Below are 55,285 nucleotides of genomic sequence, written 5' to 3' on the forward strand. Positions count from 1 at the left end.
TTCTCCGGCGACGGGGACGGCTTCCGCGGCTGGGCCGCCACCGTCGCCCGCCACCGCGCCCTCGACCACCTGCGCGCCCGGCGCCGCCGTCCGGTCACCGACCTGCCGTTCGAGCAGCTGGTCGAGCTGGCGGCGGGGGACGACACCGCGCGTGCGGCGCTGACCACGGTCGGCACCGCCGACGCGCTGGCCCTGATCTCCCGACTGCCGCGCGACCAGGCCGAGGCCGTGCTGCTGCGGGTGGTCATGGAGCTGGACGCGGAGAGCGCCGCCCGGGTGCTCGGCAAGCGGGCCGGCAGCGTCCGGATGGCCGCCCACCGGGGGCTGCGGCGGCTGGCCAAGCTGGTCGAGCCGCGCGCCTCCGGGATCGGCATCCCGGCGGCCCGGGCCGGCGCGGCGACGGCCGGGGCCCAGACCGGGGCCCAGACCGGGGCCCAGGCCGGACCGGGCGCCGGGGCCGCGGGGAACACCGCCGGGGCGGCGGCCGGAGTGAGCGGGGGCGAGGCCGTCGGGCGACCCGTGGGGAAACCCGCGAAAAAAAGTTCTCCGCAGGGTGTGACAGAACGCCGGGCCGCGACGCTGAAGGACATGAGATGAGCACCAACCGATCCCGTCGGATCGACCGTGATGCCGCCGAGCAGCTGCTCGGTGGTGCCGTGGGCGGCCCGTCGGCCGGGCAGGACGCCTCGCTCACCGGACCGGACGGCGGTCCCGGGCAACTCGCCCGGGTGCTCGCCGCGGCCGCCGCCCCCGCGACGGCCGGCGAACTGGCCGGGGAGGAGGCCGCCCTGGCCGCGTTCCGGAAGGCGAGTCTCACGCCCGACCCGACAGTGACCCCCGTCCGGAGACGATCGATGGCAACCGCGGTGCTGGCCAGGGCCTTCAGTACGAAGGCCACCGCCGTCGTGCTCGGCACCACCGCGCTGTGCGGTGTCGCCGTCGCCGCCGGCACCGGCAACCTGCCGCCCGCGCTGGGCGGCGGCCCGTCCGCGCCGGAGCACAGGCTCTCGGGCCGGGACGCGGTCACCGGCCCGGCGTCCGGCCCGGCGGCCGTCGGGTCGTCCGCGGGCGCGGCCCCGTTCGGTGCCGTGGCGTCCGGTTCCGCCCGTCCGTCCGGCAGCGCCTCCGCCGGACCGCAGGCGGTCGTCCCGTCCGGCCCCGCGACGCCCGGCACCTCCTCGCCCGAGGGGCGCGGTGGCCGTTCGGCCGTCCCGCCCGCACTGCTCGGCCTGTGCACCGGCTTCGCCGACCGTACGGCCAAGGGCGACCGCCCGAGCCGACTGGCCGGCGAATCGCTGTACGGCCCGCTGGTCGCGGCGGCCGGTGGCGCGGACCGCGTGACGGACTACTGCCGGGCCGCGATCGACGACGAGGACGGCGAGGACGGCGACCACCAGGGCGCCACCGGCCCGGCGCGCGACCCCGGCCGCACCGGCAGCGGCAGCGGGGCGAACGCCGGATCCGGCAAGGGGAACACCGGCGGCGGCCGGACCGACGGAAGCGGCAACAGCAGCGGAAGCGGCAGCGGAAACGGGCGCGGCAACGCCAACGCCAACGGTGGCAGCGACGGCGAGGACACCGGCGGCGCCGGTACCAGACCGGGCAAGTCCGGCGTGACCGCCCCGGCCGTCCCCAACGCGCAGGACGGCCGCCCGGACAAGCCCGACCGGACCGAGAACGAACAGTCGGCCGGGAGGTAGCCCCCAGGACTCCGGGTGAGCGGCGAGCGACTCCCCCCGGGCTCGCCGCCCACCCGGAACAGCACCACCCGCACCACCCGTAGGACCGCACCACCCGCAGGAAGCAGTACCACCCGAAGACCCCGGGTGGCCGGTCGGCTCCCCCGTGCCCACCGGCCGCCCGGCCGGCCCCGGCCGGACCGGCAGGCGCACCCCCCGGACGCGCCGCCGGCCCGGCCGGCCCGGAAACGTGCGGCCCGCCCGCCCGCAGTCAGGGCGGGCCGCACCCCCGTGCCGGCGGCCGGGGGACCGCTGCCCGGTCCCCCGACCGCCACCCTCCGCCCCTGGTCGGCGCGTTCGGCGGGGCGGCTATCGTGCACAGGTGCACGAGGCGGCCCGGGACCCCGGGCAGGGCACGTGAGGGGAGCTCCAGGTGATCGGACGGGCGCTGAACGGGCGTTACGAACTCGTCGACTTGCTCGGCGTCGGCGGGATGGCCACCGTCTGGCGCGGGACGGACCGGGTGCTGGGCCGTCAGGTGGCCGTCAAGGTCCTCAACGGCGGACTCGCCGACGACCCCCGCTTCGCCGAGCGCTTCAGCCGCGAGGCGCAGCACGCGGCCATGCTGGCGCACCCGAGGATCGTCATGGTCTTCGACTCGGGCGTGGACCAGGGCACCCCGTTCATCGTCATGGAGCTGGTCAGCGGTCGTTCGCTGGCCGCCCTGCTGGCGGAGCAGCAGGCGTTGCCGGTGGAGCGCGCCGTGGGCATCGCGGCGGCGGTCTGCGAGGCGCTGTCGGTCGCGCACGCGGCCGGGCTGGTGCACCGGGACATCAAGCCCGGGAACATCATGATCACCGATGACGGCGGGGTGAAGGTCGTCGACTTCGGCATCGCCAGGGCCGGGTCCTCCAGCAACCTGACCCAGACCGCGAGCGTGCTCGGCACGGCCGCCTACCTCTCGCCCGAACAGGCCACCGCCTCGGAACTGGACGGGCGGACGGACCTGTACGCGGTCGGCTGCGTGCTGACCGAGATGCTCACCGGCGCGACCCCGTTCACCGCCGAGACCCCGGTGGCGATCGCCTTCAAGCACGTCAGCGAGCAGCCGCTGCCGCCGTCCGTCCGCCGCCAGGGCCTGCCGCCCGCGCTGGACGCGGCGGTGCTGCGGCTGCTGGCCAAGAACCCGGCCGACCGCCCGGCCGACGCGGCCACCGCGCGGGCCGAACTCCTCGGCACCGTACCGGGGCTGATGGTCGCCGACCCGACGGCGGAGCTGCTCGCGAACGCGGGCGGGGCCGCCACCCAGCTGCTGCCGCCGGTGCCCCACTTCCCGGCGCCGAACCAGCAGCACACCACCGTGCTGCCGCCCCAGCCGCCGGCCGCCACCTCGGTGATGGCGCCGATCCCCGCCCCGGCGGCTCCCGCCTACGTCCCGGTCCCGAGGCCCGGGCCCGCGCCCGGGAACACGGCTGCCCGCAGCCGGCGGAAGCCGCTGGTGTTCGGGGCGTTGGGCGTGGTGGGCCTGGCCGGCGTCACCGCGCTCGCCCTCACCGCCTTCGACGAGCCGGCCGGCAACGCGGCCGCCGCCAAGCCCGCCGCGGCCACCGCCCCGTCCACCGCCCCGGTCGCGACGCCCACCCCGAAGGCCTCCGCGGCCTCGGCGGCGCCCACCAGCAGCTCGGCGGCGCCGTCCGCGCCCCCGGCCCCCACTCAGGCCGTCCCGCGCAACCAGCCCGCAGCGCTGCAGATCCAGGCCTTCCGCCAGGCCGTCGCCCAGGCCCAGGTCGGCAGGGAGCGGGACAAACAGACCGACCTGTTGAGGATCCTCGACACCACCGCCGCGCGCCTCAACGAGGGCAACCCGGACGACGCCGCGCAGGAGCTCAAGGACGCCCAGAAGGTGGTCAAGGACATGGGCAAGAAGCACGCCATCGACGTCCCGACGTACGCCAACTGGAACGCCCGCCTCTCGGCCCTGTTCGCCACCCTGCACACCGCCGTCGATCTCCAGGACGACTGACGGGCCCGGCCGCCTGCCACCGGCTACCGGCTCCGGCCGTCAGCTGCCGGCTTCGCGGAGGCGGACTCGTGTCCTTCGCCGCGGGTGAGGGTTCCGTCCTGAGTGCACAGCACTGTCCACAGCCTGTGGACAATGCTGTGGGCCGACCGCACCGACCGCGGTAGCCCCGGCAGCCCCGGCAGCCGAGGGGCGAGGGCACGGGAAGTCGGCCCGGCCGACCTCCCGTGCGACGGGGGCTCCGCGAACCGGCCGGCGGAAACCCCCAGGGGCGCCTACCGGGCGGCGGTGACGGGCTTGCGGGCCCGGGTCAGCAGGGAGACGCCCGGCAGGCCCTGGACGGGCAGGTAGCGCTCGGCGGCGATCACCGTGCTGAGCGCGGTGTTGATGAAGGCCGGAACGTCGTCCAGGTCGCTGCCGGTGCTCTTCTTCCGGCGCCAGGCGGCGGCCGGGCGGAGCAGGACGTTCCAGCTGTCCAGGGTCTCCATGGTGAAGCCGCTGCCGACGATCACCTCGCGCAGGGTGTCGCGGGTGTAGCGGCGGACGTGGCCGACCGCGACGTCGTGCGCCGACCAGAGCCTCATGTCGCTCGGCACCGCGATGAGTGCCACCCCGCCGGGGCGCAGCACCCGGTGGATCTCGGCCATCGCCGCGTCGTCCTCCTCGATGTGCTCCAGCACGTCGAAGGCGACCACCAGGTCGATCGCGCCGTCGGCGACCGGGAGCCTGCGGGCGTCGGCCCGCATCACGGTGAGCCCGCGGTCGCGGGCCACCTGGGCGCCCTCCTCCCCGTACTCGATCGCGATCGGCTTCCAGCCGTTCGCCCTCAGCACCCGGGTGTTGCCACCGCCCGCGGCCCCGATGTCCAGCGCGGTGCCCGCCTTGCTGAACTTGGCGAGCTCCCGGCCCAGCAGTATCCGCCGCTCCTTGTACCACCAGTGCCGGTCTTCGAGCTCGGCGAGCTTGCGTACCTCATGACCTTCCACGGACCCTCCCGGACTTCTTCGTCTCCCTGGCCGCCGCGGAACGCGTCGTCCGGCCGAGCGAAAACATGAGAATTTTGTGAGGTCACTTTACGGGTACGGCGTTCTCGCGGATCCGGGCAGCCCGGTTGGCCGGAGCGTGGTGCCGGCCGGGTGCCGGCGCTCGACCCGCTGCCCTCGGCGGGGCGGCCGGTGTGGAGCCAACTACCAAAGAACTAAAGAATTTTGACTGATTGTCGGAAAGGCCTTCCGGTGGGGTGGGCGCAGGGGTGCCGACGGGGTGGGCACAGGGGTGCCGGGCGGACGCCCGCTGCCGTCCGCGCCAGCCTCAGTCCTGGCGTCGGATCCGTCGCTCCACGTTCCCCCGGACCGCCCGGGACGCCGTTCCGGCCGCCGCCGCGAGGAACACGAAGTTGTACCCGATCTGCAGCACCACCACGAGGCGCGCCGTCTGCCCGGCCGGGGTGATGTCCCCGTACCCGACCGTCGCCATCGTCACCACGGTGAAGTACAGCGCGTCCAGCCGGGTCTCCAGCCCGGCGAACTCCGACTTGTGCGCGCCCATCACGTAGTACGTCCCCGCGAAGATGGTCAGCGCCAGGAAGATGAGGAAGGCCAGCCAGACCACCGGCCGCTTGGCCGTTCCCCGCATCACCCCGACGATCTTGGCCAGCATCAGCCAGGTCAGCCCGACCAGCGCCCCCGCGAACACCAGCCAGCTCAGCACCGGCCGGCGCTCGCCGAGCCACTCCAGGGGCAGCGTGAAGTACCCGACCATCAGCAGCGTCGACGCGATCAGCAGCCAGAGCCAGGCCCGCAGGTCGGCAGGGGGCGGAGGGTTCTCGGACATCCCGCCCAGCCTCCCCGGGCCCGGGCCCGTCCGCTCGCCCGCCTGGTCCGATCGGGCGAGCCCCCGCGCCCCGCGGGCCCCGGCAGGCCCCGCGCCCCGGGTGGCCGCCCCTCAGGCCGAGGCCCCGGCTCCTTCCCCGGGCTGCCCCGCCCGGTCCTGCCCCGGCGCGTCCAGCAGCTCCAGCACCGCCAGGACGGCGAGCAGCCCGAGCGCCAGGCAGAGCGTCACCAGCACCGTCGGGTGGCTCCACAGCACGAAGGCCAGCGCCGTGAGGGCGACCGCCAGCCAGCCCAGCGGGGCCTTCCAGCGGTGGACGAACCGGCCGACCGGCCCGAGCCGCAGTCCGGCCCGCGCGGCCACCCGCCGTACCGCGCCCAGCCCGGCGCGCCAGCCGCCCCGGACGGTGCGCGCCCACCGTCCGGGGCCGATCACCCAGGCGCCGAGGGCGACCAGCAGGCCGAGGGTGACCACCACCCGGACGGCCGAGTGCAGGTACCGCACCAGGGTGTCGTACACCGCCTGGGCGGCCGCCTGGTCGACATCGGCCGGGAGCCGGTCCAGGTAGACGGCCCGGAACGCGCTCAGCCCGATGCCCAGCAGCAGCGCCCCGCCCGCCATGCCGAGGGCCGTCGCCACCACCGCCCGGCGGCGCCGGGTCGCGAGCAGCACACCGCCGAGCGCGCAGGCCCCGGCCAGCACCGGCACCCAGAAGCCGGCCAGGGCCAGGACCTGCAGGGTGGTGCGGACCTCGGGGAGGGCGTCGGACCGCACCAGAGGGTAGGAGGTGTGGATCTCCGGGATCCGGGAGGCCAGCGGGAGCCCCTGGTCCACCAGCGCGGACTTCACCCGGGCGATCACCGGGGCGAGGTCGAGCACCACGGTGTCGTCGTGCACCTCGACGGCGCCGCCGCCCTGCCCGGTCACCATCTTCTCGACCGCGGCGTGGGCGTCCCGGTTGACGTCCGTCCAGAGGGTGACGAAGGCGTCGCTGTTCACGAGCCGTTCGACCTGGGCGTGGACGAGGCTGCCGAGCCCGTCGTCCAGGGCCTGGCCGATGCCGCCGAGCAGGGCGCCGAGCTTGGGCCGGTCGTCCGGGGCGAGGCCGTCGAGCAGCGAGTCGAGCGGGAGCTTCTTCATGATCTCGGCGGTCACCCGGTCGGTGACGGCCGCCTTGATCCTGGGGTCCTCGGCCAGCGGGGCCATCGTCGCGAGGTAGCGGTCGGTGTCGCTGATCTCGGACCGTGCCCAGAGCGCGAGGGCGCCGAGCGGGGTGAGCGCGCAGGCCAGCACGATCAGGAGGGCGGCGAGGAAGGAGCGCACCCGGTGCCGGGGCGGTGGGCGGTCCGCCGGGGGCGCGGCCGGCCCGGCGGCCAACTGTTCGGCGAGCCGTGCCTCCTGGGCCTCGACGGCGCTCAGCCGGGCCCGCAGCTCGGCCAGTTCGTCACCGGGCCCGCCCTCGGGCCCGGCGCCGGGTCGGTCGGTCGGCATGCCGGGCGCTCCGTTCCTCCGGTGGGTGCGTACCAGGAGACAACGGATCAGATCGGACGGCCAGTCGGGAAGGGCGGTGGCCGGAGCGGGCCCGGAACGGCTCGGGTCGGCCCCGGAACGGCTCAGGACGGCCCCGGAACGCGGAAAGCCCCTGGTGGTTCACCAGGGGCTTTCCGGAGGAAGGGGGCGGACTCAGGCGGTCGTCTCGGGCCGCTTGGTCTCGGTCGCCTTGGTCACGTTGGTCGGTGTGACGGCCGGGCGGTCGGCGCTCTGCTGGGGAGCGGTGGCGCCCTGCTGGGGAGCGGCGGTGCTCTGCGCGGTGCCAGCCGCGGCGTCCGCCGGGGTGTCGTCCTCGCGCATGGCCTTCGTCTCGGCCTTCAGGATGCGCATGGACTTGCCCAGGCCACGGGCCATCTCGGGCAGCTTCTTCGATCCGAACAGCAGGATTACGACCGCCAGCACCACGAGAATGTGCCAGGGCTCAAGACCGTTCCGCAGCATCCCTGGCCACCGGTCCCTTCTTGTCAGGAGTCATGGCGGGCGCTAGCGCCCGTGCTGGCCAGTATGCCTGTACCTGACGGCGAACGGATACACCAGCCGGGAAACGCTGGCCAAAAACCAGGTGCCGTTCGAGCGGATCGCGAGCGCGGCGGCACCGGCCCGGCCGGACGCGGGTGCCGAAGTTCACACCCGGCCGACCGCGTCGGGGCCTTCAGTGGACGAACGGCACCATGCGCTTCGTCACCCGGCGGTACTGCGCGTACTCGCTCCCGAAGGCGTCCAGCAGCAGCCGCTCCTCGGCGGAGATCCGCCAGCCGTACGCGGCGAGCAGCAGGGCCGCGACCACCAGGGCGGCCGCCCAGCTGCCGGTGCCGACCGCGTAGCCGACCCAGACCAGCAGGCTGCCGGCGTACCCGGGGTGCCGGATCAGCCGGTACGGGCCGGTGCGGACCAGGCACTGGGTGTCCACGGTGCGCAGGGTGCGGGTGTAGTAGCGGCCCAGGGTGCGCATGCCCCAGGCCCGCAGCGCCAGCCCGGCGACCACCAGGGCCACCCCGAACCAGGCGGCCCAGGAGGGCAGTTCGCCGATCCCGGCGCGGTCGAACAGCACCACGACCAGGACCGACAGGGCGTAGCAGCCGAGCAGCAGCCGGGTGGACCCGCGGTCGCGGCGGTCGGCGTGCCAGGTGCCGGCGGCGGTGTCCTCGCGTCGGCGCAGCAGCAGCTCGTAGGCGACCCAGCAGAGGACACCGAGGAGGGAGAGGAGGGCGGGCAGGGACATGAGGGACTCCCGGCGGTCGGATCCGAGGTGTGCTTCCACGCTCCTCCCGGCGGGCGGCCGGCACACGCACCCGGGGGTGGACCCGGCGCGGTCCACCCCCGGGTGGAGGCACGGCGCGGGGCCGCGCGGGCGCTCGGCGGGACCGCTGCGCGGAGGCGGGGGCGGCTCCCGGGACAGCGGCTCCCTGGACGGCGGAGAGCCCCCGCCCGGGATGGGCGGGGGCTCTCGATGACTCGCGTGGATCGGGCCGGACGGGTCGGACGGGTCAGGCGGCGGCGGGCTCCGGAGCGGGTTCCGGGGCGGTGGCGGGGGCGGCGGCCGGGAGGTGGCGCATCAGGCGGTAGGCCAGGACGGCGGCACCCAGGGCGAAGACCAGGCCGACCACGGCCGCGACGTGCAGGCCGTCGGTGAAGGCGGCGCGGGTGGTCTCCAGCAGGTCGGCGCCGAGCCGGCCGGGCAGGTGGGCGGCGACGGTGACCGCTCCGCCGAGGGTGTCCTGGGCGGTCCGGGCGGCCTCGCCGTCGACGCCGGCCGGGAGGGCGCCGTCCAGCCGGTGGCGGTAGACCGCGGCGCCGGCCGCGCCGAGCAGGGCGATGCCGAGCGAGCTGCCGAGCTCGACGGCGGTCTCGGAGGTGGCGGAGGCGGCGCCGGCCTGCTCGACCGGGGCGGCGGAGACGACCATCTCGGCGGTCATCGTCATGGTGCCGACCGTCCCGGCGGCCAGCACGCCGGCCGCGGTGAGGATGAGCGCCAGCGGGGAGTGCGGGCCGACCAGGGTCATCATCGCGAAGCCCGCCGAGCCGACCAGGAAGCCGCCGCCCATCAGTACCGCCGGGCGGACCTTCCCGGCCAGCGCCGAGCTGGTCCCGACCGCGGCGCCGACGCCCAGGCTCGGCACCAGCGACCAGAGCGAGGCGGTCAGCGGGCTCATGCCCTTGACCAGCTGGAGGTACTGCGAGGTGAAGAGGGAGAAGCCCATCATCGCGAACATCGCGATGCTGTTGACGCTGATCGCGCCGCTGAAGGTGCGGATCCGGAACAGGCTCAGGTCGAGCAGCGGGTTCGCGGCGGTGCGCTGGCGCCGCACGAAGGCGCCGGCCAGCAGCAGTCCGGCGGGGACGGCCAGTCCGGGCAGCAGGCTCCAGCCCTCGACGGCGATCGTCTTGACGCCGTAGACCAGCGGCAGGATCGCGGCCAGCGAGAGCACGGCGCCGAGCAGGTCGAAGCGGCCGGTGCGGCCGGTGGAGCGGTACTCGGGGAGCAGGGCGGGCGCGGCCAGCAGCACCAGGGCCATCACCGGGACGGCGAGCAGGAAGGCCGAGCCCCACCAGAAGTGCTCCAGCAGGAGCCCGCCGGCGACCGGGCCGAGGGTGGCCCCGGCGGTGAGGATGCCGCCCCAGGCGCCGAGCGCGATCTGCCGCTGCTTGGGGTCGTGGAACATGTTGCGGATCAGCGCGAGGGTCGAGGGCATCACGGTGGCCCCGGCGGCGCCGAGCAGCGCACGCGCCGCGATCAGCTGGTCGGCGTCGTGCGACCAGGCGGCCAGCAGCGAGGCGCCCACGAAGCCGGCGGCGCCGATCATCAGCAGTCGGCGGCGGCCGATCCGGTCGCCCAGCGCGCCCATCGTGATGAGCAGTCCGGCCAGCAGGAACGAGTACATGTCCATGATCCACAGCTGCTGGGTGCCGCTCGGCGCCAGCGTGGTGGAGATGTACGGGACGGCGAAGAAGAGCACGCCCATGTCCATGGTGAGGACGAGGGTCGGGAGCAGGAGGACGGCCAGGCCGATCCATTCGCGACGGCCTGCGCGGCCGGTGGTTGCGGTCATGGGGAAGACGGTACGGATGACTCAGACGCTTGTCTAGTACGTATGTGCAAGACGGACGAGCGAGTAAGACGAATGTGCGAGACATTCGTCCATGGCTTCCGTAGGATCGGGGCATGGGAAACCGCGAAGACCTGATGGGCGGCGCCAAGCGCTGCCTGTACGAGAAGGGCTACGGCCGCACCACCGCCCGCGACATCGCGACCGCCTCCGGCGTCAGCCTGGCCGCGATCGGCTATCACTTCGGCTCGAAGGACGCGCTGCTCAACGCGGCGATGATCGAGGCGATCGGGGAGATGGGGGAGGCCCTGGGCGCGGTGGTGATCGCCGCCAACCAGGTGTCGGACGACCCGGAGGTGCGCTTCGCGGCCGTCTGGGACGGCCTGCGGGACGTCTTCGTCGAGCACCGCGGGCTCTGGGCGGCCCAGTTCGAGGCGCTCGCCCAGGCGGGGCACGCCCCCGACCTGGCGGACGCCTTCGCGGCGGCGCAGAAGGAGGGCCGGCTCGGACTGGCCGCGGTGTTCCAGGGGCTGCCCGAGGTGCCGGACACCGCGGAGGAGGTCGCCCGCGGATCCTTCTACCAGACCCTGCTGGCCGGCTACTGCGCCCAGTGGCTGGCCGCGCCCGAGCTCGCGCCCGGCGGGCAGGACTTCCTGCGCGGACTGCGGCTGGTCAGCGACAGCGTGTTCGCCCCCGTGGAGCCCTCGCCCGCTACGGAGCCCTCAGTCGTTACGGAGCCCTCTCCCGCTACGCGGTGACGGCGGTCAGCAGCACCACCGAGTCGACGTGCGCCAGCAGCCCGTGCCGCTCCTGCGGGACGGGCTCCAGGTGCCCGGCCGGCAGTTCCAGCCGCCGGCCGGCGATGGTCAGTGACACCCGGCCGCGCAGCACCTGGACGCTGCCCGCGGTGGGCGGGTTGTGCTCGTCCAGCGTGGTGCCCGCGGTCAGCGCGATCACGGTCTGCCGCAGGATCCCGTCGTGCAGGACCAAGTGGGCGCTGCGCCCGTGCGGGCTCTCCGCCGCCCGGGCGGCGTGCTCCACGGCGAGCTGTTCGAGATCGGGCACCGCGCCTCCTCCTGGCTCCGGGCGCACTCCGTGAGCCCAGGGTCGCGGACGCCCGCGCGCCCCGCACCCGGAGGTAACGCGGCCGGGCGGTCCGAGGTGCAGGCTCCGCCGACTGCCCGCATCGTGGAGGCATGGCGACCAACGACAGAGTCATTTCCGGGTTCCAGGTCAACCGCCCGCTGCTGACCGGCGGCGTGGCGCTCACCGCGATCGGCACGCTGCTCAGCGCGACCGGGACAGTGGTGGTGTGCGCGGCGCTGATCGCGGCCGGCCGCAGCTGGGTGCGCGGTCTGGACACCCCGCCGACCGCCCTCGCCCAGCGGGCCCTGCGGGAGGCGAAGGTGGCGTCCAACGCGGGCTGGGAGGCCTGGCGCGCCGAGCACAGCTCACCGAACTAGCCCGCCCACCGGGCCGGCGAACAGCGGGGCGGGCCGCCGCGGAAGGGCGGCCCGCCGTGCCGTCGGACCCGAACGGCCCTACAGGCCCAGCGACTTGGCGATGATGCTGCGCATGACCTCGCTGGTGCCGCCGTAGATCCGGAACACCCGGTTGTCGGTGTAGAGCCGGGCGATCGGGTACTCCAGGATGTAGCCGTAACCGCCGTGCAACTGGAGGCACTTGTCGATCACCGTGGAGGCCGACTCGGTGCAGAACAGCTTCGCCGCGGCCGCGTCCGCGACGGTCAGCTCGCCCTGCTGGTACAGCTCCAGTGCCCGGTCCACCATCGACTGCTGCGCCACCACCTGGGACTCGCAGTCGGCCAGGGTGAACTTGGTGTTCTGGAACTCGGCCACCGCCTTGCCGAACACCTTGCGGTCCTTGACGTACTGGACCGCGAACCGCACCGCCGCCGCGGCCGCCGCGTACGCGCCGACAGCGATCGCCAGCCGCTCCTGCACCAGGTTGTGGGTCAGGTAGGAGAAGGCCCTGCCCTCCTCGCCGAGCAGGTTCTCCACCGGCACCCGGACGTCGCTGAACGCCAGCTCGGCGGTGTCCGAGGTGCGCAGGCCGATCTTCTGGAGCTTGCGGCCGACGGTGTAGCCCGCGGAGGCGGTGTCCACACAGAGGATGGACAGCCCGGCCCGGCGGTTCTCCGGGTCGTACGGGGCGGTGCGGCAGACCACCAGGACGAGATCGGCCAGCACGCCGCCGGTGATGAAGGTCTTGGCGCCGTTCAGGACGTAGTGGGTGCCGTCCTCGGAGAGCCGCGCGGTGGTGGAGATGCCCGCGAGGTCGGAGCCGGCGCCCGGCTCGGTCATCGCGATCGCGGTCATGATGTCGCCGGAGACGAAACCGGGGAGCCAGCGCCGCTTCTGCTCCTCGTTCGCGTACTCCAGCAGGTACGGCAGCACCAGGCCGGTGTGCACGCCGGAGGAGCCGAAGCTCACGCCCGCCCGGGCGGTCTCCTCGGCGATCACCGCCTGGTACTTGAAGCCGCTCTCGCCCGCGCCGCCGTACTCCTCCGGCACCTCGATGCCGTAGACGCCGAGTTCGCCGAGCTGCCGGTAGAAGTCGCGCGGCGGGTGACCGTCGGCCTCCCAGCTCTCGTAGACCGGGACGACCTCGTTGGCGATGAAGTCCCGGATGGTCTCCCGGAAGGCCTCGTGGTCCTCGTTGAACACGGTGCGGCGCACGGCGGTGCTCCCTTCGACGGCCCCGGCCGGGGCTGCCGGCCGGGGCGGAACCTGCCTGGTGGTGGCTCCACAAGTTAATCCGGGGTAGCTTCGGCTGTCCAGACTCGGCCGGGCGCGGAAAGCCGGTGGGGAGCGCGGTCGGCGAGGGTGCGAAGTGAATCCTTGCTAGCCTTCCGTCGACGCCGGTCACGGTCCCGTTCCAGAGGTCGGCGCCGTTCCGGAGGCCGGCGTGGTGCCGGGCCGGTGCGGGACCAGTGCCGGGCCGGTGCCCGGCCGAAGGGGAGGGAGGCTCGCCATGGTCGTCCGACGGCCGCCCGGGCGGCGCGCCCAGATCCTGGCCGTGGCCGCCGACCGCTTCCACCGCAGCGGCTACCACCAGGTCTCGATGACCGAGGTCGCCGCCGGCGTCGGCATCACCGCGCCCGCGCTCTACCGGCACTTCCGCGGCAAGCCCGAACTGCTGGACCGGGTCGTCCGCTTGGGCCTGGACGCACTCGCCGAAGGCCTGCGCCCGGCCCGCACCACCGCGGACCTCGGCGCCGCGCTGGCCGCCGTCGCCGTCGGCCACCGCCCGCTCGGCACCCTGGTGCAGCGCGACGCCCGGCTGCTGCCGCCGGCCCGGCGGGCGGCGCTGCGCCGTGAACTGCGCGCCGACGTCGCCCTGATGGTCGCGGTGCTGCGCGTGGAACGGCCGGAACTCGCCGCCGGGGACGCCGAGTTGCTCTGCTGGTCGGCGCTCTCGGCCTGCGCCGGGCTGTCCTACCAGTCGGCGGTGCCGCAGCCCCGACGGGCCGAGGCGCTGCTGCGCGGGATGGTCGCCGCCGTCCTGGCGGTCCCCCTGGACGGGACGGACGCGGGGCCCTGCGCCGGGCCGGTGCCGGCGGCCTCGGAGTCCGCCTCCGGGGCAGTGCCGGTGGCGCCGGGGACCGCCTCGGGGCCGGTGCCGGAGCCCAGGCCGCGGGCGCGCCGGGAGGAGCTGCTCGCGGCGGCCGTCCGGCTGTTCCACCAGCGCGGCTTCGACAACGTCAGCACCGACCAACTCGGCGCCGCCGTCGGCATATCCGGCCCCAGCGTGTACCGGCACTTCGACAGCAAGGCCGAGCTGCTCGCCGCCTCACTGGTGCGCAGCCGCGAGCGGCTCTGGCACGAGGTGGACGGCGCGATCACGGCCGCCGCCGGGCCGGGGGAGGCGCTGGAGGCCGGGCTGGGCGCGTACGTCGGCTTCGCACTGCGCAACGGGGACTACCTGGGCGCCATGCTGAGCGAGACGGAGCGGCTGGCCCCGCCGGACCGCCGGGCCGCGGTGGACTTCCGGCGGGACTTCCTGCGCACCTGGGTCGGCCTGCTGCGGCAGGTGCACCCCGGGCTCGACCCGGCGGCCGCCCGGATCCGGGTGCACGCGCTGTTCGCGCTGGTCAACGACGGGGTGCGGAACCGTCCGCACAGCACCAGGCCGGACCTCGGGGACTGCCTGCTGCGGCTCGGCCGGGCGGTGCTGGGGACGTCCGGGGGAGAGTCGCTCTAGCGGTTGCCCCCGGTGCGTCCGGTGCCGCCGGTGCCCCGGGAGTTCCCGCCGTTGCCCTGGGGCGCGCCGGTGCTCCCGCTGTTGTTCTGGGTGCCGCCGACGTTTCCGCCGTTGCCCGTCACCGCGAGGCTGTTGTTCTGGTTGCCCGCACCCGAACCGGTGGCCGTCTGCTGGGTGTTGACCACGTTTCCGTGGACGTCGCCGATGATGTTGCCGGAGCCCGCGTCGCTCACCACGCTGCCGTTGGAGTGGTCGGTCGCGCCGGCGCCGCTGTCGGCGTGCGCGGTGCCGGCGCCGACGCCGGCGAGGAGGAACGCCCCGAGGGCGGTGGCGGCGGCTGCGCGAAGACGGGACACGCTGGTCTCCCTGGCGAGAAAGTGCGGATTGTGGCGCCGTCCGGGGTGGCCGCTCCGGGGCGCCGTGGCCCGCGGCGCCGGGCGGCTCGCCGTACGTACGTCGCCGGTTCAGCATTCACCAGTGCGGTGGACGAACTCCACCGAACGGGTGGCAATTCCCCCGATGGGGGAGGATCGGTCAATTCGGAGTTGACGGTATTCCGTCATTCCGTCAGGACGGTGCCGAAGAAGAAAGAAATGGTCGCCAGATAGTCGCACTGGCACACTGGGGACCCATGTCTGATGGTGCCCCGCCCGAGCCCACCCCCGCCGAGGAGCTGCGCACGACCGAGGTCGATCTCGGCGGCCTGGTGAACGTCCTCGCCACCCACCTCTACTCCACCCCGCTGGTCGCCCTGCGCGAACTCGTCCAGAACGCGCACGACTCGCACACCCGCCGGCTCCTGGAGGACCCGGACGGCGACCACCGCCCGCTGATCCGGGTGCGCGCCGCCGCCGCCCGGCGGACCGTCGCCATCGAGGACACCGGCGCCGGCCTCACCGAACCCGAGATCCACTCCTACCTGGCCACCGTCGGCACCGGCTACACCCGGATGCTGCGCGAACTGACCGGCAACCAGGAGCTGATCGGCGCCTTCGGCCTGGGCTTCCTCTCCGCCTTCTCGGTCGCCGACGAGGTCACCGTCACCACCACCTCGCACCGCGAACCGCACCTCGGCCACCGCTACCGCAGCCGCGGCGGCGAGCAGTACCGGGTCGAGCCGGTGCCCGCCCGGCCCCGCCCGGGCACGGTGGTCGAGCTGACCCTCAAGGCCGAGCACGCCCACCTCGCCGACGAGGACGTGCTGCGCGACGTGCTCACCCGCTACTGCGTGCTGCTGCCGGTCCCGGTCCACCTCGGGGACGACGAGCAGCCGGTCAACTCCGTCGAGGTGCCCTGGCGCCACCCCTCCGACGGCGACCAGTACGCCGCCCGGATGCGCTTCGCCGCCGCCTTCGGCCGCCGCTTCGAGCCGCTCACCGCCTTCCCGGTCCACCCGGTCGAGGACGTCACCGACGCGGTGGGCCTGCTCTGGGTCCAGGACGGCGGCACCTACGGCAGCAGCGACAACCGCGACCTCGCCGTCTACCTGCGCGGCATGCTGCTCGCCGAGGACGCCCGCGACCTGCTGCCCCGCTGGGCCGGGTTCATCGGCGGCGTGGTCGAGTCCAACCGGCTCACCCCCACCGCCAGCCGCGAGGACCTCCAGCGCGACGAGCACTACCATGCGCTGCGCAAGGCCCTCGCCGACGCCATCGTGGACGGCCTCTACGAGACCGCCCGGCTGCGGCCCGCCGCGTGGCGCCGCATCCTCGCCCGGCACGGCAACGACCTGCTCGGTGCCGCGCTCTGCGACGACCGGCTGTTCACCCTGCTCGCCGACGACGTCCCGGTGCCCACCTCGCAGGGCGACCTCACGGCCGGCGCGCTGCGCGCGGCGGGAGGCGGCGCGGTGCACGTCGCGCTCGGCAGCGGCGGCGGCTTCGAGGAGATGCTGTACCGGGCGATGCGGGTGCCGATCGCCCGCGGCGACCGCTACGCCGTCCTGCCGTTCCTGCGCCGCTACGCCCAGCTGCGCGGCTGCCGGGTGGTCGAGCTGGGCAGCGAGCAGGGCGACCGCGAGCTGTTCCGCGACCCGGAGCGCCCGCTGCCGGAGCACGAGTCGGCCTGGCTGGCCGGCGCCCTCGCCGACCCGGGCGAGCAGCTCGTCCCGGCCCGCTTCGACCCGCCCGGCCTGCCGCTGGTGCTGGTGCCGGACCGCGAGGCCGAGCTGAAGGCCCGGATCGAGGACGACCGGGCGGACGCCCGGATACCCTCGGCCGCCCTGCGGCTGGCCCGCGCCTTCACCGCCCGCACCGACGGCGAGGTCCGGGCCCGGCTCTACCTCAACCTGGCCAGCCCGGCGGTCCAGGACCTGCTGGCCGCCTACCGCGGCGGGCACACCGGCAGCGCGACCGCCGCCGGGCTGCTCCGCTCGATCAAGGTGATCATGGCCGCGGCCTCGTCCGGACCGTCCGAGGGCGACCTCACCGCCGCGCTGGCCGGCATCGGCACCGCGGTCTCCGCCCTGACCGCCGCCGTCCCGGCCGGTCTGCCGGAGGTCCCGGACAGCCCCGGCGCGCTCTCGGAGGAGCGGTGACGGACGGATTGTCAGTGGGGTGCGGTAGACACCTCATCAGCACGACGCAGGGGGAGCAGGCATGACCACCGACATCTGGGCCTGGGTGCGCGACACCCACCGGCAGCTGGCCGAGGCCGGCCACCACCGGCTGGCCGACGCCATCGTCGAGCTGCCCGAGCACGCCACCGAGGGGCGAAACGAGCAGCTCGACGCGCTCTACCCGGAGGCCGTGGCCGCCGCCCGGGCGCTCGGCCTGCCCTGGGTCGAGGTCTACCTGCGGCACTGGCGGATGCAGAACCTGCTGAACAAGCGCCAGCAGGGCGAGGCGGTGCTGCCCGAGGCGGTCGACCTGCTGGACTTCGCGCACCGCGAGGAGACGGCGAACTGCCCGCAGTCCGTCTGCGTGGTGCAGGACTTCGCGATCTGCCACGCCCGGGTCGACGGACCGGGGTACGTGGCCGAGCGGCTCGCCGTGGTCGGCGAGACGCTGGACCGGATCGAGCCCGACCGGGCCTGCTACGACTGCCTGTCCCGCGAGTACTCCGACGCCCTGGAGGACGACGGCCGGGCGGCCGAGGCGCTGGACCACCTGGACTCCGCGGCCAACCGGATGCGGGCGGCCGGCCAGCCGGTCTCGCTCCGCTTCCACCAGGCCCGGGCCGGCACCCTGCACCTGCTGGGCCGGCACGAGGAGGTGCTGGAGCTGCTGGCGACCGCCGAGCGGGCCGAGCAGACGCAGGGGCGCCGGCTGGACGAGCGCGACCAGCGCTGGGGCGCCCTGCTGCGGGCCCGCGCGCTCGCCTCGCTCGGCCGCACCGAGGAGGCGCTCGCCCTGCTGCCCGAGCGGGCCGAGGCCGAACGGCACGCCGACCTGCGCACCGCCTGGACGCAGACGGTCGAGCTGCTGGTCGCGGCCGGGGCCCGGGAGAACGACGCCGAACTGGGCGCCGTCCTGGCCGGCTGGGTCGGCTACCTGGACGGCGTCGGCGCGCACCGCCCGTGCGTGGACCTGCTGCTGGCGGCGGGGCGGCTCGCGCTCGCCCGCGGTGCCCGTACGGTGGCGCTCACCCTCGCCGCGACCGGGGAGCGCAAGCTCACCCGGCTGCGGCGCACCGACGGCGTGTCGGAGCAGGTCGCGGCGCTGCGCGCGGCCGCCGAGGCACTGCCGGAGCCCGAGCTGCCCGTCCCGCCGGGCGAGCTGACGGCGCACCTGGCCGAGGTCCGGGTGCCCTACGAGACCGGCGCCGACCTGCTCTCCGTCGCCCTGGACCGGTACCGGGGTGAGCAGGCCGGCGCCACCGGACTGGCGGTGCTCCTGGCCACCGTGCTGGGCGGCCTCGGCCACGCCCGCGCCGCGGCCGACCTGCTGTGGCGGTACCTGGAGGACGACCCGGCCGACCGCGAGCTGACCGGCGCGCTCGGCGAGATGCTGATCGAGGCCCGGGACGCCGAGGGCGTCCGCCGCCTCGCCGACCGGGTGGCCGCCTCCGCCCCGGCCGACGGACACTGGATACGCGCCCGCTGGGCCGCCGCCGAGGGCCGCTGGGCCGAGGCGCTGGAGCAGTGCCGGGCGATCCTGGCGCTGGACGACGAGGTGATCAACACCCGCCGCCTCGCCGCCCACGCCGCCACCGAGCTGGGCGACCACGCCACCGCGCAGCGGATGTACCTGGAACTGCTGGAGCGCGCGGCGCCGGCCGCGGACAGCGCGAAGGACAGCGCCGAGGACAGCGCCGAGGAGGACGGCCACCGGGCGGTCCGGGAGCCGGACCTGTGGCACCTGATCACCGCGGCCACCGCCAACCGGGACTGGGCGGTGGTCCGCTCCACCGGCGCGCTGCTCGACATCGAGTTCGACGAGCCCGAGGGCCCGGTGGACGAGGAGTGGCAGCTGGTCACCATTCGGGCCACCCGCACCAACGGCGCGACGTCCGACCTGCCCGCCCTGCGGACCGGCCCGGCCACCGCCCGCATCCTGCCCGTGCTCGGGGACGACCTGACGCTCAACCACGGCGACGTGGTGGTCTTCGCCCCGGCCCTGCTGGAGCGCCCGCCGGCCGAGGACGCCCCCGAGGAGGAGCGGCAGCGCTGGCGCCCGGTGTTCGAGCTGCTCACCCTGCTCGACCCGGCCGGGTACACCACCTACTGGATCGACGGCGGCTGGCCCGGCGACGAGCCGTGGTCAGCCCTGCGGGAGGAGCTGCACGGGGCGGGGTACGCGGTCTGGGTGTACAGCGGGGAGCAGTACCGGATCACCGACCCGGCGGACGGCGGCGACACCCTGCCCGGTGTCTACGCGGCCCTCGGCGTCCCGCCGACCGCCTCGGCCGCCGAGGCCGACGCCCTGCTGCTGCGGCTGACCGAGGGCTGGGCCCACCCGCTCGCCTGGGCGGAGCTGGCCAAGGCGGCCGGCGCGGCCCCCGCCCGGCACGAGGAGATCGTCGAGCGCTACGGGCTCTGACCGTCCTCGACCGCGCGGCCCCGGCGGGCCGGCCCCTCCCGGGCCCCCGCCGGGGCCGCGCGCGTTCCCGGCCGTCCCGCGCGCTCCGCGCCCCGCCGTGTGCGGGCCGGCCCGGGAACCATTCCGCCTCCAGTCGAGTCTTTGTCAATGCTTTACTGTTTCATTGCCAAGACTCGACCTCCCGGAGTGCCCGCACCGTGACCAGCCTCGCCCTCGGCCCGTCCTGGCTCGATCCGACCACCCTGATCTCCACCTTCGGCCTGATCGGCATCCTGGCCATCGTCTTCGCCGAGTCCGGTCTGCTGATCGGCTTCTTCCTGCCGGGTGACTCGCTGCTGTTCACCACCGGCCTGCTGGTGGCCGGCGGCACCTACCTGCACCAGCCGCTCTGGCTGGTCTGCGCGCTGATCGTGGTCGCCGCGGTGGCCGGGGACCAGGTCGGCTACCTCTTCGGCCGCAAGGTCGGCCCGAGCCTCTTCCGCCGTCCCGACTCCCGGGTCTTCAAGCAGGAGAACGTCGAGAAGGCCGCCGCCTTCTTCGACCGGCACGGCCCCAAGGCGATCGTGCTGGCCCGCTTCGTGCCGATCGTGCGCACCTTCACCCCGATCGTCGCCGGGGTGAGCAGGATGAACTACCGCGGCTTCGTGGTGTTCAACCTGGTCGGTGGCGTGCTGTGGGGCGGCGGCGTCACCGTGCTCGGCTACTTCCTGGGGCAGATCCCGTTCGTCCGGGACAACATCGAGGCCATCCTGGTCGGCATCGTGCTGGTCTCGGTGATCCCGGTGGCGATCGAGCTGCTGCGGGCGCGCCGCTCCGGCGCGGCGTCCGCCACCCGCCACCGCGCCGGGTAGGCGTCCGCCGCTCCTGCCACGGGACGCCGCGTACATGTGCGTCCGGCTGTTCGATCAGGCAAGGTGTAACCCGAGATCGAGCGGTGGCCGGAGGCCGCCAGGGGTGGCAAGGAGCGGAAGTGCCTAAGCGGGGCCGACCGGGTACGGGCAAGCGGGCCAGGGGAGGCAGGGCGGTCCGGCAGGCGCGGCAGGCACCCCCGAAGCCGGTGCACCCCGCCGACGCCCCGCCCACCGAGGGCCTGCTCGGCTACCCCGCCCCGCCGGTCGAGCCCACCACCGTCGTCCCGCTCGCGCTGCCCGTTCCGGAGACCAAGGGCCTGCTGGCCCCCGAGCCCGAGCCCGAGCCGGTACCCGAGCCGGTACCCGGGCCGGCGGTCCGCGCCGCGACCGGACCGGCCGGGACCGAGCGCCCGGCCCGTCGCCGTTCGGTCGCCGAGGACACCCTCACCCCCGAGGAGTGGCGGGCGGCCGGCTACACCCCGCCCACCGGCATCCCGGTCCCGGACCTCACCGCCGGCGCCCCCGGCGAGGCGCCCTGGCCGGACCGGATGCGCACCCTGCTGCGCACCCCGATGTCCGAGCGGCCCGCCTTCGAGCGCACCGCCCGCGAAATGCACCCCTCCGCGTCCGTCACCCGCAACGTCCCGCGCATCCTCGACCTGACGCTGCGCATCGGCGAGTTGCTGCTGGCCAGCGGCGAGGCGGCCGAGGACGTCGAGGCGGCGATGCTCGGCATCGCGCACGCCTACCGGCTGGACCGCTGCGAGCCGCAGGTCACCTTCACCCTGATCGGCATCTCGTACCAGCCCTCGCTGGTCGAGCCGCCGGTCACCGCCGACCGCGTGGTGCGCCGCCGGACCTCCGACTACACCCGGCTCGACGCGGTGTACGCGCTGGTCGCGGACATCACCGCGGAGAACGTGACGGTCAACGACGCCTACCGCCGGCTCGCGCTGATCCGCCGCAACCGGCACCCGTACCCCGCCTGGTTCCTCGCCCTGACCACCGGCCTGCTGGCCGGCGCGGCGACCTTCCTGGTCGGCGGGCGGGTGGACGACAAGGCCTGGCTGGTGTTCGCGAGCGCCTTCGTCGCGGCCGTCCTCGGCGACCGGCTGGCCTCCGCGCTGGCCCGGCGCCGGCTGCCGGAGTTCTACCAGTTCGTGGCGGCCGCGATGCCGGCCGCCGCCTCCGGCATCATCCTCTCGCTCAACGACTGGGGCCTGCGCGGCTCGGTCGTGATCACCGGTGGCCTGTTCGCCCTGCTGCCCGGGCGCGCCCTGGTCGCCGCCGTGCAGGACGGCCTGACCGGCTTCTACATCACCGCCGCGGCCCGCCTGCTGGAAGTGATCTACCTGGTCGCGGGCATCGTGATCGGGGTGATGGTGATTCTCTACCTGGGCGTCGGCTTCGAGGCGAACCTGCGCCCGGACGAGAGCCTGGTGGGCGTCAACTACCCGCCGGTCCAGATGGTCGCCGCGATGCTGCTGACCCTGGCCTTCGCGACGCTGCTCCAGACCGACCGCCGCACGCTGGCCCTGGTCACCGTCAACAGCGGCATCGGCTGGGCCAGCTACGGTGCGCTGGTGTACAACGCGGGCGTCAACCCGATCGCGGCGACCGGCGTGGCGGCCGGGCTGGTCGGCCTCTTCGGCCAGCTGATGGCGCGCTACCGCAACGGGTCGGCGCTGCCGTACGTGACCGCCGCGATCGGTCCGCTGATGCCCGGTTCGGCGCTCTACCTCGGGATGCTCGCCTTCGCCCAGGGGCACTCCAGCGCCGGCCTGGTGTCGGTCTTCCGGGCGGCGGCGATCGCGATGGCGCTGGCGGTCGGGGTGAACCTGGGCGGGGAGATCGCCCGGCTGTTCCTGAAACTGCCGGTCGGCGCCGAGCGCCCGTCGCTCTACCCGGTCGTGCCGCGCCGGGCGGCCAAGCGCACTCGAGGGTTCTGACCGGACGTCGGGCCGGTGCCGGGGCGATGCGGTCCCCGGGCCCAGGCCCCGGCCCCCGGGCCACGTCACGGCAGGCAGGACGCAGGACCAGGAACGAAGGTAAGACCCATGACGACACTGCTGGACGGCTACCGCGAGCACATCGTCGCCGCGCACAAGCAACCGCTGTTCCTGCTGCTGGTCGGATTCATCACCTCTTTCGTCTTCATCCGGTTCAGCGTCCGGATGATCCGCGCCCAGGTGCGCTGGTGGCCGGGCAACGTGACCCCGGGCGGCCTGCACATCCACCACATGGTGTTCGGCCTGGGCTTCCTGCTGCTCGGCGGCATCGGGGTGTTCGCCACCTACGGCGGGCACCCGTGGATCGACGTGTTCGGCCTGGCCTTCGGCATCGGCTGCGGTCTGGTGCTGGACGAGTTCGCGCTGATCCTGCACCTGGACGACGTGTACTGGAGCGAACAGGGCCGCAAATCGGTGGACGCGGTGATCTTCGGCATCCTGTTCACCTCCCTGCTGCTGGTCGGGTACGTGCCGCTCGGCGTGGTGCCCGGCGAGGAGACCAGGTGGGGCCTGATCACGATCATCTCGGTGAACTCGCTGGCCTCGGTGATCACCCTGCTCAAGGGCAAGGTGTGGACCGGCCTGCTCGGGATCATGGTCCCCGGCCTGTCCTGGATCGGGGCGATCCGGCTGGCCCGTCCCAGCAGCCCGTGGGCCCGCTGGCGGTACGCCACGCGCCCCCGCCGCCGGGCGCGTGCGCTGCGGCGCGAGCGCCTGCTGCACCGGCGCGCGGACCGGGCCCGCACCTGGCTCTTCGACCTGATCGCCGGCGCCCCCGACAAGGTGCCCGCCAACCACCCGGCGGCGCACCGGGTGGCCGAGCGGATGGCCGCCCGGGCCAGCGCCCACCTCGACGCGCACGCCGCCCGGGCGCTGGCCCGCCGTCAGGCCCGGCTGGCCGACCGTCGTTCGGCGGCCGCCGCCGGGACGGCCCGGGGCGCGGCGGACCCGGCGCTCGGATCGGCCGAGGCCGGTCCGGACCGCTCCCGCCTGGCGCAGCAGCGCCGTCGTACGGTCCGGGCCGGGCGCAGCCGGGTCTTCGCCGTGGGGCCGACCGGGCTGGAGAGCCGGCCGGAGCGGCACCACCGGCTGCGCACCCACACCCGTCGGATCGGCCGGTAGCCCGCCTCCTGCGCGCGGGTCCCGGTCCGTGTCCCCGTGTCCCGGCTTGTGTCCCGGTCCGGGTCCCCGCCCGTGTCCCGGCTTGTGTCCCCGTCCGTTTCCCGCCCGTTTCCCGCCCGCCCCGCGGTCCGGTCGGAGCCGAGGCTTGGTCAGATCATCCGATGGTCACCCGACCGGCGGAGCACTTTCCGGGTGTGAAGGCCGCCGGAATTGAGAACATGAGCATCATGTGACCGTTCTGTCACGTGATGGGATGATTCATCGGATCCCCGCCGACCCCCGGGCCGCCGACCGCCCGTACGCCGCGCGCCGTCCGACGCCGTCCCCTCCGGACCCGTCAGAAGGGATGTCGCGTGGCGCGCAGGATCCTGCCGACCCTCCTGTTGTCCCTCACCGCCCTGCTCGGGCTGCTCCCCGCCGCCCAGGCCGCCCCGGCCGACCCCGAACCGACGGCCGGCCGGGCCGTGGGCGAGGACCCGTACCCGACCACCGAGGAGATCGACCGGGCCCGGGCCGAGGCCGAGGGCAAGGCCTCCTCGGCCGCCGCTCTGGAGACCGCGCTCACCGCCGCCCGCACCGAGCTGGACCGGGCCGGGCGCACCGCCGAACAGGCCGTCGAGGCCTACAACGGCGCCCGGCTCGCCCTCACCCGGGCCCGCGCCGAGGAGGTCGCCGCCGCGCGGCGCGCCGCCGCCGCCGAGACCGAGCGGGCCGCCGCCGCCGAGGACGCGGCCCGGCTCGCGGCCGAGACGTACCGGCAGGGCGCGGGTGCCGAACTGTCCGCCCTCAACGCCCTGCTCGGCGCCCACGGCGCGCGCGACGCGGGCGACCGCGCCGCCGCGGTCGGCCAGGTCAGCGAGCGCACCCGGCAGATCCTGGACGCCGCCACCTCCACCGCGGCCGCCGCCCGCGGTGCCTCCGCCGCCGCCCGGGCCGCCACCGAGGCCGCCGGGAAGGCCGCCGCCGAGGTCGGCGCGGCCAAGGTCGGGGCGGAGCGGCGGCTGGCCGCCCAGCAGGACGAGGTGGCCGCCGCCGGGCGGCGCCGCGAGCAACTGCTGGCCGAGCTGGCCGCCGCCCGGAACACCACCGTCGAGCTGGAGCGCCGGCGCCGCGAGGCCCTGGAGGAGATCGCCGCCCGCGAGGCCGAGGCCGCCGCCCGCGCCGCCGCCGAGCAGGCCGCGCGGGAGGCCGAGGCCGCGACGGCGGCAGCGGCCGCCGCTGCCACCAGGGCCCACGCCGCACCGCCCCTCGCCCGCCCGTGGTCCGCCGAGGGCGCGGCCGCCGCCATCGCCTTCGCCAAGTCCAAGATCGGCCTGCCGTACGTCTGGGGCGGCGAGGGCCCGGGCGGCTACGACTGCTCCGGGCTGACGATGATGGCCTGGCGCGAGGGCGGCCGGCAGCTCAACCACTTCGCCGCCGACCAGTACGCCCAGAGCACCCCGATCGGCTACCGCCAGCTGCGCCCCGGCGACCTGGTCTTCTGGACCGACACCGGGCGCGCCGCCGACATCCACCACGTCGGGCTCTACATCGGCGACGACCAGATGATCGAGGCCCCGCGGGTCGGCATGCCGGTCAAGCAGGCCAGCCTCTGGATCATGGGGACCCCGGACTTCTACGCCAGGCCCTGACGCCCGGGCCGGCGGGTGCCGGTCAGCACCTCACGGGTGCGACCGGCCCCGCCCCCTGCGCGGCGGCCGCGAGGACCGGGGCGGGCGCGACCGGGGCGTCCCGCGGGGCCGGGTCGGCGCGAGGCACTCGGCACCGAGGGCGTCCGGGAGGCCGAGCCGGCCGCCGTTCCACCCGGCTACCGGCCGGCCACGGCGGCCACCGCCCGGCGGCTGTCGCGCAGCCGCACCACTGTCCAGCCCCAGAGCGCGGCGACCGGGAGCGACACGAGGAATACGGCGAACGCGCCGCCGACCCGGCCGATCATCTCGGAGTCGCAGGCCTCGGCCAGGTGGAAGCCGGTCGGCTGGTAGAAAGCCGGTGAGCCGCACAGCCCGTTGCCCGGCGCGAGGACCTGCCAGAGTGCCCAGAGCCAGCCGGCCACGGTCAGCCCGCCGACCAGCTTCGCCGTCAGCGCCCGGCTCTCGTACTCCTTCAGCCTGCGGACGTACTCGTCCTCCATGGTGCCCCCCCGAAGCGGATCGTCTGTACCTGAACCGGCACGAGGATGCCAGGCGGGCCGGCCCGGGCGCCACTGTCGGTGGGGCGCGCTAGCGTGACCGCGAGGACCGGCACTGAGGAGGCGTCGTGCGACTGCGGGATGTTCGGGCGGGGGACGTCGGGGCGTACGTCCGGATGCGCTGCGACCCGGTGATGATGGCCGAACTCGGCGGCCCGCTGCCCCGGGCGCGGGTGGAGGAGCGGCTGCGCGCGGACCTGGCCCTGGTGGCCGGGGACAGCTCCTGGATCAGGATGATCGTGCCGGACGGCGCGCAGGACGGAGAGGCGGCGGGCATCGTCACGCTCTGGTCGGACCAGGAGGACGGCGAGAGCGTCTCCGAGATCGGCTGGATGGTGCTGCCCGAGCACCAGGGGCGCGGCCTCGCCAAGGCGGCGGTCCGCAGCGTGCTGGACGCCGCCGCCGAGGACGGCCGCTGGGGCGAGGTGCACGCCAACCCGGGGACGACCAACGGAGCGTCCAACGGGATCTGCCGGGCGCTCGGCTTCCGGCTGGTCGGCGAGCGGGACCTGGACTTCGCGGACCGCGTCCTGCGCACCAACCACTGGGTGGTGGTGCCCGGCGAGCACCACGGGTCGGGCACGGAATAATTCGGATGCCACCCCCCGGAGGGCCGCCGTACGGTGGCCCCATGGGCAACAGCATCGATCACACGGACGTCGACAGCGTGAGCGGGCTCCAGGTCCGGGCCGTCTCGGTGGACGAGGTGGCGGAGTGGAACCGGGCGCTCAACTTCGGCTTCCTGCGCCCCCACGTGCCCGTCGCGGAGGACCTGCGCCGCCGGCAGTGGGAGCCGGGCCGGATGCTGGCCGGCTTCGACGGCGAGCGCCAGATCGCCACCTACCGCAGCTTCGACACCGAACTGACCGTCCCCGGCGGGTCCGTCGTCCCGGCCGACGCCGTCACCAACGTCACGGTGAGCTCCACCCACCGCCGGCGCGGCCTGCTCAGCGCGATGATGCGCCGGGACCTCGCGGCCGCGGCCGAGCGCGGCTGCGCGGTCGCCGTCCTGATGGCCGCCGAGTACAACATCTACGGCCGGTTCGGCTTCGGTCCGGCCACCCACGGCAGCGGCTGGAGGATCGACCTGCGCCGCACCCGCGGTCTGCGCGAGGGCCTGCCGGGCGTCCCCGGCGGCCGGATCGACTTCGTGACCATGGCGGAGCTGCGCGAGCTGGGCGCGGACCTGTACGAGCGCTGGCGGCGCACCCAGCCGGGCGCGATCGAGCGCGACGCGCTCTGGTGGGAGCGCACCAGCGGCGAAGTCCGCACGCCCGGCGACGACTTCAAGGAGCCGTTCGCCGCCGTCCACCGGGATGCCGCCGGCACGGTCACCGGCCTGGTGCTCTACCGGATCGACCCCAAGTGGGACGGCGCCTACCCCGACGGCACGCTCTCCGTGGACGAGTTCATCGCTCTCGACCTGCCCACCGCCGTCGAACTCTGGCGCCTGGTGCTGTCGGTGGACTGGGTGGCCCGGGTCGAGGTGCGCAACCTCGGCCCGGACGACCCGCTGCCGCTGCTGCTCCAGGACCCGCGCGCGGCCACCCCGCACGAGGACAACGGAGACCTCGTCTGGGTGCGAGTGCTGGACGTCGAGGCCGCGTTCCGCGCCCGCAGCTACGGCGCCCCCGGCCGGGTGGTGCTGGAGGTCGACGACAAGCTGGGCTACGCCTCCGGCCGTTGGGCGCTGGAGGCGGCCGAGGACGGCACCGGCCGCTGCACCCGGACCACGGACGACGCCGACCTCGCGCTCGGCGCCTCGGAGTTGGGCTCGCTCTACCTGGGTGCGGAGACGGCGTCGAGGCTGGCCGCGGCCGCCCTGGTCGGCGAGCTGCGCCCGGGGGCGGCGGCCGCCGTGGACCTGCTGCTGCGCACCCCGGTGCGGGCCTGGACGCCGACCGAGTTCTGAGCCCGTTCCAACACCGGAGGCCGGCCCGTTTCGCGGGCCGGCCTTCGGTGTTGCCGCGGGCGCTACTTGACCGCCGTCTTGCCGATGGTGGGCAGGATGAAGTCCTGGATCAGGCCCTTGGCGTCGCGGACGATCGGCCGGAACACCCGGTAGCGCGAGAGGTTGATCACCCGGGCCGCCATGGGGGTGGACCGGCGGACGAACTCCCGTGTGCGCTCGGTGTCCTCGGTCCGGTCGAAGACCCAGTAGAGGACCACGATCATCAGGTACAGCCAGAGCACGTCGGGCAGGAGCTCGACCAGTTCGGCGTCCAGTTTGGGCGCCAGCTCCGAGCCCTGGAGGACGTCGCGGAACAGCTCGACCGCCGTGGCCCGGGCCGGGTGGGAATCGTTGGAGAACGGGCTCAGCGAGCTGGTCGGGTCGGCTGCCGTCCGGAAGAACTGCGCGGCGAACTCGTGGTACGGCGCGGCCGTGTCGAGCCAGGAGGTCAGTGCGATCTCCAGCCGCTCGGAGAAGTCCCGGGTGTGGGACATCCGGCGCTTGGCGTCGGCCGCGTGCTCGTAGGTCATCCGGTCGTAGAACCCCTGGATCAGGAATTCCTTCGCCGAGAAGTAGTAGTACGCGTTGCCCACCGAGACGCCGGCCTCGGTGGCGATGGCGCGCATGGTGGTCTTCTCGTAGCCCCGTTCCTGGAACAGCCGCATGGCGGTCTCCAGGATCAGGGCACGGGTCGCCTCACTCTTGTCGGTCTTGGGCCGGGCCCGGCCGCCGGGCAGTGCTCCGCCCTCCGGCCCGGTCCCGCTCCCCGGGTCGGGCGCGGCCGGAGCCCCGGCCGTGCCGTTCTCGCCGTCCGTTCGGTTCGTCGCTGCCAGGTCGTCCACGAGCACGAGCCTAGCCGGAGACGACGTTCCATCCGGTGTCGGTGTTCGTGGCACCGGATGCCCCCTCCGCATCCGGTGCCACGGCGACCCCCCTTATTTCGAACGCGTTCAAAAGCTGAGCGGTACTGTAGACGTATCGGTTGAACATGTTCAACTCCATCTCTATGGGAGGCTGGTCACATGATCAGTTCAGGACGGACCGTCATTCGGCGCGGCGGAGTGCAGGACGCCGAGCCCGTCGCCGAGTTGCACGCCCACAGCTGGCGCACGACCTACCGGGGAATCGTCCCCGACGCGGGACTGGGTGACGGGATGGTCGCCCAGCGACGCGAGCTGTGGACCCTGCGCCTGGACACCGACTGCGCCGACTACGGCGGGCCGGAGAACACGCCCGAACTGCTGATCGCCGAACGAGCGGGCGCGATGGTCGGATTCATCTACCTCGTCCCGCAGCCGGACGGCGGAGTGCTGATCGACAACCTGCACGTCCGCCCCGGCCTGAACGGCGGCGGCATCGGGCGCGAGCTGCTGACCGCGGGCCGCACCCACGTCGCCGAGCGGCACCCCGGGGCCGGACTCTCCCTGGAGGTGCTGCGGGACAACACCCGCGCGATCGCCTTCTACGAGCGCGAGGGCGCCGAGCGGGTCCGGGCACAGGAGGGCGAGTTCCCCGGAGGGTTCCTGCTGCCCGAGTACGTGTACGCCTGGCCGGCCGCGCGCGTGGCGGTCGGGTCCGACCGGGCGGAGCCGGCTGACCGGTAGGAACCGGTCGACGGGACGGTGGAGAGGCGCGAAGGCGGATCGGTGGAAGGGCAGGAGCTGCTGGAGCAGGCCGTCAGTCGACGTCGTAGACGGTCACCGGTACGCCCCGGGCCGTCAGCCGGGCGGTGACCAGCGGTTCGACCCGGTCCCACCGCCCGCCCGCCAGGCCGCAGCCGATCCGCGGCATGTGGACGGAGGCACCGAGCCGGAGCGCGTGCTCACCGAGCGCGGCCAGTCCGGTGTCGATCGCCTCGTACCGCACCGGCACCCCGGTCGAGCGCCCCGTGCGGATGCCGCGCTGGCCGACCAGGTTGGCCACCCAGACGTGCGGATCGACCGCCACCAGTTGGACGGCGCCCAGGCCGAAGTCGTTCTTCGCCCGCTCTCGATGCCAGCGCCGGTACGCGGCCTCGGGTTCGGGCCAGCGTCTGGAGAGCGCGAGCACGAAGCCCTTGCCCCAGCCGCCGAGGTCGTTGCAGACGTGCGCGACCACCTTCACGCCCTTGCCCTGGGGCGTGGTGGCATCGCCTCGGACGTACGTGATTTCCCCCATGCCTCGACGTTAGAGGGTGGGACTGACAATCTGCGCGGCATTTTCCGGGGCCCCACTCGACGCCCCGCCCGGCACTCCACCCGGCACTCCGCCCGGCACCTTCTCGGGCGGTGCGGCGGCCGCCGCACCGCGCGCCGTCAGGTGCCGGCGCCCCGCCAGCGCGATCAGCAGCGCGAGCCCGGCGGCCGCGGCGGGCAGGAGGTAGCCGGTGCCCGGGGCGGCCCGCTCCGCGACCGTCCCGGCGAGCGCCGCCCCGGCCGAGATGCCGACCACGATGCCGGACACCGCCATCGCCATGCCCTCGTTGAACTGCCGCTGCGGCAGCAGCTCCTGGACCAGCGTCATCCCGGTCACCATGGTCGGCGCGGTGGCGGTGCCGGCCGCGAACAGGGCCGTCCCGAGCAGCCCGAGCCCGGCCCCGCCCAGTCCGGCGGCGAGCGGCAGCAGCAGGACCGAGGCCATCGCGGTGGCGCCGAGCAGGAACCGCGTGCCCGGTGCCCGGCGCGGGGTCAGCAGCCCGAACAGCAGCCCCGCGACGCAGGAACCGGCCGCGAACAGGGCCAGCAGCAGCCCGGCGGAGGCCTTGTGGCCGAGCGCGTCGGCGTACGCCACGGTGGTGATCTCGGTGGCGCCGAAGACCGTGCCGGTCGCCAGGAAGGTCAGCACCAGCACCCGCAGCCCGGGCACCCGCAGCGGGGAGCCGTGCCGCGGTCCGGCCGGTTCCCGCCCCTGCGCCGGGGCGGGGGGCAGCGGGGGTTCGGTGCGCCGCTGGGCGGCGAACAGCAGGGCGCCGGTGGCGCCGAGGGTCCCGGCGGTGATCAGTCCGGCCTCCGGGGCGAGCGTGGTGCAGAGCAGCATGGCGAGCACCGGGCCGGCCATGAAGCAGAGTTCGTCCAGGGCCTGTTCGAAGGAGTTGGCCAGGTGCCGGGCGGCCGGGTCGTCCCGGTACAGGTGCGCCCAGCGGGAGCGGGCCATGCCGCCGAGGTTGGGTGCCGCCGAGCCGGCCGCGGAGCAGAGGAGGAGCATCCAGTCGGGTGCGCCGAGCCGGACGCAGAGCAGCAGCCCGGTCAGCGGAACGGCGTTGTACAGCGCGGCCGGTACCGTCACCCGCGCCTGCCCGTACCGGTCCACCAGCCGTCCGATCAGCGGCATCCCGACCGCGCCGGCGACCAGTCCGGCCGCCGAGACGGCCCCGGCCAGCCCGTACGAGCCGCGCCGCTCGGAGAGCAGCACCACCAGGGCGACGCCGTTCATCGACAGCGCCAGCCGGCCGAGCAGCCCGGTCAGGGTGAAGGCGACGGCGCCGGGGGCCGCGAACAGCCGCCGGTAGGAGGTGAGGACGGCGCGCGCGGGCATCGGGCTCCTGTGAGCAGGGGGGAAGGGGGTGCTCACAGCCTGGTGCCGGTGGCGGGCGGCCGTCCAACACCTGTTTCGCCGCACTCACAACACGCTGTTGTTAATCTGCCGCCCATGCCCCGTGACCTGCACCCCCGCCTGCTCCGCGGCTTCGTCGCGACCGCCGAGACCCTGCACTTCGGCCGGGCCGCGGAGCGGCTGCACACCGCCCAGCAGGCACTCAGCCGGGACGTCCGGACCCTGGAGGGGCAGCTCGGCGAAGCACTGTTCACCCGCACCACCCGCAGTGTCGAACTCACCCCGGCCGGGCGGCGGTTGCTGCCCCGGGCGCGCGGGTTCCTCGCCCTGCACGACGAGATCCTCGCCGAGGCCGCGGCCGGATCCGGGGCCGCCGCCCGGCCGCTGCTGCTCGACCTCAACAGTGACGTCACCGGCCCGGACCTCACCGCCGACCGGGTGCTCGAACGGGCCCGGGCCGCCTGGCCGGAGGGCGAACTGCTGGCCCGCTTCCACGGCGGACTGGCCGCGGCGGCCGCCGAACTGCTGGCCCACCGGCTGGACGCCTCCTTCGGCCGCTTCGCCGGGCTGCCCGCCCCGGTGCGCGGTCGACTCGTCCAGCTGCCGGTGCGGTTGGAACGGATCTCGGTGATGATGGCGGACACCCATCCGCTGGCCGACCGCTCCGTGCTGCGCCCGGCCGAGCTGGCGGGGCACCCCGTCGACGTCTGCGCGGGCAACCCGGCGACCACCGAGTGGGCCGACCTCGGCACCCGGCTGCTGCGGGAGCACGGTCTGACGGCGGCAGCGCCGTACGTGCCGCCGGTGGGCGTGGACGAGACGGCCCGCTACCTCGCCCGGCACGGCGATCCGATGCTGACCACGGTCGGCGGCCCGCGGATCCCGGGGACGGTGAACGTGCCGCTGGTGGAACCGGTGCCGCTGAGCCTGGTCAGCCTGGTGCACCGGTCGGGGGAGCGTCACCCGGGGCTGCGGGCGCTGGCCGCCGCGGCCGGTGCGCTCGGCGCGGCCGAGGGCTGGCTGCGCCGCCCGCCGGGCAGCTGGCTTCCCGAGGCGGACGCGGCGCTGCTGCGGTAGGGGCGGACGCGGGCGGCCGTCACGTGAAGACCGCCCCTGCCCCGGGGGGAAGGGCAGGGGCGGTGCTCGGGGAGACGGCCGGCTCAGGCCGCCTTGACGGCGGAGATGTCGAAGCTGAGCTTGACCTTCTCGCCGATCAGCACGCCGCCCGTCTCCAGCGCGGCGTTGTAGGTCAGGCCGAACTCGGTGCGGTCGACGACGGCCTTGCCCTCGAAACCGACCCGGTCGGCGCCGTACGCGTCGGTGGCGCTGCCGGTGTACTCCAGGTCCAGCACGACCGGGCGGGTGGTGCCCTTGATGGTGAGGTCGCCGGTCATCCGGTACGAGTCGCCGCCGATCAGCTGGGCGGAGGTGCTGCGGAAGCTGATCTCCGGGTGGGTGTCGACGGCGAAGAAGTCGCCGGTGCGCAGGTGCTCGTCGCGCTGGGCCTGGTTGGTGTCGACGCTCGCGACCTTGATCACCAGCTCGGCCGAGGAGTTGCCCGGGTGGGTCCCGTCCAGGTGCAGCTTGCCGTCGTACTCGGTGAAGCGGCCCTTGACGTTGGTGACCATCGCGTGGCGGACCGAGAAGCCGATCTCGCTGTGGGTGTTGTCGACGGTCCAGTCGCCGGTCAGGTGGGCGAGGTCCGGGCCGGCCGGGGTCGGGACGGTGGTCGCGGCGGGGGCGGTGACGGTCTTGGTGCGGTTGAACAGGCCCATGGCTTCCTCCTTGGTTCGAAGCCAGTTGTTTAGGCTTCAACTTGTTGGCTCCAGCGTAGGGCAACTTCGTTCAACTTTCAACCATGGCGTTCCGGGTTCCTCCGAACGGCTCAGCGGACCCGCCCTGTCGGACCTCCCGGATAGGCTGCGAAGGACGGTCCCACCCCGCCCGGAAGGCCCCCGATGTTCGTCCTGCACGCGCTCTGGCGGGCGGACGGGCACCTGGCGCTCTGGGCCGAGGACGCCCGCGCCCACCCCGGCGCCGCCGAACCGCAGCCCGACCGGCCCGCCCCGCGCGCCCACCCCTACGCCTGCCCGGCCGGCGAGCTGGCCGCCGTGCTCGGCGGCATCGGTCCGGGCCTCGGCTGGCTCGCCGGACAGGCCCCCGAGCGCTGGGCCACCCTGCTGCTGCCGACCGTCGGCACCGTCCCCGCGCCCTCGCCCGACCTTCCGGTCGCCCCGCCGCGCGGCGGCGCCGTGCTCACGCCCTGGCGGGTGCCGGCCCTGGTCTTCGGGGCCGGGGCCGCCGCCCAGCTGCTCGGTGAGGTCTTCGACCCGGTCTGGGCCGTCACCAGCAGCGATCTGCCCGGCGCCGGACGGGTTGAGGTGGTCCACGGCCCTTCGCTGCGCTGGCTCACCGGAGTGCACGACCTCGCCTGGCGGACGGTCGGCCGCGGCCGGGTCCAGCCGCTGCCCGTGACCGCCGCCGACGGCCGCCCGCAGGCCCGGTGGCGGCCCGACCTCACCCCGGCCGGGCGCCGCGAGGCCGCCGCCCTGGCCGCGGGCTGCCCGCCCGTCCTGCTGGGGGAGTGGCCGCACGGCGCCGACGACGGGGACGCGCTGCTGGGCGCGGCCCTGGGCGCACTGGTGGACGCCGAGGCCCGCGCCGCACTGGCGGACGCCCCGCCCCCCTTCCCGGTCGACGGCGGCGCCGGACCGGGGGCGGCCGTCGCCGAGCGCTGGCTGCACGCCCTCACCACCCCCGACGGCGGGTTCGACGGCTCCCCGCCCGAGGAACTCGCCGAACTGCGCCGCGGGCTCGGCGCCTGGTACGCCGCCGCCGAGCCCGTCGATCCGGCGCTGCGCCTCTGCTTCCGCCTGGTCGAGCCGCTCGGCCCCGACCAGGACGACCCCGAGGGCCGGCCCTCCGACGACGCGTGGCAGCTGGAGTTCCTGCTCCAGGCCGTGGACGAGCCCTCCCTGCTGGTCCGCGCCGCCGACCTGCACGAGGGCGGCGCCGCCCACGCCGCGCTCGCCCGCAAGGGCGCCGACCCGGTCGACGTGCTGGTCGCCGAACTCGCCCGCGCCGCCCACCGCTGGCCCGCCCTGGACGGGCTGCGCCACCGCTCCCGTCCGTCCGCCCTGCCGCTCGGCCGGGCCGGCGCGCTCGACTTCCTGCGCACCGCCGCGCCCGCCCTCGCCGAGGGCGGCTTCGGGGTGCTGCTGCCCGCCTGGTGGCGCCGCCGCCCCCGGCTCGGGCTCGCCCTGCGCGCCACCACCCCGCCCGCACCCGGCTCGCTCGCGGCCACCGCCCAGGTGGACCGGGACGCCGTGGTCGCCTTCCGCTGGCAGGTCGCGCTCGGCCCGGAGGGGGAGCCGCTCACCGAGCGGGAGCTGGCCGAACTCGCCGCGGCCAAGCAGGAGCTGGTCCGGGTGCGCGGCACCTGGCTGGAGGCCGACCCGGCCCAGATCGCCGCCGCGCTCGCCTTCCTCGCCGACCGGCGCGACGGGGTGCTCGCCGCCGGAGAGCTGCTGCGGCTCGCCCTCGACCCGGAGGCGACGGTCGCCGGGCTGCCGGTCACCTCGGTGCGCGCCGACGGCCCGCTCGGCGAGCTGCTCGCCGGGCAGGCCGCCGCCGCCCCGGCCCCGGAGCTGCCGGCGGACTTCCGGGCCGAGCTGCGCCCGTACCAGGAACGCGGGCTGGCGTGGCTGCGGACCATGTCCGGACTCGGCCTCGGCGCCGTGCTGGCGGACGACATGGGTCTCGGCAAGACCGTCCAGACCCTCGCCCTGCTCGCCTCCGAGCAGGCGGAGGCGGCGAAGGCGGCAAAGGCGGCGGACGGGCTGAAGCCGGCGGGCGGGCCGGAGGCGGCGAAGGGGACAGCGAAGGGGACGGCGAAGGGGGCAGAGGACACCGCCGGTCCCACCCTGCTGGTCTGCCCGATGTCCCTGGTCGGCAACTGGCAGCGCGAGGCCGAGCGCTTCGCCCCCGGTCTGCGGCGGTACGTCCACCACGGCGCCGGCCGCCTCGGCGCGGAACAACTCGCCGCGGCCGTCAGGGGCGTGGACCTGGTCATCACCACCTACGGGCTGGTCCAGCGCGACCTCGCCGCCCTGCGCGCGATCCGCTGGCGCCGGGTGGTCGCCGACGAGGCCCAGCACATCAAGAACAGCGGCACCGCGCAGTCCCGGGCGATCCGCGCGCTTCCCGTCACCCGGCACCGGATCGCGCTCACCGGCACGCCGGTGGAGAACCGGCTCGCCGAACTGCACGCCGTCCTGGACTTCGCCAACCCGGGCCTGCTCGGCCCGGCCGAGCGCTTCAAGGAGCGCTACGCGATCCCGGTCGAACTGCACCGCAGTCCCGAACGCACCGCCGAACTCCTCCGCCGCACCGCACCGTTCGTACTCCGCCGGGTCAAGTCCGACCCGGCGGTGGCGGCCGAGCTGCCCGCCAAACAGGAGATGACCGTCTGGTGCAACCTCACCGCCGAGCAGGCGGGCCTCTACCAGGCCGTGGTCGCCGACCTGCTGCGGCGGGTCGAGGGCATCCGGGGCGTGGAGCGGCGCGGCACGGTGCTGGCCGCGATCGGCAAGCTCAAGCAGGTCTGCAACCACCCGGCCCAACTGCTGCACGACGGTTCGGCGGTGGGCGGGCGCTCGGGCAAGGTCGCCCGGCTGGCCGAACTGCTGGAGGAGGCGCTGGCCGAGGGCGACCGGACGCTGGTCTTCACCCAGTACGCGGAGTTCGGTGCGATGCTCCGCCCGTACCTGGAGCGCCGGCTCGGCGAGGAGGTGCTCTACCTGCACGGCGGCCTGCCCCGGGCGCGCCGTGAGGAGCTGGTCGAACGCTTCCAAACCCCGGACGGGCCGGGGGTGTTCCTGCTGTCGCTGCGGGCCGGCGGCACCGGCCTCAACCTGACCGCCGCCAACCAGGTGATCCACCTGGACCGTTGGTGGAACCCGGCGGTCGAGGAGCAGGCCACCGACCGGGCCTTCCGGATCGGCCAGCGCCGGGACGTCCAGGTCCGCCGGCTGGTCTGCGTCGGCACGGTCGAGGAGCGGATCGACGAACTCCTCACCGCCAAGCGCTCGTTGGCCGAGGCGGTGGTGGGGGAGGGGGAGCGCTGGCTCACCGACCTGCCGGTCGAGGCGTTGCGCGAACTGGTCGCCCTCACCCGGGAGGACGCCGTGGCCGAGGAGGACGCGTGAGCGAGGAACCGAAACCGCCCGTGGTCAACGTCGCCGCCTACTGGTGCGGCGACTTCACCCTGCGCCGCGCGCCGGCGGCCGCGGAGGAGGACGGTCCGGACGAGTCCTCGCTGCGCCGCCTCGGCCGCTCCGGCATCACCGTGCACGGCCGCGACCTCGCCGTCGTGCTCGCCCCCGCCTACGAGGCCTTCCGGGGCTGAGCACGGCGGCTACCGTGCGGTAGCGTCGCGCGGGTGACCGACACCCACGACGCGCCGTCGGCCGACTCTCCGTTGGCCGACTCCCGGTTGGCCGACTTCGAGCAGCACCGGCGGACGGTCTTCGGCATCGCCTACCGGATGCTCGGCAGCGTCGCCGATGCCGAGGACCTGGTCCAGGACACCTGGCTGCGCTGGAGCGGCGTCACCGGCCCGGTCGCCGGTCCCGGCGGCTTCCTGGCCCGTACGGTCACCAACCTCGCGCTCAACAAGCTGGACTCGGCCGCCGTCCGCCGCGAGTCCTACGTCGGCCCCTGGCTGCCCGAGCCGCTGGTCACCGAGCCGGACGCGACCGAGGGCGTCGAGCGGGCCGAGACGGTCTCGGTGGCCGTGCTGGTGGTGCTGGAGAGCCTGTCCCCGCTGGAGCGGGCGGTGTTCGTGCTCAAGGAGGCCTTCGGATTCTCCTACCGGGAGATCGCCGAGGCCCTGGACCGCACCGAGGCCGCCTGCCGTCAGGTCGGCAGCCGGGCCCGGGCGCACGTGCGCGCCGGCCGGCCGCGCTACGACGCCCCGCCCGAGCTGCGCCGCCGCGCCACCGACGAGTTCCTGGCGGCCTGCGCCGGCGGCGACCTCAACCGGATGCTCGAACTGCTCGCCCCCGACGTCACCGCCTGGACGGACGGCGGTGGGGTGATCCGCGCCGCGCTGCGGCCGGTCGTCGGTGCCGAGAACGTCGCCCGCTTCGTCCTCGGGGTGCTCGGGCAGCTCGGCGCGGGTGCCGGTGCCCGTCCGGTCCTGGTCAACGGCGACCCCGGTGTGCTGGTCACCGTGGACGGAGCCGTCGACTCCGTGTCGGTGTTCGAATTCGCCGAACAGCCCGACGGCACCGTGCGGATCGCCGGGATCCGCAGCGTCCGCAATCCGCACAAGCTGGCCCACCTCGCCGGCCCCGCGCCCGCGCCCCGCTGGGCCCCCGTCCCTTCCGCCGTCGACGCTCCCGCCCCCGGCGACGGCGCCGACCGGCCCGACCCGGCTTGACCCTCGACCAGGTCGAGCCCGCAGAGTCACCGGCATGGAGAGCGAGCTGCACAGCATCGGCGAACTGGCCCGCGCCAGCGGACTGGGCGTCGGCACCCTGCGCTACTACGACGGCGCCGAGGTGCTCACCCCCGCGTGGGTCGATCCGCAGACCGGCTACCGCTGGTACCGGCCCGGCCAGCTCGCCGACGCCCGGCTGCTGGCCAGGCTGCGCCGGGTCGGCCTGCCGCTGGCGGACGTCCGCGCCGTGCTCGGCGCCGCGCCCGGCGGCGAGGAGGCCCGGCGGGTGCTCGACGCGCACCTGCGCCGGCTGGAGGACGGCCTCGCCGACGCCCGCCGCGAGCTCTCCCTGATCCACGCGATGATCGACCAGAGGGAGCAGCCGATGACCACCACCCCCGCCGGACTCCGGTTCACCGTCCCGGCCGAAGAGCTCGCGGCCGCCCTGGACGCGGTCCGCTTCGCGGTCTGCGGGGACCCGGAGCTGCCCTTGCTCGCCGGCGTGCTCTTCGAGCCCGACGGCCCGGTGCTGCGCCTGGTCGCCACCGACCGCTACCGGATGGCCCTCGCCGAGGTGTCCGCCGCCGGTGACACGTCCGAGCGGCCGGTGGCGGGCACGGTCGTCCCGACCGCGCTGGTGGACGCGCTGCGCGCGCTGCTCGGCTCGGGGGCGGCGGAGGTCGCGCTCACCCTCGGCGGCGGTCCGGTCCGGGCCGAGGTCGGGGAGCACCGGATCGAGGGCGCCGCGCTGGACTTCGACTACCCCGACCACCGGGCCGTCACCCGGCTCGTGCCGGAGCACCGGATCACCCTCTCCGCCGCCGAACTGCGGGCGGCCGTGGCGGCCGGGGCCACCCGTACCCTGCCCTCCGGCCCGGACGGCGCCGACTGCGAGGTCACCGTCCTGACCCTGACCGGGGACGGCCGCCTGACGGTGGCCGACGACCCGGCCCCCGAGGGCTACCGACTGGCCGTCAACCGGGACTTCCTGCTGGAGGCCCTCGACGCCGGCCGCCCCGGGCAGCTGCTCCTCGAACTCGGCGGCCCGATCGCCCCGCTGGCCGTTCGCACGCCCGGTCGTTCGGGCACCTTCTCCGTGCTGATGCCGGTCCGGCTGCCCGAGTCCGGCTGACCGGCGGGCCTCGCCGGGGCTCTGGAAGGATCACCGCATGAGCCCGCACCCCGACGCCCCTGCCCCGGACGTCCCTGCCCTTGACGCCCCCGGCTTCGAAGTCACCGGCTCCGGGGTCCACGTCCCCGCGGAGCAGGTCCGCGCGGTCCACGTTCCGGCCCCCGGCGGCGGCCGGCTGTGGGCGGAGCGCCGAGGAGCCGGCAGCCCGGTGGTGCTGCTGCACGGCTCCGGCATGGACTCCCGGCTGTGGGACGCCGTCGCCCCGGTGCTTGCCCGCCACCACGACGTGATCCGCTACGACGCCCGCGGCCTCGGTCGCTCCAGCACGCCGGAGCGGGCCTTCGACGACGTCGCGGACCTGGGCGCCGTCCTGGACCACTTCGGTCTGCCCGGTGCCGCGCTGGTCGGTCTGAGCATGGGCGGGGAGACCGCCCTGGACTTCGCCCTCGCCCACCCCGGCCGGGTCACCGCGCTCGGCCTGGTCGGCGCTTCGGTCAGCGGCCACGACTGGCCGCCGTCCCCGGAGACCACCGCCTACGCCGAGGCCCGGCGCCGTGGCGACGCGGCGGAGCTGGCCGGGCTGGAGCTCTCCGTCTGGGCCGCCCTGGGCCGCGGCGCACCGGGCGGCGAGCTGATCGCGGCGATGGTCGAGGAGAACGCGGCCCGCCGGATCGTCAGCGAGCACCACCTCGCGGGCGCCCCGGCCCGGGCGGCCGAGCCGCTCCTGGGCACGGTCGCCGCGCCCACCCTGGTCGTCCACGGCGACCGCGACCACCCGGAGATCGCGGCCATCGCCCGGCGGCTCGCCGACGACATCCCCGGCGCCCGCGGCCACCTCGTCCCGGACGCCGACCACTACCTCCCGCTGCGCACCCCCGAACGGCTCATCGAGCTCCTCCTCGCCCATCTGGCCTGACCGCCCGGTCCGTCCGGCCCCGGCCGTGCCCCGACGGGGCGCGCGCGTTTGCTGCCGCTAGCACCCTGCTTGCATTTGCAAGCAGGGTGTTGCAGGCTGTCCGCATGGCCTCACTGAACGTCGGCTCGCTGGGCGAGTACATCCGCGAGCAGCGCCGCAACGCCCAGTACTCGCTGCGGCAGCTGGCGGAGGTCGCCGGCGTGTCCAACCCGTACCTCAGCCAGATCGAGCGCGGGCTGCGCAAGCCGAGCGCGGAGATCCTCCAGCAGATCGCCAAGGCGCTGCGGATCTCGGCGGAGACGCTGTACGTCCAGGCCGGGATCCTGGAGGAGCGGCGGGGCGAGGGCCTGGAACTGCGGGCCTCGATCCTGGCCGATCCGCTGATCAACGAGCAGCAGAAGCAGGCGCTGCTCGCGGTCTACGACGCCTTCCTCAAGGAGAACGCCGCGTCGGCCCCCACTCCGACGGCCGACGGCCCAGCCACCCAGAACACCCACCGGGAGGACCGGTAACCATGCCCATCACCGACGAGATCAAGAAGACCTTCAGCGACCCGACCCCGCTGTACGCCCTGGCCGGCGCCGGGGACCTCGCGTACGAGAAGCTGCGCGAGGTGCCGGGCCGGGTCGAGGCGCTGGCGGCGGACCGCAAGGGCGCTCAGGAGAAGGCCACCGCCACGCTCCAGGAGGCGCAGTCGCTGCTGACCGGGGCGCAGGCCAAGGTCACCGAGACCGTCACCAGCATGCCGACCGACCTCAAGGCCCTGCAGGAGCGGGCCCAGGGCTTCGCGCTGCAGCAGGTGGCCCGCGCGGTCGAGCTGGCGGTGAAGGCCAAGGAGACCTACGACGAGCTGGCAGAGCGCGGCAAGGTCGTGGTGGACAAGGCCCGCCCGGGAGCCTCGGAGGAGGGCGAGCCGTCCGAGCGGCCCGAGCTGACCGTGGAGCCGGTCGAGGTCGCGGAGCCGGTCGGGGTCGCGGAGCCGGCCGAGCCCGCCCCGGCCGCGGAGGGCGGCGCCGAGCCCGCCCCGAAGAAGCCCGCCCGGGCCCGCAAGGGCGCCGCCGACGCCGCGGAGTGACGTGGTGCCCCGAGGGGCACAGTAGGTGACCGTAGGACGTTGACCCCGTTGCGGACGGTCGTCGTGCCAGGATGGGCGGCGGTCGCAGTGCCGGAGTCGAGAGCAGAGGAGATCGAAATGGTCGGAGTGTTGCAGATTCTGGCCTTTTCCTATCTGAACCCGATCTGGTGGGCGACCATCGCCATCCTCGGCTACAAGCTGTTCGCCCTGGTCGACGCGGTCACCCGCCGGGAGGACGCCTACCGGGCGGCCGACAAGAAGACCAAGGGCTTCTGGGTGGCGATCCTGGCGATCTCCTTCGGCTGGGACTTCCTGTTCGGGGTGAACTTCTTCACCGGCATCGGCACCCTGGCCGGTCTGGTCGCCTCGATCGTCTACGTGGTGGACGTCCGCCCGGCGATCCGGGCACTGACCGGAGGCAGCGGCGGCCGGGGCGGCCGGAGCAACACCGGTCCGTACGGCCCCTGGTAGCCCCGGCGGCGGACGACGCGACGGCCCGGGCGGGGAGTTCACCCGCCCGGGCCGTCGCGTGCACGCCGCGTACCCGGCGCATGCCCGGCCGGCGGCGCGGAAGCCCGGCCCGTCAGCCGAGGATCAGCTGCACCGGGTTGCGCTCCAGCAGCAGCACCGCGACGTCGTCGGTCAGCGCCCCGCCGTTCAGCTCCTCGACCTCGGCGATGGCGCTGTCGACCAGCCGCCCCCGGGTCAGCCCGGCGGCCTGGTGGTCGCCGACCAGGTCGGCGAGCCCGTCCTGGCCCAGGCGGCGGGACCCGGCCCCGACCCGGCCCTCGATCAGCCCGTCGGTGTAGAGCAACAGCCGCCAGCCGGCCCGCAGTTCGACCTCGTGGGCGGGCCAGGCGGCCTGCCCGTCGTGGCACGGCAGCAGGCCGAGCGCGGGGCCGGCGAGGTCGGAGGGCAGCGAGATCGGATCGTGGTCCCGGCCGAGCAGCAGCGGCGCCGGGTGCCCGGCGAGGTAGAGCCGGGCCCGCTCGCCGGCGCCGAGCGAGCCGAGGTCGCTGCCGCTGCCGCCGGGCTCGATGACCAGCATGCAGAGCGTCGCGAAGATCTCGTCGCTGCGCCGCTCGTGCTCCAGCACGTGCTGGAGGGTGGTGAGCAGGGTCTCGCCGGTGAGGCCGGCGAAGACCAGGGTGCGCCACGCTATCCGGAGCGCGACGCCGAGCGCGGCCTCGTCCGGGCCGTGGCCGCAGACGTCGCCGATCACGACGTGAACGGTGCCGTCGTCGGTGCGCACGGCGTCGTAGAAGTCGCCGCCGAGCAGCGCGCGGCGGCGGCCGGGGCGGTAGCGCCGGGTGAAGGAGAGCCCGGCGCCGTCGAGCAGCGGGGTGGGCAGCAGGTGGCGCTGGAGGCGGGCGTTCTCCTGGCCGCGCAACTCGGCCTCGACCAGGCGGCGCTGGGACTCGTCGGCGCGCTTGCGCTCGACGGCGTAGCGCAGGGCACGGGCGAGCAGCGGGCCGTCGGTCTCGTGCTTGAGCAGGAAGTCCTGGGCGCCGGCCGCGACGGCGGCCGCGCCGAGCTCGGCCCCCGCGGCGTCGGTGAGCACCACGACCGGGGTGTGCGGGGCCCGGCGGAGCAGTTCGTGCAGGCCCTCCAGCCCGTCCGAGGGGTCGGACGGGTGCGGCAGGTCGGCGGGCGAGGCGAGGTCGAGCAGCACGCAGCCGAACTCGGGGGTGCGGGATCGCCCGCGCCGGGCCCAGGGTGCGGGCGGGGCGAGCAGTTCGGTGGCCTGGTCCAGGCCGCGGGCCCAGTGGATCTCGATCGAGGTGCCGCTGTCGGCCACCGCGGCCTTGATCAGCTGGGCGTCCGAGGCGTCGTCCTCGATGACCAGCAGCCGCAGTGGCGTGCCGTCGGCGGGCCCGTCCGCCGCGGCGGGGCCGTCCGGGTCGGGGATGTGGGACGGGTGGGAGGCGTGCGCGGCCCGTGAACGGGGGTGAGGTATCGGGGAAGTCGCCGTGGCCGGTCCGGTCGTGGCACGGCCGCGGGCATGGCCGACACGGGCGCCGTCATGGGCGCCCGGCAGGTCCGCGGCACCAGGTGCCCGCCCGTCTCCCGTTGCGGGCATCGGTGGTTCCTCCCTTTCCCCGACTGCGTAACGGCCGGCGTCCGTCCGCAGTGCCCGCCTGGCACCGCGCGTCGGGGAACTTCTCGCGACCATAACGTGATCTCCGGGGATTTCTCCGGCCGACCGGCGCCGTTGTGGCTATTGCCACGCCGGTGGCGGTGCGGTGACTGGACTCGGACGACGACTCGGTTCCGTCCCGGCGGATGCCGGGCGGCCCGGGAGAGGGAGCGGGAGCGGGCGATGGTGGAGCGGATCACCCTGGTGGAGGGCGACATCACGGAACAGCCGGTGGACGCGGTGGTGAACGCCGCCAACTCGTCCCTGCTGGGCGGTGGCGGGGTGGACGGCGCGATCCACCGCAAGGGCGGGCCGCAGATCCTGGAGGAGTGCCGCCGGCTGCGCGCCTCGCACTGGGGCAGGGGGCTGCCCACCGGACGGGCGGTGGCGACGGCGGCCGGACGGCTGCCGGCCCGGTGGGTGGTGCACACCGTCGGGCCGGTCTACCGGGCGGAGGAGTACGAGGAGCGGGCGGAGCTGCTGGCCTCCTGCTATCGCGAGTCGCTGCGCACCGCGGTGGCGCTCGGCGCGCGCACGGTGGCCTTCCCGGCCGTGTCGGCCGGGATCTACGGCTGGCCGCCGGCGGACGCGGCCCGGATCGCGCTCGGCACCGTCGCGGAGGTGCTGGACGGCGGTGACGCGGAGGCGGGTGCGGAGCTGGCGGAGGTGCGGTTCGTGCTGTTCGGGTCGGAGATGTACGGGGTGTTCGAACGGGCTCGGCGGGAGCTGTCCGAGCGGGACGCCTGACGGCCGGGTGGGGTGTGGTGCCGGCCGGGTGGCGTGTGGTGTCGCCGCTCGGCCGGGTCCATGGTGGCGTGCCGGGGCGTCAACACGCCAGAGATATTCGATAACTCGTTCGAGTGAATGCATCGGGTCGGTCACCAGCTCCGGCGCTCGCGGGCATGCGCGCGCCCCCGAACCCGGCAGCACGCGCCGGCCAGCCGTTACCGCGCCGGCCCGTCGTTGCGGTGCCGGCCGGCCGTTACGGTGCGAGCGCCGACCAGGGCAGCGTGACCTCGCCCTGCCGCCACCGTCCGCGCGCGTCCACCAGCGGCCAGCCGCCCGCCAGCGCCGTGCAGGCCGCCACCCAGCGCTGCCGCGCCCCGAACGCCCCGTACGGCGCTGCCGCCGCCCAGGCCCGGTCGAAGTCGGTCAGGAAGGCGTGCACCGGCCGCCCGGGCACGTTGTGGTGGATCAGCGCCTTCGGCAGCCGCTCGGCCAGGTCGGAGGGCTGGCCGAGGCCGCCCAGCCGGGCCGCGAAGGTCACCGTCCGGGGCCCCTCCGGACCGAGCGCGACCCAGACGTGCCGCCGCCCGATCTCGTCGCAGGTGCCCTCGACCAGCAGCCCGTCCGGGGCGAGCCGCGCGCACAGCCGCTCCCACACCCCGGCGACCGCCGACTCGTCGTACTGCCGCAGCACGTTGGCGGCCCGGATCAGCTGGGCCGGCGCGCCGCCGTCCAGCGGCACCTCGAAGCCCCCACGCCGGAAGGTGAGCAGCGGCGGCTCGGCGTACGGCAGCGCGGCGGCGACCCGCTCCGGCTCGATCTCGATCCCGACCACCCGGACGTCCGGCCGCACCGTGCGCAGCCGCCCGGCCAGCTCGACGGCGGTCCACGGCGCCGCGCCGTAGCCGAGGTCCACCGCGACCGGCGGGCGCTCGGCGGCGCGCAGCGCGCGGCCGAGGGTGTGGGCGATCCAGCGGTCCATCCGGCGCAGCCGGTTGGTGTTGGTGGTGCCCCGGGTGACCGTCCCCACCGGTCGCCCGGTCCGTCCGCGGGCGGGCGCGGCGGGAACGGGTTCGAAGGAGGCAGCCATGCCCAGAAGGGTAGTCGGGCCGTCGGCGGCACCGCGCTGACCTGGGGCGATGGCGACCGCCCCGGCCGGTGGGCCGGGGCGGGAATGCCGAGCGCGGTCCGTGTGGTTGGCAGACTGGTGGTGATGTGTGCCCGGGACGGGGCAGCGCACACCGGACAACGGGCGGCCCGGTACGGACCGCCTCGACGGGCAGCACAGAGGAGGCTTCAGCCAGGTGATCCAGCACCCCGTCCGTTCGGTCCGCCGTGCCCAGTCGGCCGCCCCCGCGCGCGGCCGGCTCCAGTCGCTCGTCCCCGGCCGCCGCCGTCCGCGCCGGATCGCCATGCTGAGCGTCCACACCTCGCCGCTGCACCAGCCCGGCACCGGGGACGCCGGCGGGATGAACGTCTACATCGTCGAGCTGGCCAAGCGCCTGGCCGACCTCAACATCGAGGTCGAGGTGTTCACCCGGTCGATCTGCTCGGACGACGCGCCGACGGTCGAGCTGGCCCCGGGCGTGCTGGTCCGCCACGTCACCGCCGGGCCGTACGAGGGCCTGATCAAGGAGGACCTGCCGGCCCAGCTGTGCGCCTTCACCCACGGGGTGCTGCGGACGGAGGCGGGCCACCGCCCCGGCCACTACGACCTGGTGCACTCGCACTACTGGCTCTCCGGGCAGGTCGGCTGGCTGGCCGCGCAGCGCTGGGGGGTGCCGCTGGTGCACACCATGCACACCATGGCGAAGGTCAAGAACGCCGCGCTGGCCGCGGGCGACACGCCCGAGCCCGCGGCCCGGGTGATCGGGGAGACCCAGGTGGTGGAGGCGGCCGACCGGCTGATCGCCAACACCACCGAGGAGGCCGCCGAGCTGGCGCTGCACTACGCCGCCCGGCCGGACCAGCTGGCCGTCGTCCACCCCGGGGTCAACCTGGACGTCTTCCGTCCCGGCGGGCCGCGGACGCCCGCCGCCGCACGGGCCCGGCTGGGCCTGCCGCAGGACGCCGCGGTGCTGCTGTTCGCGGGCCGGATCCAGCCGCTGAAGGCCCCGGACGTGCTGCTGCGGGCGGTCGCCGCGCTGCTGGCCCGGCGCCCGGAGCTGCGCGAGCGCCTGGTGGTGCCGGTGGTCGGCGGGCCGTCCGGCACCGGGCTGGCCCGGCCGGAGAGCCTGCACAAGCTCGCCGCCCAGCTGGGCATCTCCGACGTGGTGCGATTCCACCCGCCGGTCGGCCAGGAGCTGCTCGCCGACTGGTACCGGGCGGCGACGGCCCTGGTGATGCCCTCGTACAGCGAGTCCTTCGGGCTGGTCGCGCTGGAGGCGCAGGCCTGCGGCACCCCGGTGGTGGCGGCCGCGGTCGGCGGTCTGCCGGTCGCGGTGCGGGACGGCGAGACCGGCACCCTGGTGCAGGGCCACGACCCGCTGGACTGGTCGTACGCGCTGGAGCCGTACATCACCGACCGGGGCCTGGTGGCGCGGCGCGGCGCGGCGGCGGCCCGGCACGCGGCCGGCTTCGGCTGGGACACCGCGGCGGCGACCACCGCCGAGGTGTACGCCGGCAGCATGGCCCGGCCGGCCGGCCGGATGGCCGCGGCCCGTCGCCGACTGGCCTGAGCGCGGGACGGCCCGGCCTCGGTCGGCCCGTCGCCGACCGGCCCGGGGGCGGCCCGGCGGAACGTCGCGCGGCCCGTCGCCGGCCGGCCGAGGCTGCGCCCGCCCGGTACCGGCGAGTAACGTCACCCCCATGGCAATCCGCACCAAGGACGAGGCCCTGACCCTCCTGCGCACCGCCCTGGACGACGCCGGGGTGGCCTGGGAACCGACCGCCACCGACCCGTACACGCTGGTGGCGGCCCTCCCGGGCACCCGGAAGCTGAGCACCACCTGCGCCCTGCGGGTCGGCGACCACACCCTGTCGGTGAACGCCTTCGTGATCCGCCGTCCGGACGAGAACCACGAGGCCGTCTACCGCTGGCTGCTGGAGCGCAACACCCGGCTGTACGGCGTCGGCTACGCGGTCGACGCGCTCGGCGACGTCTACCTGGCCGGCCGGCTGCCGCTGGAGGCGCTCACCCCGCAGGTCGTGGACCGGCTGCTCGGGACGGTGCTGGAGAACGCGGACGAGCCGTTCAACACCCTGCTGGAACTGGGCTTCGCCACGGCGATCCGCCGGGAGTGGGAGTGGCGGACCAAGCGCGGGGAGTCCACCCGCAACCTGGCCGCCTTCGCCCACCTGGCCGCCCCGAAGGAGCCGCCGGCGGGCGCCCCGGACGCGGACTGACCCGTGCGGTCCGACCCGTTCGGACCGACCCGTTCGGTCAGGCGCCCGCCGGGGTCTTCCCGGCGGGTTCCGCCGCGGGCGCCGGGACCGTGACGACGGTCCCGCCGGGCCGGATGCCCTGGGCGGCGCCGGTCCGCTTGCCCAGCAGCAGGTAGCCGACCGCGGCGACCGTGCCGCAGACTCCGCACGCGCCCCACAGCGCCCCGCCGCCGGCCCGCTCCAGCAGCACCCCGCCGACGGCCGGGCCGAGGAACGAGGCGAGCGACCAGGCGAGCGAGTAGACGCCCTGGTAGCGCCCGCGGGCATGGGTCGGCGACAGTTCGGCGATCAGGCCCATGAGGGTCGGCGTGTAGAGGATCTCCCCGACCGTCCAGACCGCCACCGTGCCGGCGTAGAACCACGCGGACGACCCGGCCAGGGCCGTCAGCCCGAATCCCCAGCCGATGAACAGCGAGGCCGCCGCCAGCATGGCCGACCGGCTGCGGCTCTCGACCCACCGGGTGAGCGGGATCTGCAGCAGCACGATCAGCAGCCCGTTCAGGCCGATGACCAGGCCGTACTCGGTGGACGTGATGCCCCGGCGGCCCATGTCCACCGCGAGGGTGGTGGCACCCTGCTGCAGCACCAGGGCGAGCAGCAGGGTGAGGCCGACCACGGCCATGAAGCGGCGGTCGCGGAACACGGTGCCGAGGCCGACCGCCGGTTCGTCGGCCTTCGCCGTCCGGACGTCGGGCTTCGTCTCCGGGATCCTGACGAAGATCACCACCGCGCACAGCGCCGTGGAGAGCGCGTCCAGCAGGAAGAGCGTGAGGTAGCCGTGGCTGGCGATCAGGCCGGCGACGGCCGAGGAGAGGCCGAAGCCCAGGTTGATCGCCCAGAAGTTCAGCGAGTAGGCGCGGACCCGGTCGGCGACCGGGACGATGTCCGCGATGATCGCCGAGATGGCCGGCCGGGTGGCGTTGTTGCAGAAGCCCACGAGGAAGGCCACCACCGCGATCGCGACCTGACCGTCCGTGAAGCCGAGCACGGCGGTGAACAGCGCGGTGCCGAGCTGGGCGGCGAGCAGGGTCGGACGGCGTCCGACCCGGTCGGTCAGCACGCCGGCGATGATCGCGGAGGCCGCCGAGCCGAGGCCGAACAGGGCGGCGACCAGGCCCGCGTAGGTGGCCGAGTACCCGCGGCTGCTGGTGAGGTAGAGCGCGAGGAAGGTGACCACGAAGGCGCCGAGCCGGTTGACCAGGGTCGAGACCCAGAGCCACCAGAACTGGCGCGGCAGCCCGCCCGCCGTCTCCTGGATCATTCTTCGGAAACCGGCGGTGACGAGCATGTGGGGGCTCCCGGGGGCAGGCGTCCGCCGATCGGTGCGGCAGGCCCGGTCAGCCGACGCTTGTAAGTGTCAGATGCGCGAGGCACACATTACACATTGGGCGAAGGTCCCCACCAGGGGTTTTCCGGGCCCCCACTAAGCTGGGGGCCATGGCTGACACGACGTACCGACTCATCCTGCTCCGCCACGGCGAGAGCCAGTGGAACCAGAAGAACCTGTTCACCGGTTGGGTCGATGTCGACCTCAACGAGAAGGGCGAGAAGGAGGCCGCCCGCGGGGGCGAGCTCCTGGCCGCCGAGGGTCTGCTCCCCGACGTGCTGCACACCTCGCTGCTGCGCCGCGCCATCCGCACCTCGCAGATCGCCCTGGACAAGGCCGACCGGCACTGGATCCCGGTCAGCCGCAGCTGGCGGCTGAACGAGCGCCACTACGGTGCGCTCCAGGGCAAGGACAAGGCCCAGACCCTGGCCGAGTTCGGCGAGGAGCAGTTCCAGCTGTGGCGCCGCTCGTACGACACCCCGCCGCCGGTGCTGGCCGACGACTCCGAGTACTCGCAGGCCGGCGACGCCCGTTACGCCGAGATCCCGAGCGAGCTGCGTCCGCGCACCGAGTGCCTGAAGGACGTCGTGGAGCGGATGCTCCCGTACTGGTACGACGCCATCGTCCCGGACCTCGCCGCCGGCCGGACCGTGCTGGTCACCGCCCACGGCAACAGCCTGCGCGCGCTGGTCAAGCACCTCGACGGCGTCTCCGACGAGGCCATCGCCGGCCTGAACATCCCGACCGGCATCCCGCTGGTGTACGAGCTGGACGCCGACTTCAAGCCCGTCACCCCGGGCGGCCGCTACCTCGACCCGGACGCCGCCGCGGCCGCCATCGAGGCCGTCAAGAACCAGGGCAAGAAGTAAGCCGCTTGCCGCTACGGCCCCGCCCCCGGTCCGACCGGGGGCGGGGCTCGTTCGTTTTCGGTCGGTTCGTTCTCGGTCGGTTCGGGTTCAACCTGACTGCGCGGGAGGGGAGTTGGGCAGTGCATGGGAAACTGGTTCAGACCATTGACGGGCTCGGTCGGCCACTCCTACCGTGAGGGCACCGGACTGGCGCAGGCATGCCGGGATCTCCCCGTCCGGGCCGCCGCACCCCCACGCGCGCGCGTCCGCGCCCCCGGCGCACACTCCATCCACCCCCACGGAGGAGCACCATGCGCACACGTCACATCGTCGGGGCCGCCGTCGCCGCGCTGGCGATCCCGCTGACCCTCGCCTTCCCGGCCTCGTCCCACGGCTGGATCTCGACCCCGCCCAGCCGGGCCGCGCTCTGCGACACCCACGTGGACGGCGTCCCGTGGGACTGCGGTGACATCCAGTGGGAGCCGCAGAGCGTCGAGGGCCCCAAGGGCTTCCCGGCCCTCGGCCCCTCGGACGGCACCATCTGCGCCGGCGGCAACGCCCGCTTCGCCGAGCTGGACGACCCCCACGGCGGCGCCTGGCCGACCACGCCGGTGACGGCGGGCCAGCAGCTCACCTTCACCTGGACCTTCACCGCCCGGCACGCGACCGCCGACTTCCGGTACTACATGACCAAGCCGGGCTACGACGCGAGCCAGCCGGTCACCCGCGCCAACCTGGACCTGACGCCCTTCCTGACCGTCCCGTACGGCGGGAAGCAGGTGCCGAGCACGCTCAGCCACACCGCGACCGTCCCGGGCGGGCGCACCGGGCACCAGGTGGTCGTCGCGGTCTGGACGATCTCCGACACCGGGAACGCCTTCTACTCCTGCTCCGACGTCCGGTTCTGACCTGCGGAAGGCCCGCGGGAGGGTGAGCGGGCGAGCAGGCCGGAACGCGCGAGGTGCACGGTCACGGGTGGGCCGTGCACCTCGGGAGCTCCTCGGGCGGTGCCGCGTTCAGTGGCCGCCGCAGCAGCCGCCGTCGGCGCCTCCGCACTGGCAGGGCGCGCCGGACTGGCAGCCGCAGCCGCAGCCCGGGCCGCAGCCGCAGCCGGCCGCGAGGACGGGAAGCAGCTTCGGGGCGGGTGGCTCGACGGAGTCGTGGGCGGTTGCCGGTCGGGACGGGTTGGCCTTCATCGAGCTTCCCTCCTTGTGACGGGCACAGTCCTGTGCCCCCAACGTCGAGTGAAGCCGTCGAACGGATGAGCGTCAACGGGCGCGCAGTGGTGGGGCGCACGGAAGTCCGTGCGCCCGCACCACCCTTGCCACAGGTTTACTCACCCCTCGGGTGAGCCCGGACCGGCGGTCAGTCGACCGGCGCGGCCTCGGCGGCCTCGGTGGCGGCCACGAACTCGGCCACGTGCTCGCCCGTCACCAGGTACACCACGCGCTTGGCGACCGACACCGCGTGGTCCGCGAAGCGCTCGTAGTAGCGGCCGACCAGGGTGATGTCGACGGCGGTCTCTATGCCGTGGTGCCAGCGCTCGTCGATCAGGTGCGACAGCAGCTCGCGGTGCAGGGTGTCGATCGCGTCGTCGTCCTGCTCCATCTCCAGGGCCTTGTCGACGTCCTTGGTGGCGATGACCAGGCCGGCCTTGGCCACCAGGCGCTGGGCGAGCTGGCCCATCTCCAGGACGGTGGAGTGCAGGTCGCTCGGCACGGCGGTGTCGGGGTAGCGCATCCGCGCGACCTTGGCGACGTGCCGGGCGAGGTCGCCGCAGCGCTCCAGGTCGGCGCTCATCCGCAGCGAGGTGACGACGATGCGCAGGTCGGTGGCGACCGGCTGCTGGCGGGCGAGGAGGTCGATGGCCCGGTTCTCCAGCTCGTGGTGGAGCTCGTTGACCTTCTCGTCGGCGGCGATCACGCTCTCCGCCAGCGCCAGGTCCGCGTCGAGGAGGGCGGTGGTGGCCCGGCCCATCGCCGATCCGACCAGCCGGGCCATCTCGACCAGGCTGTCGCCGATCGCATCGAGTTCCTCGTGGTACGCGTCGCGCATGTTCTCTCCTCAGTAGCTGTGTCGGTGGCGGTGCCGACCGGCCGGCCCGTACGACCGCCGTTCCGGCGTCCGGGTGACCGCTGCTGGTGGCGCGCATCGTACGCGCACACCCGAGCCGATGGCCGCTGTTCGGCACACCGATCTCTCCCACACGGGCTGCCCGGCCAACTTTCCGCCGCCAGGGCGACGGTGCACGGCCGCTACGGTGAATCGACAGCTACCTGAAGGTGAATTCTCGGCAACGCGTGGTGGATGCCTTGACCCAGTGCATGGGGACTGCCCTGGTCGTGCGCTTACGCTGGCCACATGGACGTGAACGTGGCCGCCGCCGCTGCCTGTGCCATAGCCGGGCTCGGCGTCGGCCTCACCGCCTCCATCGCTTTCCGCTGGAGCGAGCGCGAGCAGGCCAGGGGCAGGTACAGCGCAACCGGCGGCAGGAACCCCGGCCGGTACCAGTCACTGGGCACCGGCAACCCCGAGCCGCCGCTGCCGCCCGGGGTCGACACCGTGCTCTCCGTGCTCCGCTCCTGCGCGATCGTGCTGGGCGAGGGCGACGAGGTGGTCAAGGCCAGCTCGGCGGCGTACGCGATGGGCCTGGTGCGCGGTGGCGCCGTCGCTGTGGACCAGATGCTCGGGCTGGCCCGCGCCACCCGCAGGGACGGCGAGATCCGCCAGGTCGAACTGGAGGTGCCCCGGCCGGGCGCGGCCCGCGCGGCGGAGCCGCTCGCGGTCTCCGTCCGGGTGGCCCCGCTGGGCTCCCGACTGGTGCTGGTGCTGGTCGAGGACCAGACCGAGCGGCGCCGCGTGGAAGCCGTCCGCCGGGACTTCGTGGCCAACGTCAGCCATGAGCTCAAGACCCCGGTCGGCGCCCTGTCGCTGCTCTCCGAGGCGGTCGTCGACGCGTCCGACGACCCGGAGGCGGTGCAGCGCTTCGCCGGCCGGATGCAGGTCGAGGCGGCCCGGCTGGCCAGCCTGGTGCAGGAGATCATCGACCTCTCCCGGGTCCAGGACGACCGGCTGATGGTCGACCCGGAGCCGGTCGCGGTGGACGAGCTGATCGCCGAGGCGATCGACCGCTGCCGCCAGCAGGCCGCCGCCAAGCAGATCCTGATCGCGGCGGGCGGCATCGCCGGCCTCTACCTGCACGGCAACCGCGGCCAGCTCGCCGCCGCGCTCGGCAACCTGGTCGAGAACGCCGTCAACTACAGCCCGCCCCGCACCCGGGTGGCCATCGCCACCCGCCGGATCTCCAGCGCCGCGGCGCTCGGGGAGGCGGACGGCGAGCTCATCGAGATCTCGGTCACCGACCAGGGCATCGGCATCTCCGAGAAGGACCGCGAGCGGGTCTTCGAGCGGTTCTACCGCGTCGACCCCGCCCGCTCCCGGGCGACCGGCGGCACCGGCCTGGGCCTGTCCATCGTCAAGCACGTCGCGGCCTCGCACGGCGGCACCGTCTCGGTGTGGAGCGTCGAGGGCCAGGGTTCGACCTTCACCGTCCGCCTGCCCGCCGGGCAGGCACCCACGGAGGACGAGCCCGACGACGCGTTCGACGACGAGTCCGACGCGTTCGACGGTCCCGTTGACACGCCGGACCGCGCGCCGGGCGGCGACCCCGCCGGGCCCGCCGCCGCACCCCGAACCCTCACCACGGCCCGTACGGACCGTCCGTTCCCCGCCGGGGAACGGAAACAACACCTGTCAGACACAACCCCTCAGCTTGCCCCGGAGGCCTGATCGTGACCCGAGTACTGGTGGTCGAGGACGAGGAGTCGTTCAGCGACGCCCTCTCGTACATGCTCCGCAAGGAGGGCTTCGAGGTGGCCGTCGCCGCCACCGGCCCCGACGCCCTGGAGCAGTTCGAACGCAACGGTGCCGACCTCGTCCTGCTCGACCTGATGCTGCCGGGCCTGCCCGGCACCGAGGTCTGCCGCCAGCTCCGGGTGCGCTCCAACGTCCCGGTGATCATGGTGACCGCCAAGGACAGCGAGATCGACAAGGTCGTCGGCCTGGAGATAGGCGCTGACGACTACGTCACCAAGCCGTACTCCACCCGCGAGCTGGTCGCGCGGATCCGCGCGGTGCTGCGCCGCCGCGGCGAGGACGGCGGCGCGGGCGACAACGGCGGCGGCCCGGGCGCCCTGGAGGCGGGCCCGGTCCGGATGGACGTGGACCGCCACGTGGTGACCGTGGACGGCGCCAAGGTCGACCTGCCGCTGAAGGAGTTCGACCTGCTGGAGATGCTGCTGCGCAACGCGGGCCGGGTGCTCACCCGGATGCAGCTGATCGACCGGGTGTGGGGCGCGGACTACGTCGGCGACACCAAGACCCTGGACGTCCATGTGAAGCGCCTGCGGGCCAAGATCGAGCCGGACCCGGGCGCGCCGCGCTACCTGGTCACCGTCCGCGGCCTGGGCTACAAGTTCGAGCCGTAAACCGTCCCGACCACGCGGAAGGCCCCCGCCGGCAGCAGCCGGAGGGGGCCTTCGCGTCGCTCCGGCGGGCCCTGGCGGGCCCGCCGGGGGCGGGGTGCGGTGTCAGTGCGCGGCCGGGACGGCCGGAGCGGTGGTGCCGGCCGGGACGGCGGCGCCGGTGGTCGGCGCCCCCGGGGTGGTGGCGCCGGTGGCCGGGGCGGTGGCGCCGGGGGTGGCGGTCTTGGCAGGGGTGGCGGTCGGCGACGGGGTCGGCCCGTAGCCGTTGTAGAGGCCGAGGTCCGGGTTCACGCCGGCCTGGGCCTCGACCTTCTGGCCGTCCTTGAAGGTGAAGACGGTCGGGGCGAAGCCGCCGACGTGGACGGTCGCGGAGGCGACGGTGGCGGACGGGTTGCCCTGACCGCCGATCGCGACCGCGCCGCCGGCCGGGACGACGATGCTGGACAGCGGAGCGCCGGCGGCGTCCGCGAAGGTGGCAGAGGCACCGCCGACGGTGACGGACTGGAGCTCGGCCGGGTTGTTCGCGGTGTTCGCGATGTTCACGACCACGCTGGCGGCACCGGTGTAGTCGCCCGCGGTGTTCTCCCCGGTGACGACCACGATGTTGTTCAGCCGGAGGTTGGTCCCGAGGGTCGCCGCAGCGTTGTCGGGCTTGATCTGCAAGGTATCCGGCGTGTTGCCGGCGGCGCAGGAGGACAGCGAGGCGATGGCGATGGCGGCGATGGCGGCGATGCTGCCGCGTCGAAGGCTGCGGCTCACGGCGGCGGCTTCTCCTAAGTCACGTGTCGGTAGGTCAGGTCTCAGATTATCGACCTCACTTATGCGCTCCTCACGGGGTGGCCCCCGTGTCGCACTCCCGGGGGCCGCCGGGGGGCCGTCCGGCGGCACGCTCGACGTGTCCAGGTCACTCGACGGACAAGGTTCGACCAAGATCGAATAACGATTCGGTCGCGACCCGAAAAGGGGTGAAAGCTCAAGATCCAATCATGGTTGCGGGGGTGTTGCGCAAGGGTTTCGTCCAACCCCGGAACCGCCTCCGACCTGCGGGAAGCCGCCCTCGAACATCGGTCGCAGCACGTCATGGGGGTCGTTGTCAAGCCCCGAGACCGGCCCTGACCTGCGAAAACGCCCTTCGAGTGTGCCGAGAAGCGTGTTATTCTGGAAAGCCACGGAAGGGGTCCTGTCACATGACGTTCAAGGTTGGCGACACGGTGGTCTACCCCCATCACGGGGCCGCGCTGATCGAGGCCATCGAAACCCGCCAGATCAAAGGTGTGGACAAGACCTACCTGGTGCTCAAGGTGCAGCAGGGAGACCTGACGCTCCGCGTGCCCGCCGAGAACGCGGAGTTCGTCGGTGTGCGCGATGTGGTCGGCCAGGAGGGTCTGGACCGGGTCTTCGAGGTGCTGCGGGCACCGTACACGGAAGAGCCGACCAACTGGTCCCGTCGCTACAAGGCGAACCTGGAGAAGCTCGCCTCGGGTGATGTCATCAAGGTCGCCGAGGTCGTTCGCGACCTCTGGCGCCGCGAGCGCGAGCGCGGCCTCTCGGCCGGCGAGAAGCGAATGCTCGCGAAGGCGCGCCAGATCCTCGTCAGCGAGCTCGCGCTGGCGGAGAACACCAACGAGGACAAGGCGGAGACGCTGCTCGACGAGGTCCTCGCCTCGTAGCGCGCGCCACCGCAGTGCGGTCGGGCTGCCGCCCAACGCTCACAGCGCCCGGTGCCGGCGCGCCGCTCCTCGGACGAACCGTCCGGGAGTGGTGCATTGGCACTTCGGGCGCTGAGGCATGTCCGGACCACGCCACCCGCCCTGGCCGGCCGAGGCCGGCAA

General features: G+C 74.6%; 52 protein-coding genes (1 of these 52 only partly in view). 32 read left to right on the forward strand and 20 right to left on the reverse strand.

What is annotated here, in order from left to right:
* From ACFVVA_RS13945 to ACFVVA_RS13955, 3 genes are all read left to right on the forward strand, one after another.
* On the forward strand, positions 1-597 hold the 3' portion of the coding sequence (locus tag ACFVVA_RS13945) for an RNA polymerase sigma factor (RefSeq protein ID WP_387689027.1). The gene continues 297 nt to the left of window position 1, outside the view; the window shows 597 of its 894 coding nt (coding positions 298-894); its start codon lies beyond the left edge, outside the window; the stop codon is at positions 595-597.
* Positions 594-1,700: a hypothetical protein gene (locus ACFVVA_RS13950; protein WP_387689029.1), complete on the forward strand. Its 1,107-nt coding sequence runs from the start codon at positions 594-596 to the stop codon at positions 1,698-1,700. Before ACFVVA_RS13945 ends, ACFVVA_RS13950 begins: the two co-directional genes overlap by 4 nt.
* A gap of 412 nt (positions 1,701-2,112) precedes the next feature.
* Positions 2,113-3,702: a protein kinase gene (locus tag ACFVVA_RS13955; protein WP_387689031.1), complete on the forward strand. Its 1,590-nt coding sequence runs from the start codon at positions 2,113-2,115 to the stop codon at positions 3,700-3,702.
* A 272-nt stretch (positions 3,703-3,974) separates the two neighbouring features.
* Here the strand turns inward: ACFVVA_RS13955 and ACFVVA_RS13960 are convergent, their stop codons facing one another.
* The 6 genes from ACFVVA_RS13960 to ACFVVA_RS13985 all read right to left on the reverse strand — a co-directional run bounded on the left by ACFVVA_RS13960 (position 3,975) and on the right by ACFVVA_RS13985 (position 10,130).
* Positions 3,975-4,685 (reverse strand): class I SAM-dependent methyltransferase, encoded by a 711-nt coding sequence (locus ACFVVA_RS13960; RefSeq protein WP_359910346.1) that lies wholly within the window; start codon positions 4,683-4,685, stop codon positions 3,975-3,977.
* A gap of 325 nt (positions 4,686-5,010) precedes the next feature.
* Positions 5,011-5,532: an ion channel gene (locus tag ACFVVA_RS13965; protein ID WP_359910349.1), complete on the reverse strand. Its 522-nt coding sequence runs from the start codon at positions 5,530-5,532 to the stop codon at positions 5,011-5,013.
* A 111-nt stretch (positions 5,533-5,643) separates the two neighbouring features.
* A complete protein-coding gene (locus ACFVVA_RS13970) occupies positions 5,644-7,020 on the reverse strand; it encodes a hypothetical protein (protein ID WP_387689034.1) in 1,377 nt (458 codons plus the stop codon).
* A 192-nt stretch (positions 7,021-7,212) separates the two neighbouring features.
* On the reverse strand, positions 7,213-7,521 hold the full coding sequence (tatA, locus tag ACFVVA_RS13975; protein WP_359910355.1) for a Sec-independent protein translocase subunit TatA: 309 nt from the start codon (positions 7,519-7,521) through the stop codon (positions 7,213-7,215).
* 211 nt (positions 7,522-7,732) lie between these two features.
* Positions 7,733-8,302, reverse strand: a complete 570-nt coding sequence (locus tag ACFVVA_RS13980; RefSeq protein WP_387689036.1) for a methyltransferase family protein — start codon at positions 8,300-8,302, stop codon at positions 7,733-7,735.
* A 265-nt stretch (positions 8,303-8,567) separates the two neighbouring features.
* On the reverse strand, positions 8,568-10,130 hold the full coding sequence (locus ACFVVA_RS13985; protein ID WP_387689038.1) for an MFS transporter: 1,563 nt from the start codon (positions 10,128-10,130) through the stop codon (positions 8,568-8,570).
* Positions 10,131-10,243: 113 nt separating this feature from the next.
* On the opposite strand from ACFVVA_RS13985, the gene ACFVVA_RS13990 reads away from it, so the two are divergent.
* A complete protein-coding gene (locus ACFVVA_RS13990) occupies positions 10,244-10,885 on the forward strand; it encodes a TetR/AcrR family transcriptional regulator (protein ID WP_387689040.1) in 642 nt (213 codons plus the stop codon).
* Here ACFVVA_RS13990 and ACFVVA_RS13995 read toward each other — a convergent pair.
* Positions 10,875-11,192, reverse strand: coding sequence for a cupin (locus ACFVVA_RS13995; protein ID WP_359825923.1), 318 nt, complete (start codon positions 11,190-11,192; stop codon positions 10,875-10,877). The two genes, ACFVVA_RS13990 and ACFVVA_RS13995, sit on opposite strands and share 11 nt — an antisense overlap.
* Before the next feature lie 131 nt (positions 11,193-11,323).
* On the opposite strand from ACFVVA_RS13995, the gene ACFVVA_RS14000 reads away from it, so the two are divergent.
* Positions 11,324-11,590 (forward strand): hypothetical protein, encoded by a 267-nt coding sequence (locus ACFVVA_RS14000; protein WP_359910370.1) that lies wholly within the window; start codon positions 11,324-11,326, stop codon positions 11,588-11,590.
* Between the two features lie 78 nt (positions 11,591-11,668).
* Here the strand turns inward: ACFVVA_RS14000 and ACFVVA_RS14005 are convergent, their stop codons facing one another.
* Positions 11,669-12,826 carry an acyl-CoA dehydrogenase family protein gene (locus ACFVVA_RS14005; protein WP_387689043.1) on the reverse strand — a complete coding sequence of 386 codons (1,158 nt, stop codon included), beginning with the start codon at positions 12,824-12,826 and terminating at the stop codon, positions 11,669-11,671.
* 295 nt (positions 12,827-13,121) lie between these two features.
* Here ACFVVA_RS14005 and ACFVVA_RS14010 point away from each other — a divergent pair, with 295 nt between their 5' ends.
* Positions 13,122-14,351 carry a TetR/AcrR family transcriptional regulator gene (locus ACFVVA_RS14010; protein ID WP_387689045.1) on the forward strand — a complete coding sequence of 410 codons (1,230 nt, stop codon included), beginning with the start codon at positions 13,122-13,124 and terminating at the stop codon, positions 14,349-14,351.
* Here the strand turns inward: ACFVVA_RS14010 and ACFVVA_RS14015 are convergent.
* Entirely contained in the window at positions 14,348-14,707 is a 360-nt protein-coding gene (locus tag ACFVVA_RS14015; protein WP_387689047.1) for a hypothetical protein, read from the reverse strand. The genes ACFVVA_RS14010 and ACFVVA_RS14015 overlap by 4 nt on opposite strands.
* A 275-nt stretch (positions 14,708-14,982) precedes the next feature.
* Here ACFVVA_RS14015 and ACFVVA_RS14020 point away from each other — a divergent pair, with 275 nt between their 5' ends.
* From ACFVVA_RS14020 to ACFVVA_RS14045, 6 genes are all read left to right on the forward strand, one after another.
* Complete coding sequence (locus tag ACFVVA_RS14020) at positions 14,983-16,887, forward strand: ATP-binding protein (protein ID WP_387689049.1); 1,905 nt, start codon at positions 14,983-14,985, stop codon at positions 16,885-16,887.
* Between the two features lie 61 nt (positions 16,888-16,948).
* The gene (locus ACFVVA_RS14025; RefSeq protein ID WP_387689051.1) at positions 16,949-19,330 is read left to right on the forward strand and encodes a hypothetical protein; all 2,382 of its coding nucleotides are present in this window, start codon (positions 16,949-16,951) and stop codon (positions 19,328-19,330) included.
* A 197-nt stretch (positions 19,331-19,527) separates the two neighbouring features.
* Entirely contained in the window at positions 19,528-20,181 is a 654-nt protein-coding gene (locus ACFVVA_RS14030) for a VTT domain-containing protein (RefSeq protein WP_359910387.1), read from the forward strand.
* Between the two features lie 119 nt (positions 20,182-20,300).
* Positions 20,301-22,130 carry a threonine/serine exporter family protein gene (locus ACFVVA_RS14035; protein WP_387689053.1) on the forward strand — a complete coding sequence of 610 codons (1,830 nt, stop codon included), beginning with the start codon at positions 20,301-20,303 and terminating at the stop codon, positions 22,128-22,130.
* Positions 22,131-22,238: 108 nt separating this feature from the next.
* Positions 22,239-23,312, forward strand: coding sequence for a hypothetical protein (locus ACFVVA_RS14040; protein WP_387689055.1), 1,074 nt, complete (start codon positions 22,239-22,241; stop codon positions 23,310-23,312).
* Between the two features lie 353 nt (positions 23,313-23,665).
* Positions 23,666-24,943 (forward strand): C40 family peptidase, encoded by a 1,278-nt coding sequence (locus ACFVVA_RS14045; protein WP_387689058.1) that lies wholly within the window; start codon positions 23,666-23,668, stop codon positions 24,941-24,943.
* Between the two features lie 176 nt (positions 24,944-25,119).
* Here the strand turns inward: ACFVVA_RS14045 and ACFVVA_RS14050 are convergent, their stop codons facing one another.
* Positions 25,120-25,443 carry a hypothetical protein gene (locus ACFVVA_RS14050; RefSeq protein ID WP_387689061.1) on the reverse strand — a complete coding sequence of 108 codons (324 nt, stop codon included), beginning with the start codon at positions 25,441-25,443 and terminating at the stop codon, positions 25,120-25,122.
* Between the two features lie 125 nt (positions 25,444-25,568).
* Between ACFVVA_RS14050 and ACFVVA_RS14055 the strand changes: the two genes are divergently transcribed.
* On the forward strand, positions 25,569-26,090 hold the full coding sequence (locus tag ACFVVA_RS14055) for a GNAT family N-acetyltransferase (RefSeq protein ID WP_387689064.1): 522 nt from the start codon (positions 25,569-25,571) through the stop codon (positions 26,088-26,090).
* A 41-nt stretch (positions 26,091-26,131) separates the two neighbouring features.
* Positions 26,132-27,412, forward strand: coding sequence for a GNAT family N-acetyltransferase (locus ACFVVA_RS14060; RefSeq protein WP_387689067.1), 1,281 nt, complete (start codon positions 26,132-26,134; stop codon positions 27,410-27,412).
* Positions 27,413-27,474: 62 nt separating this feature from the next.
* Here the strand turns inward: ACFVVA_RS14060 and ACFVVA_RS14065 are convergent, their stop codons facing one another.
* Positions 27,475-28,293 carry a TetR family transcriptional regulator gene (locus ACFVVA_RS14065; protein ID WP_380355401.1) on the reverse strand — a complete coding sequence of 273 codons (819 nt, stop codon included), beginning with the start codon at positions 28,291-28,293 and terminating at the stop codon, positions 27,475-27,477.
* A gap of 180 nt (positions 28,294-28,473) precedes the next feature.
* On the opposite strand from ACFVVA_RS14065, the gene ACFVVA_RS14070 reads away from it, so the two are divergent.
* Positions 28,474-29,055, forward strand: coding sequence for a GNAT family N-acetyltransferase (locus ACFVVA_RS14070; protein ID WP_387689071.1), 582 nt, complete (start codon positions 28,474-28,476; stop codon positions 29,053-29,055).
* 73 nt (positions 29,056-29,128) lie between these two features.
* On the opposite strand, the gene ACFVVA_RS14075 is transcribed toward ACFVVA_RS14070, so the two are convergent.
* Together ACFVVA_RS14075 and ACFVVA_RS14080 are read right to left on the reverse strand one after the other, a co-directional pair.
* Entirely contained in the window at positions 29,129-29,608 is a 480-nt protein-coding gene (locus tag ACFVVA_RS14075) for a macro domain-containing protein (protein ID WP_387689074.1), read from the reverse strand.
* 9 nt (positions 29,609-29,617) lie between these two features.
* Positions 29,618-30,964 carry an MFS transporter gene (locus ACFVVA_RS14080; RefSeq protein WP_387689077.1) on the reverse strand — a complete coding sequence of 449 codons (1,347 nt, stop codon included), beginning with the start codon at positions 30,962-30,964 and terminating at the stop codon, positions 29,618-29,620.
* Positions 30,965-31,078: 114 nt separating this feature from the next.
* Between ACFVVA_RS14080 and ACFVVA_RS14085 the strand changes: the two genes are divergently transcribed.
* Entirely contained in the window at positions 31,079-32,059 is a 981-nt protein-coding gene (locus ACFVVA_RS14085) for a LysR family transcriptional regulator (protein ID WP_387689080.1), read from the forward strand.
* Positions 32,060-32,142: 83 nt separating this feature from the next.
* Here ACFVVA_RS14085 and ACFVVA_RS14090 read toward each other — a convergent pair whose 3' ends face one another.
* Entirely contained in the window at positions 32,143-32,757 is a 615-nt protein-coding gene (locus ACFVVA_RS14090; protein WP_387689082.1) for a YceI family protein, read from the reverse strand.
* Between the two features lie 183 nt (positions 32,758-32,940).
* Between ACFVVA_RS14090 and ACFVVA_RS14095 the strand changes: the two genes are divergently transcribed.
* From ACFVVA_RS14095 to ACFVVA_RS14130, 8 genes are all read left to right on the forward strand, one after another.
* Positions 32,941-36,189, forward strand: a complete 3,249-nt coding sequence (locus ACFVVA_RS14095) for an SNF2-related protein (RefSeq protein WP_387689085.1) — start codon at positions 32,941-32,943, stop codon at positions 36,187-36,189.
* Positions 36,186-36,389 carry a hypothetical protein gene (locus ACFVVA_RS14100; RefSeq protein WP_387689088.1) on the forward strand — a complete coding sequence of 68 codons (204 nt, stop codon included), beginning with the start codon at positions 36,186-36,188 and terminating at the stop codon, positions 36,387-36,389. The genes ACFVVA_RS14095 and ACFVVA_RS14100 overlap by 4 nt, the downstream gene beginning before the upstream one ends.
* 33 nt (positions 36,390-36,422) lie before the next feature.
* On the forward strand, positions 36,423-37,424 hold the full coding sequence (locus ACFVVA_RS14105; RefSeq protein ID WP_387689091.1) for an RNA polymerase sigma-70 factor: 1,002 nt from the start codon (positions 36,423-36,425) through the stop codon (positions 37,422-37,424).
* Positions 37,425-37,458: 34 nt separating this feature from the next.
* Entirely contained in the window at positions 37,459-38,556 is a 1,098-nt protein-coding gene (locus ACFVVA_RS14110) for a MerR family transcriptional regulator (protein WP_387689094.1), read from the forward strand.
* A 37-nt stretch (positions 38,557-38,593) separates the two neighbouring features.
* A complete protein-coding gene (locus tag ACFVVA_RS14115; RefSeq protein ID WP_387689097.1) occupies positions 38,594-39,472 on the forward strand; it encodes an alpha/beta fold hydrolase in 879 nt (292 codons plus the stop codon).
* 104 nt (positions 39,473-39,576) lie between these two features.
* Positions 39,577-39,984 (forward strand): helix-turn-helix domain-containing protein, encoded by a 408-nt coding sequence (locus tag ACFVVA_RS14120; protein WP_387689100.1) that lies wholly within the window; start codon positions 39,577-39,579, stop codon positions 39,982-39,984.
* Positions 39,985-39,986: 2 nt separating this feature from the next.
* Positions 39,987-40,547 carry a hypothetical protein gene (locus ACFVVA_RS14125; protein ID WP_387689103.1) on the forward strand — a complete coding sequence of 187 codons (561 nt, stop codon included), beginning with the start codon at positions 39,987-39,989 and terminating at the stop codon, positions 40,545-40,547.
* Between the two features lie 117 nt (positions 40,548-40,664).
* A complete protein-coding gene (locus tag ACFVVA_RS14130) occupies positions 40,665-41,018 on the forward strand; it encodes a DUF2516 family protein (RefSeq protein ID WP_387689106.1) in 354 nt (117 codons plus the stop codon).
* Positions 41,019-41,130: 112 nt separating this feature from the next.
* On the opposite strand, the gene ACFVVA_RS14135 is transcribed toward ACFVVA_RS14130, so the two are convergent.
* The gene (locus ACFVVA_RS14135) at positions 41,131-42,627 is read right to left on the reverse strand and encodes a PP2C family protein-serine/threonine phosphatase (protein WP_387689109.1); all 1,497 of its coding nucleotides are present in this window, start codon (positions 42,625-42,627) and stop codon (positions 41,131-41,133) included.
* 240 nt (positions 42,628-42,867) lie between these two features.
* Here ACFVVA_RS14135 and ACFVVA_RS14140 point away from each other — a divergent pair, with 240 nt between their 5' ends.
* The gene (locus ACFVVA_RS14140; protein WP_387689112.1) at positions 42,868-43,431 is read left to right on the forward strand and encodes an O-acetyl-ADP-ribose deacetylase; all 564 of its coding nucleotides are present in this window, start codon (positions 42,868-42,870) and stop codon (positions 43,429-43,431) included.
* 235 nt (positions 43,432-43,666) lie between these two features.
* On the opposite strand, the gene ACFVVA_RS14145 is transcribed toward ACFVVA_RS14140, so the two are convergent.
* Positions 43,667-44,500, reverse strand: coding sequence for a class I SAM-dependent methyltransferase (locus ACFVVA_RS14145; protein ID WP_380553414.1), 834 nt, complete (start codon positions 44,498-44,500; stop codon positions 43,667-43,669).
* 217 nt (positions 44,501-44,717) lie between these two features.
* Between ACFVVA_RS14145 and mshA the strand changes: the two genes are divergently transcribed.
* Entirely contained in the window at positions 44,718-46,088 is a 1,371-nt protein-coding gene (gene mshA / locus ACFVVA_RS14150; RefSeq protein WP_380633278.1) for a D-inositol-3-phosphate glycosyltransferase, read from the forward strand.
* A gap of 130 nt (positions 46,089-46,218) precedes the next feature.
* Positions 46,219-46,755, forward strand: coding sequence for a YbjN domain-containing protein (locus ACFVVA_RS14155; protein ID WP_387689115.1), 537 nt, complete (start codon positions 46,219-46,221; stop codon positions 46,753-46,755).
* Positions 46,756-46,792: 37 nt separating this feature from the next.
* On the opposite strand, the gene ACFVVA_RS14160 is transcribed toward ACFVVA_RS14155, so the two are convergent.
* Entirely contained in the window at positions 46,793-48,055 is a 1,263-nt protein-coding gene (locus ACFVVA_RS14160) for an MDR family MFS transporter (RefSeq protein ID WP_387689117.1), read from the reverse strand.
* 176 nt (positions 48,056-48,231) lie between these two features.
* On the opposite strand from ACFVVA_RS14160, the gene ACFVVA_RS14165 reads away from it, so the two are divergent.
* Together ACFVVA_RS14165 and ACFVVA_RS14170 are read left to right on the forward strand one after the other, a co-directional pair.
* Positions 48,232-48,990, forward strand: a complete 759-nt coding sequence (locus ACFVVA_RS14165) for a phosphoglyceromutase (RefSeq protein ID WP_359913728.1) — start codon at positions 48,232-48,234, stop codon at positions 48,988-48,990.
* A gap of 290 nt (positions 48,991-49,280) precedes the next feature.
* Entirely contained in the window at positions 49,281-49,877 is a 597-nt protein-coding gene (locus tag ACFVVA_RS14170; protein WP_359913730.1) for a lytic polysaccharide monooxygenase, read from the forward strand.
* 108 nt (positions 49,878-49,985) lie between these two features.
* On the opposite strand, the gene ACFVVA_RS14175 is transcribed toward ACFVVA_RS14170, so the two are convergent.
* Together ACFVVA_RS14175 and phoU are read right to left on the reverse strand one after the other, a co-directional pair.
* Positions 49,986-50,165, reverse strand: a complete 180-nt coding sequence (locus tag ACFVVA_RS14175) for a hypothetical protein (RefSeq protein ID WP_387689121.1) — start codon at positions 50,163-50,165, stop codon at positions 49,986-49,988.
* A gap of 169 nt (positions 50,166-50,334) precedes the next feature.
* A complete protein-coding gene (phoU, locus tag ACFVVA_RS14180; protein WP_359830323.1) occupies positions 50,335-51,024 on the reverse strand; it encodes a phosphate signaling complex protein PhoU in 690 nt (229 codons plus the stop codon).
* 306 nt (positions 51,025-51,330) lie between these two features.
* On the opposite strand from phoU, the gene ACFVVA_RS14185 reads away from it, so the two are divergent.
* Together ACFVVA_RS14185 and ACFVVA_RS14190 are read left to right on the forward strand one after the other, a co-directional pair.
* Complete coding sequence (locus tag ACFVVA_RS14185) at positions 51,331-52,758, forward strand: sensor histidine kinase (RefSeq protein ID WP_387689124.1); 1,428 nt, start codon at positions 51,331-51,333, stop codon at positions 52,756-52,758.
* A 2-nt stretch (positions 52,759-52,760) separates the two neighbouring features.
* Positions 52,761-53,456: a response regulator transcription factor gene (locus tag ACFVVA_RS14190; RefSeq protein ID WP_031069385.1), complete on the forward strand. Its 696-nt coding sequence runs from the start codon at positions 52,761-52,763 to the stop codon at positions 53,454-53,456.
* Between the two features lie 102 nt (positions 53,457-53,558).
* Here the strand turns inward: ACFVVA_RS14190 and ACFVVA_RS14195 are convergent, their stop codons facing one another.
* On the reverse strand, positions 53,559-54,212 hold the full coding sequence (locus tag ACFVVA_RS14195) for a DUF461 domain-containing protein (protein WP_387689127.1): 654 nt from the start codon (positions 54,210-54,212) through the stop codon (positions 53,559-53,561).
* Between the two features lie 428 nt (positions 54,213-54,640).
* On the opposite strand from ACFVVA_RS14195, the gene ACFVVA_RS14200 reads away from it, so the two are divergent.
* A complete protein-coding gene (locus ACFVVA_RS14200; protein WP_014136563.1) occupies positions 54,641-55,123 on the forward strand; it encodes a CarD family transcriptional regulator in 483 nt (160 codons plus the stop codon).
* Positions 55,124-55,285 lie beyond the last annotated feature (162 nt).

It is taken from the genome of Kitasatospora sp. NPDC058048 (assembly GCF_042885555.1).
In the GTDB taxonomy this organism is placed as follows: domain Bacteria; phylum Actinomycetota; class Actinomycetes; order Streptomycetales; family Streptomycetaceae; genus Kitasatospora; species Kitasatospora lactacystinica.

What these genes read in the sequence shown, in the direction of transcription:
- ACFVVA_RS13950 (WP_387689029.1), top strand. Translation starts at nt 594, where the DNA reads ATGAGCACCAACCGATCCCGTCGGATCGACCGTGATGCCGCCGAGCAG.
- ACFVVA_RS13965 (WP_359910349.1), bottom strand. Translation starts at nt 5,532, where the DNA reads ATGTCCGAGAACCCTCCGCCCCCTGCCGACCTGCGGGCCTGGCTCTGG.
- ACFVVA_RS13970 (WP_387689034.1), bottom strand. Translation starts at nt 7,020, where the DNA reads ATGCCGACCGACCGACCCGGCGCCGGGCCCGAGGGCGGGCCCGGTGAC.
- tatA (WP_359910355.1), bottom strand. Translation starts at nt 7,521, where the DNA reads ATGCTGCGGAACGGTCTTGAGCCCTGGCACATTCTCGTGGTGCTGGCG.
- ACFVVA_RS13980 (WP_387689036.1), bottom strand. Translation starts at nt 8,302, where the DNA reads ATGTCCCTGCCCGCCCTCCTCTCCCTCCTCGGTGTCCTCTGCTGGGTC.
- ACFVVA_RS13985 (WP_387689038.1), bottom strand. Translation starts at nt 10,130, where the DNA reads ATGACCGCAACCACCGGCCGCGCAGGCCGTCGCGAATGGATCGGCCTG.
- ACFVVA_RS13990 (WP_387689040.1), top strand. Translation starts at nt 10,244, where the DNA reads ATGGGAAACCGCGAAGACCTGATGGGCGGCGCCAAGCGCTGCCTGTAC.
- ACFVVA_RS14000 (WP_359910370.1), top strand. Translation starts at nt 11,324, where the DNA reads ATGGCGACCAACGACAGAGTCATTTCCGGGTTCCAGGTCAACCGCCCG.
- ACFVVA_RS14010 (WP_387689045.1), top strand. Translation starts at nt 13,122, where the DNA reads ATGGTCGTCCGACGGCCGCCCGGGCGGCGCGCCCAGATCCTGGCCGTG.
- ACFVVA_RS14020 (WP_387689049.1), top strand. Translation starts at nt 14,983, where the DNA reads ATGTCTGATGGTGCCCCGCCCGAGCCCACCCCCGCCGAGGAGCTGCGC.
- ACFVVA_RS14025 (WP_387689051.1), top strand. Translation starts at nt 16,949, where the DNA reads ATGACCACCGACATCTGGGCCTGGGTGCGCGACACCCACCGGCAGCTG.
- ACFVVA_RS14040 (WP_387689055.1), top strand. Translation starts at nt 22,239, where the DNA reads ATGACGACACTGCTGGACGGCTACCGCGAGCACATCGTCGCCGCGCAC.
- ACFVVA_RS14050 (WP_387689061.1), bottom strand. Translation starts at nt 25,443, where the DNA reads ATGGAGGACGAGTACGTCCGCAGGCTGAAGGAGTACGAGAGCCGGGCG.
- ACFVVA_RS14060 (WP_387689067.1), top strand. Translation starts at nt 26,132, where the DNA reads ATGGGCAACAGCATCGATCACACGGACGTCGACAGCGTGAGCGGGCTC.
- ACFVVA_RS14070 (WP_387689071.1), top strand. Translation starts at nt 28,474, where the DNA reads ATGATCAGTTCAGGACGGACCGTCATTCGGCGCGGCGGAGTGCAGGAC.
- ACFVVA_RS14075 (WP_387689074.1), bottom strand. Translation starts at nt 29,608, where the DNA reads ATGGGGGAAATCACGTACGTCCGAGGCGATGCCACCACGCCCCAGGGC.
- ACFVVA_RS14080 (WP_387689077.1), bottom strand. Translation starts at nt 30,964, where the DNA reads ATGCCCGCGCGCGCCGTCCTCACCTCCTACCGGCGGCTGTTCGCGGCC.
- ACFVVA_RS14085 (WP_387689080.1), top strand. Translation starts at nt 31,079, where the DNA reads ATGCCCCGTGACCTGCACCCCCGCCTGCTCCGCGGCTTCGTCGCGACC.
- ACFVVA_RS14090 (WP_387689082.1), bottom strand. Translation starts at nt 32,757, where the DNA reads ATGGGCCTGTTCAACCGCACCAAGACCGTCACCGCCCCCGCCGCGACC.
- ACFVVA_RS14095 (WP_387689085.1), top strand. Translation starts at nt 32,941, where the DNA reads ATGTTCGTCCTGCACGCGCTCTGGCGGGCGGACGGGCACCTGGCGCTC.
- ACFVVA_RS14110 (WP_387689094.1), top strand. Translation starts at nt 37,459, where the DNA reads ATGGAGAGCGAGCTGCACAGCATCGGCGAACTGGCCCGCGCCAGCGGA.
- ACFVVA_RS14115 (WP_387689097.1), top strand. Translation starts at nt 38,594, where the DNA reads ATGAGCCCGCACCCCGACGCCCCTGCCCCGGACGTCCCTGCCCTTGAC.
- ACFVVA_RS14120 (WP_387689100.1), top strand. Translation starts at nt 39,577, where the DNA reads ATGGCCTCACTGAACGTCGGCTCGCTGGGCGAGTACATCCGCGAGCAG.
- ACFVVA_RS14125 (WP_387689103.1), top strand. Translation starts at nt 39,987, where the DNA reads ATGCCCATCACCGACGAGATCAAGAAGACCTTCAGCGACCCGACCCCG.
- ACFVVA_RS14130 (WP_387689106.1), top strand. Translation starts at nt 40,665, where the DNA reads ATGGTCGGAGTGTTGCAGATTCTGGCCTTTTCCTATCTGAACCCGATC.
- ACFVVA_RS14135 (WP_387689109.1), bottom strand. Translation starts at nt 42,627, where the DNA reads ATGCCCGCAACGGGAGACGGGCGGGCACCTGGTGCCGCGGACCTGCCG.
- ACFVVA_RS14140 (WP_387689112.1), top strand. Translation starts at nt 42,868, where the DNA reads ATGGTGGAGCGGATCACCCTGGTGGAGGGCGACATCACGGAACAGCCG.
- ACFVVA_RS14145 (WP_380553414.1), bottom strand. Translation starts at nt 44,500, where the DNA reads ATGGCTGCCTCCTTCGAACCCGTTCCCGCCGCGCCCGCCCGCGGACGG.
- ACFVVA_RS14155 (WP_387689115.1), top strand. Translation starts at nt 46,219, where the DNA reads ATGGCAATCCGCACCAAGGACGAGGCCCTGACCCTCCTGCGCACCGCC.
- ACFVVA_RS14160 (WP_387689117.1), bottom strand. Translation starts at nt 48,055, where the DNA reads ATGATCCAGGAGACGGCGGGCGGGCTGCCGCGCCAGTTCTGGTGGCTC.
- ACFVVA_RS14165 (WP_359913728.1), top strand. Translation starts at nt 48,232, where the DNA reads ATGGCTGACACGACGTACCGACTCATCCTGCTCCGCCACGGCGAGAGC.
- ACFVVA_RS14170 (WP_359913730.1), top strand. Translation starts at nt 49,281, where the DNA reads ATGCGCACACGTCACATCGTCGGGGCCGCCGTCGCCGCGCTGGCGATC.
- ACFVVA_RS14175 (WP_387689121.1), bottom strand. Translation starts at nt 50,165, where the DNA reads ATGAAGGCCAACCCGTCCCGACCGGCAACCGCCCACGACTCCGTCGAG.
- phoU (WP_359830323.1), bottom strand. Translation starts at nt 51,024, where the DNA reads ATGCGCGACGCGTACCACGAGGAACTCGATGCGATCGGCGACAGCCTG.
- ACFVVA_RS14185 (WP_387689124.1), top strand. Translation starts at nt 51,331, where the DNA reads ATGGACGTGAACGTGGCCGCCGCCGCTGCCTGTGCCATAGCCGGGCTC.
- ACFVVA_RS14200 (WP_014136563.1), top strand. Translation starts at nt 54,641, where the DNA reads ATGACGTTCAAGGTTGGCGACACGGTGGTCTACCCCCATCACGGGGCC.